Origin of the sequence: uncultured Acidovorax sp. (assembly GCF_964021665.1) — a bacterium.
Classification (GTDB): domain Bacteria; phylum Pseudomonadota; class Gammaproteobacteria; order Burkholderiales; family Burkholderiaceae_C; genus Acidovorax; species Acidovorax temperans.
The window spans coordinates 1-49443 of sequence record NZ_CAXIAK010000020.1 but is presented as its reverse complement, the minus strand read 5'-3'; the positions used below and the strand labels follow the sequence as shown (position 1 = coordinate 49443).

The window sequence follows — 49443 nt, the reverse complement described above, 5'->3', positions numbered from 1 at the left end:
CAGATCGCCAAATGCAAGGGCGCTGGCATGGCAGAAACAAAGGGGGTGAGGTGCGGCGGCGGAACGTTGGAAGGCAGGCACAGAGGGCAGTCCATGCCCATGGCCTCCGCGGTGGAGATGTCTTTGGTCACCTCGGCGGCCACCCACTTGGCAGGGCCGCCGTTGCCCGAGCACACCAGTTCCATGGCGTGGTGTCGTATGGAAGGAGATGCCCCAGCCACCAGCAAGCCGAGCACGAACGAAGCCAATACCCATAGGCGCAGCGCTCGGTGTTTGCAATGGAAGGACATGGCCGCGATAATAGATTCACATAATATGAATCATATTGATGTAAGTCATGCTTTTGCGGTGCGTACCCCTGTCCATCAAGACGCTGCCAAATTACATTGGTGGCACGAGATGCGGAGGTTCATCGCCAAGGCGGACAGCGCTGGAGCAACTGCCCGCGTGCAACGCACAAGGGCCTGCACCGCATTCAATGTTTATCCAATACGACAGGACGTTTGCTATGAAGAAAATTTCCATGATGTGCACGGCAGCCGCCGTGCTGGCCTTCACGCTTGCAGGCTGTGGTGACAAGCGGCCAGCCGAGGCGCCTGCCGCATCGGCACCAGCACCTGCGGCGGCCCCAGCGGCCCCTGCGGCACCGGCTGCCCCAGAGAACACAGTGGGCAAGAGCGTGTACGGCAAGACCTGCGCGATGTGCCATGCAGCCGGCGTGGCGGGTGCGCCCAAGCCTGGTGACAAAGCCGATTGGGGCCCACGCATTGCCCAAGGCAAAGACACGCTCTACAAGCATGCGATTGAAGGCTTTACCGGCGCCAAAGGCATGATGCCCGCCCGTGGCGGTGGCGCCAGCCTGACCGACGATGAAGTCAAGGCCGCCGTGGATTTCATGGCCGACCAGTCGATCTGACGGAGGCGTTATGCCGCAAGCATCTGCCCCCGCTTCTTCCCACTTGCTGAGCCGCAGGCGTGTGGCGCTGGCCATACCGCTGCTGGGCAGCGCACTGTGGGCTGCCACGGCCAAGGCATCCACTCCCGTGCTGCGTACACAGCGGCCGGTGTTGGGGACGGCCGTGGACATCGTGGTTGAGGGGGGCGATGCCCGCCAGCTGCGCAGTGCCACCGAGCACGCCTTTGCACGCATGCGTGAACTGGAGGCGTTGCTGAGCAAATACGACCCCCAAAGCCCCGTCAGCCGCGTGAGCACAGCGGCAGGCAAGCACCCCGTGGCGGTGCCGCCTGCCGTGATGGCGGTGCTGCGCGAGGCGCAACGCATCCATGCCGTGACCGGGGGGGCATTCGACGTCACGGTGGGCGGGTTGAAGGCCTGGCACTTTGGCGAGGGTGTGCAGCAGATGCCGCAGGCAGAGGAAGTCGCGCGGCAATTGAGCCTGGTGGGTGCGCAGGATTTGGTGCTGGATACCAACGCAGGCACCGCGTTTTTGCGGCGTCGCGGCATGGCGCTGGATTTGGGTGGGATTGCCAAGCTGCCCATCCTGGAAGCGGGCATGCGCGTGCTGCAGGAGCATGGCATTGACAACGCCATGGTCAATGGCGGCGGCGATGTGCTGGTGCGCGGGCAAATGCAAGGCCGCGCCTGGCGCGTGGGTCTGCGCGATCCGCGCACGCCTTCCCAACTCTTGGGTGCTGTATCGCTGCAGGGCAGCGCCGTGGTGGCCTCTTCGGGCGACTATGAGCGCTACTTCCTGCACCAAGGGCAGCGGCAGCACCATGTGCTCAACCCGCGCACGGGCTGGCCCACCACGGGCGTGCACGGCGTGAGCCTGATCGCATCTTCGGTGGCTGAGGTCAATGGCTTGGGCGCCTCCATCATGGTGATGGGCGCTGATGCCGGCAAGGCCTTGGCGCACCGCCAAGGTGGCCTGGCGGTGCTGATTGCGCAGAGCAATGGGCAGGTGTGGAAGTCGCCCGCCATGGCGCGCCAGCTCGGCTCTGCCTGATTCGATTCAGGCACGTGCCCTTGCCGCAGATTTTTGCGAGGGCACGGTCTTACCGTGCGATGGTCAGTTGCCCGGCACCTGGGCCTGTTCGCAATGCACTTGAATCAACTCCCGTTCTGCCAGCGTGTTTCCAAAACGCACTGCGCTGAGGCAGCCGCCCCACACGCAACCGGTGTCCAGCCCCAGCACATGGGGGCGGTTCAAGAACCCCAGCGTAGACCAGTGCCCAAAGGCCATCGTGGTGTCTGCCGTGCGTCTGCCCGGCACATCAAACCATGGCACCAGGCCCGCAGGTGCCTGCGCGGTACTTTCGGTGCTTTGGGAATCCGTCACCTCGTCCGCCGAGCAAAACCGCAGGCGAGTGGAGCCGCTCGGTTCCCTGCAGTGCTGCATCCCACCGGTCGGGTGTGTTTCCGTACATCTGGTGCAGAAAGTCGTGCAGCTGGGCTCCTCGCAGCACCGCTTGCACTTCGCCTGACAAGGCCACCACGTCCTCCAGTGTCCAGCTTGGCAACACCCCCGCATGCACCATGAGCAAGGTTTCGCCAGCCAGGGTGTGCGTTCGCGCCAGCCTTTGCTGGCGCAGCCAATCGAGCAGGGCAGGGTGGTCGGGCGCTTCCAGAACGTGGGCCAGGGTGTCGCGTTTGGAGGGCTTGCGCGCACCGTGCGCTGCCGCCAGTAAATGCAGGTCGTGGTTACCTAGCAAGGCTTGAATGGCACCATCATTTCGCATGCACCGGCGCAATACGTCTGCGGAGGTGGGCCCCCGGTTGACCAAATCACCCAGCAGATAAATCGTGTCGCGGCTGGGAGAAAAACCAATCGTGTCCAAAAGTCGGTGCAATGCGTTGTCGCAGCCTTGGATGTCGCCTATGCAATAAATGGCCATGGGGTGAAGATGAGGGTCTGGGAGAATGAGGAAACTGATTTTCCTCGAGCCGAATCGCCTGAGGATACGCTGCACTGGAGCAGAGTAACTGGGGCCGATGGTGGGAAGAGGGCTGGCCTGGTTGACCATGCCAGGTGGGGATATGCTGTTATGCCACAAACGATCTGCAAAATCTGGGCTGTCCATTCTCAAGCGATCAGTGGCTTGCCGATGTTCTCCATGCCTTGTGGTGATGCGGCTGTATATCTTGCTCTCGGGCAAGGTGCAGGGAACTGAATCGAAATAACCAAGTCCAGCGTAAAGAATGTTATTTGTCCATATAATGGCTATTCCGCTCTACTTACTTTTGATTACACACCATGACCACCTACAAAGAACTATTGAAGCAACGCGAGGCTCTGGAGCAGCAAATCAGTGAAGCCCGCCGGCGCGAACTGAGTGATGCCATCAGCCAAGTGCGCTCTTTGGTGGCTGAATTTGGTCTGACTTCTCAAGATGTATTCCCCACTGGCCGTGCCCGCAGCGCCAGCGCTGGCACCAAGGTGGCGCCCAAGTACCGCAACCCCGCGACAGGCGAAACCTGGACGGGCCGTGGCAAGGCGCCCAAGTGGATTCAAAACCAAGACCGCGAGCAGTTCGCGATTTGAGTGGATTCCATGCATTAAAAAAAGCCCGCTTTTGCGGGCTTTTTTTATGGGCGCTGGTATTTTGTTCGTAATGCGAAAGATATTGAGCCGTTGGAGACAGGGCTTTCATTTCGTCACCTGTACGGCCCCGCATTAATGGATTCAACGTTCGGCAGTTCCACCCACCAGAGCGCTCTGACTGCCTGAGACACCGCTGGATAACCATTTTGCAAACTGGGGTGCTTGTTTCAGATTCTTGTGACATCTTTATGCGGGTGCATGGGTTATCTGACCCGCGTGGCTGTGTCACAGGCAGTAGCGTTCGAACAACCACGAACTCTGCCGCCACCTGAACTCTGCGGGGCTCATGCTTCCCCCCCTTTTAAGGCAGCAAAACTAATTCCGGGTTGAACGCGGCTACCTGCCAGAGCGTCATCGCTTTGGTCTATGGCATGCCTCGCATGGCCGATCAAAGCGTGAGAAACCGCTCTGTGTGTTGATCATCCAAAGCCCATCGCCGTTTAAATGCGCTTGATTGGGAGGTTTTCGGGTGCATAACCCTTCGGCTTGCGTATTGGTACAGGTCTGACGAAAATGGTTTCGTCACCTTTCATTCCAAGGATTTCGCCATGGCACGTTCACCCCAGCCTGTACCCCACGCGTTTCCCGAGACTTTGCGGAGTTTCCCAATCGCTTCTGGCAAAGAAGGCAAGCTCTATTCGCTGCCTGCGCTGGCCCAGCAGTTTCCGCAGATCGCAAGGCTGCCCGTATCGATTCGGATTGTTCTGGAGTCGGTGCTGCGCAACTGCGATGGGCGCAAGGTCACGGCAGAGCATGTGAAGCAATTGGCCCAATGGGCACCGAACGCAGAACGCAAGGATGAAATACCGTTCGTCGTGTCGCGGGTGGTGCTGCAGGATTTCACGGGCGTGCCCTTGCTGGCTGATCTGGCGGCCATGCGCAGCACGGCCGTGCGGCTGGGCAAGAACCCCAAGAAGATTGAGCCGCTAGTCCCTGTGGACCTGGTGGTAGACCACTCCATCATGGTGGACCACTACGGCAAGAAGAATTCGCTGGACCTGAACATGAAGCTCGAATTCCAGCGCAACCGCGAGCGCTACGAGTTCATGAAATGGGGCATGCAGGCCTTTGACACCTTTGGTGTGGTGCCGCCGGGCTTTGGCATCGTGCACCAGGTCAACCTCGAATATCTGGCGCGCGGCGTGCACAAGCGCAAAAACGGTGTCTACTACCCCGACACGCTGGTGGGCACTGATAGCCACACCACCATGATCAACGGCATTGGCGTGGTGGGCTGGGGTGTGGGCGGCATCGAGGCCGAGGCCGCCATGCTGGGCCAGCCGGTGTACTTCCTCACGCCCGATGTGGTGGGCTTTGAGCTCACAGGCCAGCTGCGCGAAGGCGTGACGGCCACCGACCTGGTGCTCACCGTGACTGAGATCCTGCGCCAGCACAAGGTGGTGGGCAAATTTGTGGAGTTCTTCGGCGAAGGTACGCGCACCCTGGCGCTGGCCGACCGCGCCACCATCGGCAACATGGCGCCGGAATACGGGGCCACCATGGGCTTTTTCCCGGTGGATGAAAAGACCATCGACTACTTCAAGGGCACCGGCCGCACCAAGGGCGAGATCGAAGCCTTCGAGGCCTACTTCAAGGCGCAGGGCCTGTTCGGTGTGCCCGCTGCGGGCGAGATCGATTACTCGCAAATCGTGCGGCTGGACCTGGGCACCGTGACCCCCAGCCTGGCTGGCCCCAAGCGCCCGCAAGACCGCATTGAACTGGGCAAGGTATGCAGCGAGTTTTCCAGCCTGTTCAGCAAACCGATTGCCGACAATGGCTTCAACCGCCCCGCCGCGCTGCTGCATACCCGCCACCAGGTGCGCGGCAAGGAAGCCCTACCGCTGGCTGCGCCACCCCGCGAAAAGCCAGCCCCCTCGGGCGCCCCGCGCTTTGTGGCAGAGATGGAGCAGAACCGGCCGACGCTGGCGGCAGCGCACGCCGAGGTGCCAGCGCAGCAGGCGGCGCGTGCGGGCGATATCACCGTGGGCAATGGCGATGTGCTGATTGCCGCCATCACCAGCTGCACCAATACCAGCAACCCGAGCGTGATGCTGGCCGCCGGTTTGCTGGCCAAGAAGGCGGTGGAAGCCGGCCTCAAGGTCAAGCCCCACATCAAGACATCGCTCGCGCCCGGCTCGCGCATCGTGACCGAATACCTCACGCAAACCGGGCTGCTGCCTTATCTGGAAAAGCTGGGTTTTGCGCTGGCGGGCTATGGATGCACCACCTGCATTGGCAACGCGGGCGACCTCACGCCCGAGCTCAACGACGCCATCACCAGCAACGACCTGGTGTGCGCTGCCGTGCTGTCGGGCAACCGCAACTTCGAGGCGCGCATCCACCCCAACCTGAAGGCCAACTTTCTGGCCAGCCCGCCGCTGGTGGTGGCCTACGCCATCGCCGGCACGGTGTTGAAAGACCTGATGACCGAGCCTGTCGGCCAGGGTAAGGGTGGGCGGGATATCTACCTGGGCGACATCTGGCCCAGCAGCGATGAAGTGCATGCATTGATGAAGTTCGCCATGAACGGCAAGGCGTTCCGCGAGAACTACGCCAAGGTTGCCAGCGACCCCGGCAAGCTGTGGCAAAACATCCAGGGTGTGAGCGGGAGCACCTACACCTGGCCTGCCAGCACCTACATTGCAGAGCCACCCTTCTTTGCACAGTTTGCTATTGAAGATGTAGCTGCTGGCGCTTATGCAGAAAGCGCTGCAGGCCAAAAAGGCCAAAAGCTCCCATCGGTGCTCGGCGCGCGCATCATGGCGCTGTTTGGGGACTCCATCACCACCGACCACATCTCGCCCGCTGGCTCCATCAAAGAGACTTCACCTGCCGGGCAGTGGTTGCTGCAGCACGGCGTGCAGAAGGCTGACTTCAACAGCTACGGTGCGCGGCGCGGCAACCACGATGTCATGGTGCGCGGCACCTTTGCCAATGTGCGGATCAAGAACCTGATGATTCCGCCCGCCGCCGACGGCTCGCGCGAGGAGGGCGGTGTGACCGTGTTCCAGAGCGAGGGGCCGCTGCAGGGCGAAAAGATGTTCATCTTTGATGCCGCCATGCACTACATGGCGCAGGGCACGCCCACGGTGATTTTTGCGGGCGAGGAATACGGCACCGGCTCCAGCCGCGACTGGGCCGCCAAGGGCACGCAGTTGCTGGGCATCAAGGCCGTGGTGGCGCGCAGCTTTGAGCGCATCCACCGCTCCAATCTGGTGGGCATGGGCGTGTTGCCGCTGCAGTTCAAGGCGGGCGATTCCTGGGAGTCGCTGGGCCTGTCAGGCGCCGAGATCATCGACGTGGTGCCCGACCCCGCCCTCGCACCGCAGAGTGACGCGAAGCTGGTGGTGCACCGCCCGGACGGCACTCGCCAGGAGTTCACCGTCACTCTGCGCATCGACACACCCATCGAAGTCGACTACTACCGCGCGGGCGGCATTCTGCCGTTTGTGCTGCGCCAGTTGTTGCAGGGCTGAGCAGGGTAGTGCGTCCATCGCCTGCCCAAACCTTGATGCGTGTCTAGCGTTAGAGGCGCTGGGCGACCCTGCAGGTACGACAATGCACGTATGAAAAAGCAGGTATTGATTGCAGGGGGCGGTATTGGCGGCATGGCGGCGGCGCTGGCCGCTTCGCGTGCCGGGTGGGACGTGCGCATGTACGAGCGCGTGGCCGAGTTTTCTGAAGTGGGCGCAGGCGTGCAGCTGGGCCCGAACGTGGTGCGCTGCCTGCAGGCCTGGGGCTTGCAAAAAGCCCTGCAGCAGGTGGCAGCGTTTCCTGATCGCCTGCAGGTGCGCTGCGCCCTCAGTGGCGCAGAGCTGGGCGTGCTGCCCCTGGGGCGCACGGCGGTGCAGCGCTACGGCGCGGCTTACGCCACCATTCACCGGGCGGATCTGCACGGCCTGCTGCACACGGGTGTGCAGCGCTACACCGATGCCCAGCTGTACCAGGGCCTGGCCATTGAATCCTTCACTGACGCCAGCCGCGCGGCCCCGGTCATTCCGGGGGGCGAGACGGTGGTGTCGGTGCGCACCTCGCAGGGCAAAGAGATTGAGGGTGATGCACTCATTGGCGCTGATGGCTTGTGGAGCTGCACGCGCACGCAACTGCTGGGCTACCAGGCCCCGCGTGTGACGGGGCACCTGGCGTACCGCGCCCTGGTGCGGCAAAGCGCGCTGCCCAAGGCGCTGCGCACGCAGCATGTCACGGCCTGGCTGGGGCCACGGCTGCACATGGTGCAGTACCCCGTGCGGCGGGGAGAGTTGCAGAACCTGGTTGTCATCGTGCAAGGCCCCGCGCCGCAGAACCTGGAAACCTGGGACCACGACGCCAACGCGCGCGACCTGGAATTTGCGCTGCAGGGCACCTGCACCGCGCTGCAACACGCCGTGCATGGCGTAGAAGCTGCCGGTGCCGGCTGGCGCCTGTGGCCGCTGTGCGACCGCCCGCCCGTGCGCAGCCCCGAGGAGATGGTGCAAGGCCTGGTGGCGCTGCTGGGCGATGCCGCGCACCCCATGCGCCCCTACCTGGCGCAAGGCGCGGGCATGGCGATTGAAGATGCCGCCCAGCTGGAGCGGGCGCTGTCCATGCACGACCTGGAAGTGCCCTTGCGCCTGCGCCGCTACGCGGTCAACCGCTGGCAGCGCAACGCGCGGGTGCAGGCCCGGTCTACCCGCAATGGGCGCATCTTCCACGCCACCGGCCCCGTGCGGTGGGCACGCAACCTGTCGCTGAAGATGCTGGGCGAGCGGCTGCTGGATGTGCCCTGGCTCTATCGGGGCGATGGCATTGACTCTGTGCGGTCCTGATTTGCTATTGAATCAATAGCTGGCAGCGCTTATGGGGCGAGCGCTAGAGGCCTATTTGTGCTGCATCACACCTGCTGGCGCGGCGCAGGCAGCCAGCGAAAGGCCGCCGCGCCCAGCGCCAGCATTCCGGCAATGGTGAACATTACCACCGCATAGGGCTCGACCCCCTGGGCCTTGGCGGTGGATGCCGCCACGCCGGTGATCCACTGCATCAGCGCCACCCCCAGAAACAGCGCCATGGTGAAGACCGACATGGCGCGCCCCGTCATGGCTGCCGGGTAGGACGAGCGCACATCTGCATACTGCAGCACCATGTAGCCCGACAGCACACCCACCGCCAGCGGGCCCGCCACATCCAGCCACGCCAGTTGCCACACGCCCATGGCCGCAAACAGTGCCGCCATCAGCACCGTGAAGCCGATAAGCCAGCGGCGGCGCGTGCCGGGGCCGGGGTCCATGCGGCCGAAGAAGGCGGGGCTGAACAGCGACACCAGCGACATGGCCGTGGCCACATGCCCGCTGGCGACCAGCGTGTAGCCGTGCCGGTCAATCAGCAAAGGCCCCAGCCACAGGCCGCGCAGCGACAGCATCGAGGCATAGGTCATCAGCGCCAGCAGCAAGATGCCCACCGTGTGCGGCAGCAGGAACAGCGCCCCGAACCCGCGCACTGTCTGGCCCAGCGATTCGGGCTTTGCATGGGTGGCCGTGTCGGCATGGGCCGCCCGGGGCTCGCGCACCTTCCAGAAGATCAAGGCCCAGGCCAGTGCCGCCAGGCCCGCCAGTACCCCAAACCCCCAGCGCCACGACGATTGCTCCACCAGCCACGCCAGCGGCGTGCCGGTGAACAACATGCCCAGCCCACCCACCCCCATGGCAGCGCCTGATACGGCGGCGAAGCGCGACGGCGCAAAGTAGCGGGCGATGAACACCGTGCACACCAGAAAGGCAGGCGCACAGCCCACGCCAATCAACACCTGCCCCAGCAGCAACATGCTGTAGCCCGTGGCCACAGCAGACAGCGCAGCCCCCGCAATCGCCATCGGAAACGCCACCAGCAAGGTGCGCCGAATGCCCCAGAAATCGATGGCGATGCCCATGAAAAGCTGCATGGTGCCGAAGGCGAACGCGAAGGTGCCGGCAAACACGCCCAGCGCCTGGGCCGACAGGCCAAACTCTGCTTGCAGCCCCGTGGCCATGATGGCGGTGATGGTGCGAAACGCCTGGCTCAGCGCAAAGCCGCTGACCAGCGCCAGCAGCATGGCCCAGGCTTGTGGGGCAGATAGCGGTTGAGGGTGTGCAGCGGCGTTGGCGGAGGGCGGGCTCATGCCGCAAGCGTAACGCCCGCCGCTTCACTGGCCTGTCTCGTGGGTGCCGATGGCGGGTTGCCTCGCCACGAAAACATTTGGTACCAACTTTTGCCGAACAGATAATGCGCTCGGGCCATCCCGGTCAACGCGGGGCCCCGGCTTCCGTTACAAAGGGGCACTGGCTTGTTTTTGCCAGCCATCCTCACAAAAAAGCCGCGTTGAACGCGGTGATTTCAACACCCAAGGAGGTTCCCCATGCCATTTCGCCACTCTTTTTACGGCTTCTGGGCCGCGCTGCTGCTGTTCTTCGGGCTGCTGGCCCCTGCGGCCGCGCAGCGTGGCGGTGACGACGGGGCCTACCAGATCCTGAGTGCCCGCTACGGCACGAGCGAGCGCTATGTAGACGTGACCGAGCGCGTGCGCGAGCTGGCCAGCGGCGACCAGCCCTTTCTGGTGCACAACGACACCTTTGGCACCGACCCGGACCGGGGCCGCGTGAAAACACTGCGCATTGATGCCCGCGACGCCCGAGGCAAGACGCGCACCTTCAACTACCGCGAAGACGCGGTGGTCGATGGCCGCCAGTTCACCAGCTGGCGCGGCGGAAACGGTGGGTACGGCGGCGGCCAGGGCAATGGCCGCGACGATGGCGAGTTCCGCATCCTGCAAGCGGTGTACGGCACCCAGGAACACCATGTGGACGTGACCCGCCGCCTGCGCGACCTGGCACGCGAAGACCGCCCCATTGCGCTGACCAACGATACCTTTGGCGTGGACCCGCACCGCGGCCGCAGCAAGACACTGCGCATTTTTGTGCGCACCCGCGACGGCCAGAACCGCATGTTCGAATACGCCGAAGGCTCCACCATTGACGGCGCGCGCTTTACCGGCTGGCGCAGCGGCAACTGGGGTAACGAGGGCTGGAACGGCGGCTGGCATGGCAACGGCGGTGGTAACAACCAGGGCGGCAACTACCCAGGCGGCGGCTATGACCGCCCCGGCGCGGGCTACGGCGGGCTGGCCATCGTGCAGGCAGCCTATGGCGCTGACAACCGCGTGATCGACGTGACAGACCGCGTCCGGGCCCAGGTGTCGGGTAACCAGCTGTCGGTGCGTGCCAGCAACGACCTGGCGGGTTACGACCCCGCCCCGGGCACGCCCAAGGTGCTGTGGGTCACGTACTCCATCGGTGGCCGCGAATACCAGGTGAGCGTGCGCGAGTCGGAATACCTGCGCCTGCCTTGACGGCTGGGGCGGTCATCGCCCTGTGCCTTGTTTTGCTATCAAAAAAAGAGCTGCTAGCGCTTGTGAATAAAGCGCTGGCAGCTCTTTTTGTTGTGAATGCCTGAATGCCCCTGTGCAGCGGCCCTGGCCTTACAGGTTCGTGCGCAGGCGCCAGATCTCGGGGAACAGCACCACGTCCAGCATCTTGCGCAGGTAGCTCACGCCGCCCGTGCCGCCGGTGCCGCGCTTGAAGCCGATCACCCGCTCCACCGTCGTCACATGGCGGAAGCGCCACAGGCGGAAGGCGTCTTCCAGGTCCGTCAGCTCTTCGCCCAGCTGGTACAGGTCCCAATGCCTTTCGGGGTTGCGGTACACGGTGAGCCACGCTTGCTCCACGGCTTCGCTTTCGGCGTAAGGCTGTGTCCAGTCGCGCTCGGTGTGGCTGGCAGGCACCGCAATGCCACGCAGCGCCATCAGCCGCAGGGCCTCGTCGTACAGCGAGGGTGCTTCGTACGCCGCCTGCACCTGGGCCAGCAGGTCGGCGCGGTGCTCGTGGGGCTTGAGCATGGCACGGTTCTTGTTGCCCATCGAAAATTCAATGCAGCGGTACTGGTAGCTCTGGAAGCCGCTGGACTGGCCCAGGTACGGGCGCATGGCGCTGTACTCGGGCGGCGTCATGGTGGCCAGCACATCCCAAGCGTGCACCAGCTGCTCCATGATCTTGCTCACACGCGCCAGCATCTTGAAGGCGGGTGGCAACTCATCACGCGCAATGTGTGCAATTGCCGCGCGCAGCTCGTGCAGCATCAGCTTCATCCACAGCTCGCTGGTCTGGTGCTGCACGATGAAAAGCATCTCGTCGTGCGCGGGCGACAGGGGCTTTTGCGCGGTGAGGATGGCGTCGAGCTGCAGGTAGTCGCCGTAGCTCATGGACTTGCTGAAGTCGAGCTGAGCGCGCTCCTCGTGCACGATGGATTCAGGCAGCGCAGCGCCCGGTGCTTCGCTGGCGGACGCAGGGGTTTGAGAGAAAGGGCACATGGTGGTTTTCTTCCCGGTTCAGGTCACGGCGTGGGTCTGGTTGAACTCGGCCTTTTGCCACTCGCCGCTCTCCAGCACCTGGCGCAGGTGCTCCACCGCGTTCCACACGTCTTCAAACCCGATGTACAGCGGCGTCAAGCCAAAGCGCAGGATGTCTTTGTGCACCTTGCCGCCGTCGCCTTTGCCTGCACTTGGAGCCGCGCCGGACCCGGCGCGGTAGTCTCCAATCACGCCGCGTGCAATCAGCGCCTGCACGATGGCGTAGGCACCGCTGCCCTGGCCGTTCACGCCCGCGCCTTCGTCACGCGTCAGGCACACCTGCGAGCCCCGCTGGGCATGTTCACGCGGTGTGGCAAGGCCCAGGCCGTAGCCCGCGCAGCGCTCTTCCACCAGCTGGATGAACAGGTCGGTGAGCGCCAGCGACTTGGTGCGCAGCGCCGCCATGCCGCCCAGGCTTTGCGCGGCGGTGAATACATCCAGCCCGCACTGCAGGGCTGAGAGGCTGATGATGGGCTGTGTGCCGCACAGGTAGCGGGTGATGCCGGGGGCGGGCTGGTAGTCGGGCGTGAACTGGAAGGGCGATGAATGACCCCACCAGCCCGACAAGGGCTGCCAGCACCGGTTGGCATGGCGCGGGTGCACCCACACAAAGGCCGGTGCGCCGGGGCCGCCGTTCAAATACTTGTAGCCACAGCCAATCGAAAAATCGGCGTTCGCGCCCAGCAGGTCCACCGGCACGGCGCCTGCGCTGTGCGCCAGGTCCCACACGCACAAAATGCCCTGGGCCTGGGCGGCGGCGGTGATGGCGGCCATGTCGTGCATGGCGCCGGTGCGGTAGTTCACGTGCGTCAGCATCAGCACGGCCACGTCGCTGGTCAGCGCTGCGTTGATCTCTTCAGGCTCCACCAGTACCAGTTCCAGCCCGCGCTCCTTGCACAGGCCTTCGGCAATGTAGAGGTCGGTGGGGAAGTTGCTGCGCTCGCTCACGATGCGCTTGCGGGCGGGGCTGTCTTCGCGGGCGATGTTCAGCGCCGCGCTCAGCACCTTGTAGAGGTTGATGGAGGTGCTGTCGGTGCACACCACCTGGTCGGGGCCCGCGCCAATCAAGGGGGCGAGCTGGTTGCCCAAGCGCTGGGGCAAGTCAAACCAGCGGGCGGTGTTCCACGACTTGATCAGGTCGGTGCCCCATTCGCGCTGCACCACATCGGCAATGCGGGCGGGCGCGGCCTTGGGCAGCACACCCAGCGAATTGCCGTCCAGGTAGATCACGCCCGGGGGCAGGGCAAAGTGGTCGCGCAACGAGCGCAGGGGGTCTTGGGCGTCGCGGGTGCGGCAGTCTTGCAGGGTGATGGTCATGTTGATGTTGCTTTCATTTTGATAGCTGCTGGCGCTTGCTGTATAAGCGCTAGAGGCCGAAAATGTTTAAAAATTTGGTGGACGCGCTGGTCAACCAGGCAGCGAGCGAAGTACCGCCCGCACGGGGGATGCATCGGCCGTGGTCAGCTTGAGTGGCAGGGCGATGAGTTCGTAGTCACCCTCGGGCACATCGTCCAACACCAGGTTCTCCAGCACGCGCAGGCCCCGGCGGCGTATGACCTGGTGGCTGTCGAGCGTTTTGCTGTCGGCGGGGTCAATGCTGGCGGTGTCTATGCCCACCAACTGCACGCCCAGGTCCGCCAGCCGTTCGATGGTGGCGGGCGCATAGGCGGTGAGCTGGCCGTCCCATTGCGCGGGCGCCTGGGCATAGGTGCGCACCAGCACGCGTGCGGGCAGCGGCGGCAGCGCGGGGGAGAGGGCGTGGGCAATGTGCGCCCACTCGATCAGCGGCCCGCAGCCTATGGCGTGGATCACGCGGCATGGGCCCAAAAACGCATCGAGCGACACGGCCCCAATGCTGGCACCGCCAGCGTCATAGTGCAGTGGCGCATCGGCATGCGCGCCCACATGGGGCGACAGCGTGATGGCACTGACATTGACCGGACAGCCCGGGCCGATGGTGGCGCACCACTGCTGGCTGTAAGGCGTATCGCCCGGAAACACCGGGCTGCCTGCGTGAACGGGGGGGGAAATGTCCCAAAGCTTTTGCATGGGACGTGACGGTAATGGCGTGGATTTTTTGTGGTGTCGGTTATTTCCAACAGTCACTGATTTTGGGCGCGGGGTTTGCTTCGCTTGGTTGACCGCATGCTCGGTGTCATGCTTAACCGTGATGTGCGGCCTGCATTGTGGGTAAATTCGCCTGTGCCGTTGTTGCTGTGGCAATAGACCCTCTGCCCCTCTGCTGTGGCCCCGGGGCGCGCGCGGAGCCTGCGGAGGTCTCTTGCGTTGAGCCTGAGGTAAGGCGAATGGGGTGTATGAGATGGATGGGGTAGATTTTGTAGAGATGGCTACACCATTGCAGCACACATGACGGCGCACTAAGCTGCCGCCATGTCTCTCACCACCGACTCTTGGCTGGCTTTAGTCGTCAGCCTCCCTTCAGCAGCAGCCACTCCGCGCATGCGGATTTGGCGTGCAGTCAAGGCACTGGGCTGCGCTGCCTTGCGCGACGGTGCCTACCTGCTGCCAGCACCGGCGGAGCAGGCTGCGCAGCTTCAAACATTGGCCGACGAGGCCCTGCGTGAAGGTGGGCAAGCCTGGCTGCTGCGCGTGCATGCCCAGGACATGGCCGAGCAAGTGGCCTACCAAGCACTGTTTGATCGAACCACTGACTACACCCCCTGGCTGGAAGAGTTGGCGCAAGCCCGCCAACTTCTCCCCACCCTGTCTGCCGCCGAGCTTCAGCGCCTGCAGCGCCGGCATGGGCGTGCCTACGAGGCAATCCGCAAGATCGACTTCTTTCCGGGCGAAACCTCTACCCGGGCCGAAGCCCAATGGCGCGACTTCACGAACGCCGTGGATGCCTTGCAGTCACCCGGAGAACCTCAGACCACCGCGGGCCGTATCGCCCGGCGTGACCGCATGCAGTACCAGGGGCGACTTTGGGCAACACGCCGCCACCTCTGGGTCGATCGCGTGGGGAGCGCCTGGCTCATCCAGCGCTTCATCGACCCCAGCGCACGCTTTCTTTGGCTGGAATCCCCGGTCGACTGCCCCTCCGATGCGCTGGGCTTTGATTTCGACGGCGCGACCTTCTCGCACGTTGGCGACCGGGTGACGTTTGAGGTGCTGCTGTCGAGCTTTGGCCTGGACGGTGATCGCGGCCTCTTGCGCCTGGGATCAATGGTGCACGCACTAGACGTTGGAGGCACGGCCACGCCCGAAGCCAGCGGCTTTGAGGCCGTTCTGGCCGGTGCGCGCAAACGCTGGCCAGACGACGACGCACTGTTGGCCGATATGGGCGGGGTGCTGGACTCGCTTCATGCACATTTCTCGACCCATCGCAAACCCTAGCCAAACCCTAGCCAAACCCTAGCATTTCACAACTTCAGGGATGAACATGAACGATCTCAATACAACGGCAGCGCCCGATACCAGCACTTCAGGTATGCCAAGCTACACGCTGTGGCAGCTGGTGCTTTACATGCTGCGCCTGGGAACGCTCGGCTTTGGCGGCCCCGTGGCCCTGGTTGGCTACATGTACCGCGATTTGGTGGAGCAGCGCGGCTGGATTTCGGATGCCGATTACAAGGAGGGCATGGCCCTGGCCCAGCTGATGCCAGGCCCTTTGGCTGCGCAGTTGGCCATCTATCTCGGGTACGTGCATTTCCGCCTGTGGGGCGCAACGCTGGTTGGCCTGGCGTTTGTGCTGCCATCTTTTGTGATGGTGGTTGCCCTGGGGTTTGCCTACAAAGCCTACGGCGGCATCTCGTGGATGCAGGCAGTCTTTTATGGCGTGAGCGCATCCGTCATTGGCATCATTGCCTTAAGCGCCTACAAGCTCACGACCAAGAGCGTGGGCAAGGACAAACTGCTCGGGGCCATTTACTTGGTCAGCGCAGGTGTGACGATTGCCACCCAGTCCGAAGTGATCTGGGTCTTTTTGGGTGCGGGTTTGCTTGTGTGGGCCGTGCGCGGCCCGTTGAAGCGGTTCGGCGGCCAACTGCACAGCATGGCGTGGGCGGCACCAATCGTTGCGGCACTCAGTCTGGAGAACCTCGATTGGCCCAAGCTGGGGCAGATTGCCGCGTACTTCACCTATGCGGGCGCCTTCGTCTTCGGCAGTGGCCTGGCCATCGTGCCGTTCCTTTATGGCGGCGTGGTCAAGGAGTATGCGTGGCTGACGGATCGCCAGTTTGTGGATGCCGTGGCCGTGGCCATGATCACCCCAGGCCCGGTCGTTATCACCACCGGGTTCATCGGCTTCCTGACCAGCGGCTTCTGGGGCGCGGTTGTCGCAGCGGCGGCGACTTTTCTGCCCTGCTACCTGCTCACCGTGATCCCGGCGCCGTACTTCAAGAAGCACGGCAAACACCCCGGCGTGATCGCGTTCGTGGATGGCGTTACCGCCGCTGCCGTGGGCGCTATCGCTGGAGCCGTGGTGGTGCTGGGCCAGCGGTCCATCGTGGACCTGCCCACTGTTGCACTGTTTCTCGCCACCGCTGCGGTTCTGTGGCGTTTCAAGAAGCTGCCCGAGCCAGTGGTGGTGCTGGCCGCCGCCTTGATCGGCCTGGTCGTCTATCCGCTTGTTGCCCACGTCTGACTCGAACCATCTGAAGGAGAACTGCATGAACTACCAAATCCGCCCCCTGACTCTGAACCCCGATCAGCTCTCTGGTTTGTCGAGCCGCCTCATCACCAGTCACCACGAAAACAACTACGCGGGTGCCGTCAAGCGCCTGAACGCCCTGCGCGGCGAGCTTGCGGCGCTGGACTGGAACGCTGCAGCAACTTTCACCATCAATGGCCTCAAGCGCGAAGAGTTGATCGCCGCCAACTCGGCCTTCCTGCACGAGTTGTACTTCGACAACCTGGGGGGGTAACGGCGTGCTGCCTTCCTGCGGGTTGTCCATTGCGCTCACGCGCGACTTTGGCTCTGTCGAGGCCTGGCGCAGCCAGTTCATGGGGCTGGCCAAGGCCATGGGCGGTGGATCGGGATGGGCACTGCTGTCCTGGTCTTCCCGTGAAAGCCGACTCATCAACCACTGGGCCACCGACCACACGCACCTCCTTGCGGGCGCCAGCCCGGTACTGGCGCTGGACATGTACGAACACGCATACCACATGGATTTCGGCGCCAAGGCGGGCGCCTATGTGGATGCTTTCATGGCCAACATCCAGTGGGACAAGGTCTACAAGCGTTACGGCGCTGCTGTCGAGGCGGATGCGTTGGCGTTTGGCATCGACACGGGCGGTGCATTGGCTGGTGCGCCGGGCGCGCTGGATGTGCGGCGCGAGGAGGACTATGTACAGAGCCCGCAGGTCATTGCCGGTGCATCCTGGCGCGACCCGTCGCGCGTGCATGAGTGGAGCCAGGAGCTCGATGCATCAAAGCCGGTGCTGCTGTACTGCCTGCGCGGCAAGGACATTGGCCGCTCCACCGTCCTGGCGCTGCGGGCACGGGGCATGGATGCGCGCTACATCGTCGGTGGCATCGAGGCCTGGCAGGCCGCTGGCCTGCCGCTGCAAACACCAGGAGGTGCCGCATGAAATGGGTCACCCGTGAGCGCCCCAAGATCGACCGCATCGCCTGCCCCTGGCTGATTGCCCGGTTCATCGACAAAGAGCCGGAATTCCTCTATGTGCCTGCGGCCACCGTGCTTCAAGTCGCGCAAGACACAGGAGCGATCCCGTACGACGTACCAGGTGTCGAAATGACCCATGACGGCGACTTCTGCAGCTTCGACGCCTTTCTCAAGAAGTACGGCCTCACCGACCCCGCCTTGCAGGAACTGGCTGTGATCGTGCGGGGCGCAGACACCTCCAGGTTGGATCTGGCGCCGCAGTCTGCGGGCCTGTACGCGCTGTCGCTCGGCCTGTCCAAGACCTTCAACGATGACCACGAGATGCTGATGCATGGCATGGTGATGTACGACGCGCTGTATGCGTGGTGCCAATCCTGCCAGGCAGAAACCCACCACTGGCCCCCGAGCATGGCGGCATGAAGCAAGCAATCGCGTGGCGGCCCCGCCGCTTCACAAGGGGGTTGTATGCGCATTTCCTGTGCGGGGTGCTCATGCCCTTCGTTTGCGCGGCGTCCCCAGAAAGCAAACTGACCACGGCGCAGATTCGCTCCACCGTGGGTGGGCACCATGTCTCCGACGGGCGCCATTGGGGGCATGACTACTTTCTGGATGGGCGCCTGGAGCGTTCAGAGAACGGCCGCACACGCAGTGGACGCTGGACCGCGCAGAACAACCAACTGTGCCTGCTGCTGCCCGAGGTCAGCAAGGAGTCCCCGGTCTGCTTTGATGTGGTGCGCGTGGGCGATGAGTTGCAGTACCGCGATGCGGGCCGTGTGGTTTATGCAGGCGCTGTCAAAAAGCGCACGACCCGATTGCAAGAGGGCCGGCTGTGAAATGGGCTGCGAGGTGCTGAGATGGATTCAGAAGCCTGGTCAAGGTCGTTTGATTTTGCCGACCGATTGACAGCAACCAGAGTTCAGAATTCGGCATGGTGCAATTCCCTGCCTGGGCGCTGCAAGGTGGTTCCAGGCGCGGCCTTGATCCTCAGAATCTGTGCATGGTTTTTTGGAGATTTCACGCCAACCCTTCGGGCAAGGGGTGCCCGGCAAGACACTTGTGCAACTCAAAAAGGATTGTGAGCAGGTGCTCAGACCCCAGCTTCTGCGTTTGATCGCAGCGCTCTGCCTTTCTGAAGCACTCTGATTTGAATCAATTGACGGTGGAACTCCATTTATAAAATGAGAACTAAACTCATTTGCGAAAAGGCTGATCCCCATGAAAACCATGCACGAGAGCGCCGCCGCCCTGTACCCCAGCGCGCTGGCCGCCACATTGGCCGTGGCCTCGGCGTCTTCGTCAGCGGCTTCGGGCCTGGATGGACTGAAAGTGCGCACGCCCGCGCTGGTGACCGGGCTGGTGCCGGCGCGTGATGGGCGTGAGCACAGCACTTTGCTGCGTTTGCTGGAAATTGGCTTTGTGCCCGGCGAAACCGTGCAAGTGCTGGCGCGGGGCGCTTGGGGGGGTGACCCCTTGGCCGTGCGGGTGGGGCAGGCCACTTTTGCGCTGCGGCACCAAGAGGCAGCGATGGTGCAGGTTCAGACGCAGGGGCAGTCATGAGCGCGGTACGGAACGCTGGGGGCGTGTCGCCCAAGGCAGATTTCCTGCGTGTGGCTTTGCTGGGCAACCCCAATTGCGGCAAGACGGCGCTGTTCAACCTGCTGACCGGTGCGCGCCAGAAGGTGGCCAATTACGCCGGTGTGACGGTAGAGCGTAAAGAGGACACGCTGCACACGGCCAGTGGCCGCAAGGTGCGCGTGCTGGATTTACCCGGTGCCTACAGCCTGCACGCGCACAGCCTGGATGAAGCCATCACCCGTGACATCGTGCGTGGCCGCCGCCCCGGCGAGCCGCTGCCCGACTTGCTGGTGTGCGTGACCGATGCCACCCACCTGCGCCTGAACCTGCGCCTGGTGCTGGAGGCCCGGGCCTTGGGCCTGCCCATGGTGCTGGTGCTGAACATGAGCGACATGGCCGAGCGCCGGGGCATTCAGATTGACCGTGAGGTGTTGGCCCGTGAGCTGGGGATGCCCGTGCTGGCCACGGTGGGTGTGCGCGGCGATGGCGCGCAGGAATTGCTGGCCTGGCTGGATTCGCCCGCCGCGCAGGCCCTGAAGGCCCCGGTGGTAGCCGCCCAGGAGGCGGTGGCGCTGGATGCCTCGCCGCTGGACGCTCAGACCCAGGTCATTCGCACCCATCAGCAGGTGCACCGGCTGATGGAACTGGCCGTGCGGGCCCCTGCAGCCAGTCTGCGTGTGGATGACCGCATCGACGCCGTGGTGCTGCACCCCGTGTGGGGCATGTTGCTGCTGCTGGCCACGTTGTTTTTGATGTTCCAGGCGGTATTCACCTGGGCTTCTGTGCCTACCGAATGGATCAACGCAGGCGTGGAATGGACATCTGCCTTCATCCAGCAGCACATGGCCGATGGCCCGCTGCGCAGCCTGCTGGTGGACGGCATCGTGGCCGGCGCGGGCGGGGTGCTGGTGTTCCTGCCGCAAATCCTCACACTGTTCCTGTTCATCCTGGCGCTGGAAGACTCGGGCTACCTGCCGCGTGCCGCCTTCTTGCTGGACCGCGTGATGGGTACCGTGGGGCTGTCGGGCCGTTCGTTCATTCCACTGCTGTCGAGCTTTGCCTGCGCCGTGCCGGGCGTGATGGCTACGCGTTCCATCACCCACTGGCGTGATCGGCTGGTCACCATCATGATCGCGCCGCTCATGACCTGCTCGGCCCGCTTGCCGGTGTATGCGCTGCTGATTGGCGCCTTCATCCCCGAGCGCACCGTGGCGGGCCTGTTCAATCTGCAGGGCCTGGTGTTGTTTGCGCTGTATGGGGGCGGTATTGCCAGTGCCATGGCCGTGGCGGGCGTTGCCAAGCTGGCCCGGTCTGACCAGCGGCCCCCGCAGTTGCTGATGGAATTGCCCGCTTACCGCTGGCCCAGCCTGCGCAGCCTGGCGCATGGTCTGTACGAGCGGGCGGTGATTTTCATCAAGCGCGTGGGCGGCATCATTCTGGCGGTGACGGTGCTGCTGTGGTTCCTGTCCACCTACCCCGCCCCGCCCGAAGGGGCCACCGGGGCGGCCATCACCTACAGTTTTGCAGGCCAGTTGGGCCGCCTGCTGGAGGTGCTGGTGGCGCCCATCGGTTTCAACTGGCAGATCGCCATCGCCCTGGTGCCCGGCATGGCGGCGCGCGAGGTGGCCGTGGGTGCGCTGGGCACGGTGTATGCGCTGTCGGCCACGGGGGACGAAGTGGCCAGCCAGCTCGCGCCGCTGATTGCGCAGAACTGGTCATTGGCCACGGCGCTGTCGCTGCTGGTGTGGTTTGTGTTTGCGCCGCAGTGCATCTCCACCATCGCCGCCGTGCGGCGCGAGACGAACAGCTGGCGCTACCCGCTGCTGATGGTGGCCTACCTGTTTGGCTTGGCGTATGCCGCCAGTTTTGTGACCTACCGAATCACTTTGGCCCTGGGAGGTGGCGCGTGATGTGGCAACAATGGATCACCGGTTTGATCGTGGCGCTGGCCGCCGCTTACATGCTGTGGCGCTGGCTGCCCGCCGGGCTGCGTAAAAAGCTGGGCCGGGTGCACCCGGCCATGGGGCAGAGCGCAGGCTGTGGTGGTGGCGGGGGCGGCGGTTGCAGCAGTTGCGGCGGGTGTTCGTCGTCTGCAGCACCCCGCGCGACGGTGCACGCCGCAGAGCGCCAGGAGCGGTTCTGATCTGAATGGGCGGCCCTTGCGCCTGTTCAGCCGCCGTTCGGGCTGAGCGGCCGCAAGCGCCCTGTGCAACGCGTTGGCGCTGTCTGCCTGATGGTGGGGGGCGTTTGTCGATGCGTGCGCCGTGTCAGGCGTACAACTGGCCTTGCTGCAATGCTGCCAGTGCTTGGCGCAGATTGGCGCGGGCCTGCGATTCATAGCGGTAGAAAAACCACTCGTCGTGATAGATGCGCGGCCTGTCCAGAAAGCCTTGCAGCACTGCGCTGCGCCCCGCTACGTAGCGCGGCCAGCGCACAAAGAAATACTCCTTGCGCACGTTGCGCTCAAACTGGCGGTACACCGCATCGCTTTGGCCCAGCACGGCCAGGTCGATGTCCACGACCCAGGTGGCGTCGCCTTGCAGCGCGCCCGAGTTGTGGCATGTGGCCATGATGTGTGCGTGAACGGTTGAAACCAGGCTGGGTGGCACGTGCTGGCCGTTGAGAAAGCGCGATGCCCACTGCGCGCTGCGTAGCTCGTTGTGGGCACTCCAGGGCCAATACACCGCGTCATGAAACCACAGGGCCAGCGCTACGGCATGGGGTTGCTCCAGCGCGCCGGGCAGTTCGTTTTGCACCGTCTGCCAGTGGCCCAGGCAGGCCTGCAGGTGCGATGCATTGTGGTACGCCCGGGGCCAACGCTGCCAGCTGCGCAGCAGGCGCTGGCCTTCTTGCATCCACGGATTGGCGGGGCAGCCCAGGGCCGTGCCCAGGACTGCCCATTGGGTGAGCAGCGCGTCGGTGTTTACCGTGCTGCGGTCGAACATGCCGCTTTGGCGTTATGCCACGCGGCCGAGCAGAAGGTACTCCATGAGTGCCTTCTGCACGTGCATCCGATTCTGGCTTCGGCCCGCAGCCTGCGGCTGCTTCACGTCCGCATGGCGGACATGAGCCTGCGCCGAAACAGTCTGCCGGCGCTGGCGCGCCACCGCGTTGCATTTCATGCCACGCGGCCGAGCAGCAGGTACTCCATGAGTGCCTTCTGCACGTGCATCCTGTTTTCTGCTTCGTCCCACACCACCGATTGCGGGCCGTCGATCACTTCGGCCTCCACCTCTTCGCCACGGTGCGCGGGCAGGCAGTGCATGAAAAGGGCGTCAGGCTGGGCGGCGGCCATCATTTCGGCGTCCACGCACCAGTCGGCAAAGGCCTTCTTGCGGGCCTCGTTCTCGGCTTCGTAGCCCATGCTGGTCCACACGTCGGTGGTGACCAGGTCGGCGCCCTTGCAGGCTTCGAGCGGGTTGCTATAGAACTGATAGCTGCTGGCGCTTACCCCTTGGGCGCCAGAGGCCAATTTCTCATCAATTTCGTAGCCACGCGGTGTGCTCACGTTCACCTTGAAGCCCAGCAGTGCAGCGGCCTGCACCCAGGTGTTGGCCATGTTGTTACCGTCGCCCACCCAGGCCACCGTCTTGCCTGCGATGGAGCCACGGTGTTCGATGTAGGTGAAGATGTCGGCCAGGATCTGGCAGGGGTGGTATTCGTTGGTCAGCCCGTTGATGACGGGCACGCGCGAATGGGCGGCAAAGCGCTCGATCTTGGTTTGCTCGAATGTGCGGATCATCACCAGATCGGTCATGCGGCTGATGACCTTGGCGCTGTCTTCAATTGGCTCGGCGCGGCCCAGCTGGCTGTCGCCCGTGGTCAGGTGCACCACACTGCCGCCCAGCTGGTACATGCCCGCTTCAAAGCTCACGCGGGTGCGGGTGCTGGCCTTTTCAAAAATCATGGCCAGGGTGCGGTCGGCCAGCGGGTGGTACTTTTCGTACGACTTGAACTTCTTCTTGATGATGGCTGCGCGCTCGAACAGGTAGGCGTATTCGTCAGCGGTGAGGTCGGTGAACTGCAGGTAATGTTTCATGGCAAAAAAGGGCACGCCGTGGCGCGCCCTGCAAGGTTTATTCGGCCAGGATGGCTTTGACCAGAGGGGTGAGCTTGGCGACGATTTCGTCGGCTTCAGCCACGGTGAGGATCAGCGAGGGCACCAGGCGGATGACGCTGTCCGCCGTCACGCTGATCAGCAGGCCTGCTTCAGCGGCGCGGCCGGTGAGGGCGCCGCAGGGCTTGTTCAGTTCAATGCCCAGCATCAGGCCCTGGCCACGAATTTCCTTCACGCCGGGCAGGCTGCCCAGCTCACGCTCCAAGGCCGCCTTCAGGTGTGCGCCCACGGTGGCTGCGTTCTCCAGCAAGCCTTCTTCTTCCATGATGCGGATGGTCTCGTTGCCTGCGCGCATGGCCAACTGGTTGCCACCAAAGGTGGTGCCGTGGTTGCCCGGCTGCAGCACGTTGGCGGCCTTGGGGCCCGCCACCACGGCGCCAATCGGCACGCCAGAGCCCAGGCCCTTGGCCAGGGGCATCACGTCGGGCACGATGCCTGCCCACTGGTGGGCAAACCACTTGCCGGTGCGGCCCATGCCGCACTGCACTTCGTCAATCATCATCAGCCAGCCGCGCTCGTCGCACAGGGCACGCAACTGCTGCAGGTATTCGACGCGGGTGGGGTTCACACCGCCTTCGCCCTGGATGGTTTCAAAGAACACCGCCACCACGTTGGGGTTGCCCTCGGTGCGCTGCTTGATGGCCTCGATGTCGTTCAGTGGCACGCGGATGAAGCCCTCGACCAGCGGGCCAAAGCCGCTGTAGATTTTGGGGTTGCCGGTAGCCGACATGGTGGCGATGGAGCGGCCGTGGAAGGCCTTTTCGTAGACCACGATCTCGGGCTTGGCGATGCCCTTGTCCACGCCGTACTTGCGTGCAATCTTGATGGCCGCCTCGTTGGCTTCCAGCCCCGAGTTGCAGAAGAACACGTTGGTCATGCCAGAGCGTTCCACCAGCTTGGCAGCCAGCGCTTCTTGCAGCGGCGAGTGGTAGTAGTTGGAGGTGTGGATGAGCTTGGTGAGCTGGTCTTGCAGTGCAGGCACCAGCTTGGGGTGGTTGTGCCCCAGCGTGTTCACGGCAATGCCGCCCAGCGCGTCCAGGTATTCCTTGCCATTGACGTCCCAGACTCGGCAGCCCTGGCCTCGGGCCAGCGCGATGGGTACGCGGCCATAGGTGTTCATTACGTGGGGCGAGGCTGCCTCGATGAAAGCGGTCATGCAGAGATCTCCAGACGGTGCAGAAAAAGGTTGGGCTTGTGGCCTGCGAACAGGGTGTTTCACCCGAAAAGCGAAGCACGATTCTAGGGGGAGTGCCGTGGCTGGCCATTGACAATTGCGCATCACTGCGATGCGTTACCCGCCTGGGCTGCAGGAGTACCGGGTTAGCTCTTATATAAGAGTTAGAATGGATGGCTGTAGCAACCCTGCGGTGAGCTGCCACTTACCCAACCGACCGCGATGGTTTCCCCCTCCACCAAAGAAGTCTTCATCCAAGGCGTTACCCACGACGGGAAAACCTTTCGACCCAGCGATTGGGCCGAGCGCTTGGCGGGCGTCATGAGCCAGTTTCGCCCTGGTGGCTCGCGGCCGGGCAGCCACCTGAGCTATTCGCCCTGGTGCATTCCCACCACCCTCAACGGCGTGAAATGTGTGGTGGTCCACCGCGACTTGCAAAACCACGAGCCCATGGCCTGGGACTTTGTGATCAACTTCGCAAGGGACAACAACTTGCAAGTCGCTGAGGCCTGTTTGCTACCCGACGCTCCCCCCCCCAAGGCCTGACTGGCCTTTTTTTACGCCTGCTCGCGCCGCAGGTGGGGGCCATGAAGGCGGCATGCAAGGCATAGGGATCCGCCAGATGTGCCAAGAAGATGGTTTGCGCCGCACCTGAAAACCAAGCGGGCACAAAAAAACCGCCCGAAGGCGGTTTTGATGTTTTGCTGACAGCGCACCCGTTACAAACGGCGGGCAGTTTGCACTACCCGTGCTGTTTGCCTGAAGTGGGTCAGGCGGCCAGTGCCAGGGCTTTCACCTTGGCTGCCAGGCGGCTCTTATCGCGAGCTGCCTTGTTCTTGTGGAAGATGCCCTTGTCGGCAACGGTATCCACCACGCTTTGTGCCTTGGCAAAAGCTTCAGCAGCCTTCACCTTGTCGCCAGCCAGAACAGCCTTTTCGACGTTCTTGACGGCAGTGCGGTATTTGGAACGCAGCGATGTGTTGGCTGCGTTGATCTTGACGTCCTGACGGACGCGCTTACGGCCCGACGCCAGGCGTGGGTTCTTTTTCTTTGGTTTAGCGGATGCCATGATTTAGTTCCTTGAGTCTGAGGATGATGTCAGCAAAGCCGACGATTATAGCCCACTGGCTGAGAAGGGCGGGGCTTTTCGCCAGCGGGCCCATTCCGGGCATCTGCTCGCCGGGCATATGGGCCCTGCGCGGCGCTGCATCCGCCCGGATGTTTCAGGTAAGGGCGTGAAACAACCCCACAGCCGCCCAGGCGGGGCCGTGCGCTGCGAATACACTCCCGGCGGTGTCTCTGTTCAAAGCCGCCTCCACCGTATCCCTGCTGACCCTGGCCTCCCGCGTGACGGGCCTGGTGCGCGACCTTTTGATGGCGTCCATGTTTGGCGCCAGCGCCCTCACGGACGCCTTCAACGTCGCTTTCCGCATTCCCAACCTGTTTCGCCGCCTGTTTGCCGAGGGTGCATTTGCGCAAGCCTTTGTGCCCGTGCTGGCAACCACCAAAACCAAAGAAGGCGAGGAGGCCACGCACCGGCTGATCGCTGCGGTGGCCACCGCCCTGGCCTGGACGCTGCTGTTGACTTGCACGCTGGGTGTGCTGGGGGCGCCTGCGCTGGTGTGGGCCCTGGCCAGCGGCATGCGCCAAACCCCCGAGGCTTTTGACGCTGCCGTGTTGATGACGCGGTGGATGTTTCCCTACATCGGCTTCATGTCCATGGTGGCGCTGGCCGCCGGCATTCTCAACACCTGGAAGCACTTTGCCGTGCCCGCCGCCTCGCCCGTGTTGCTCAACCTTTCCATGATTGGCGCGGCCTGGCTGGGGGCGCCCCAGCTGGAGGCGCGCGGCATCGAGCCCATCTACGCCATGGCGGGTGGGGTGATGCTGGGGGGCGTGCTGCAACTGGGGGTTCAAATCCCGGTGCTGCTTCGCATGGGACTCATGCCCCGCATTGGGGTGACCTGGGGTGCCCTGCGCGCGGCCTGGGCTGAGCCGGGCGTGCGTCGGGTGTTGACGTTGATGGCGCCCATTCTGCTGGGCGTGGGGGTGGCGCAGGTGTCCCTGATGATCAACACGCAGATTGCTTCTTACCTGGCGCCCGGCAGCGTCACCTGGTTGTTTTATGCCGATCGGCTGATGGAATTCCCCACGGCCTTGCTTGGGGTTGCCCTGGGCGTGGTGCTCACCCCCCAGCTCACTGCCGCCAAAGCGGCGGGGGATGCGCAGAAATACTCGGCCATGTTGGATTGGGGTTTGCGCATAGTGGTGCTGCTGGCCGTGCCCTGTGCCGTGGCGTTGCTCACTTTTGCCAAACCCCTGGTGGCCACCTTGTTCCACTACGGCAAGCTGGCAGACACCGATGTGGGGCAGATTGCCGTGGCGTTGGCTGGCTACGGGGCGGGCTTGCTGGGCCTGGTGGCCATCAAGGTGCTGGCGCCCGGCTACTACGCCAGCCAGGATGTGCGCACCCCGGTCAAGATTGCCATCGTGGTGTTGGTCATCACCCAGATCCTGAATGCTGTACTGGTGCCGCTCATCGACCACGCGGGGCTGGCCCTGTCGATTGGCCTGGGGGCTCTGGTCAACGCGCTGTGGCTGTTGATCGGGCTGGTGCGGCGCGGCAGCTACCAGCCCCAGCCGGGCTGGTCGCGCTTTGCCTTGCAGGTGGTGGCGGCCAGTGCGTTGCTGGCAGTGCTGCTGGCCTGGGGCTCGCATTACTTTGACTGGGTGGCCCTGCGCGCCCACAGCGGCCAGCGGGTGCTGCTGTTGCTCGCCCTGATGATGGCTGCGGCGGTGGTGTATTTCGGTGCCCTGTGGGCCGCAGGGCTCAAGCTGCGGCAGATGCTGCGCCGCTGAGCGTTCTTTGCACGCGGCGCAGTGGCGGTAACACCGGGGTAAAGCCCCCGGTTTTGCGCCTTGACTGCCCTGCGGCCCCCACCTAAAAATCTGCCATGTCCCTGAGCTATACCGTTCCTTCGTCCCTGGAGTATTTCGCTTGCCTGGTGCAAAGCGACGAGCACTTTCCGCTGCTCGAAGCCGCCGCCAGCATCGCGCAGGACGAGTACCCGGAGTTGGATGTGCAGCAACTGCTGGGCGATGTGGACCAGATGCAGGCCCGCATCCGCCGGCGCCTGGCCAGCGATGCCCCGTCGCTGCAGCGGTTGCATATGCTCAACCAGTTCTTTTATTCTGACCTGGGCTTTGCAGGCAACGTCAACAATTACTACGACCCCGACAACAGCTACCTGAATGCGGTGCTGCGCACGCGCCGGGGCATTCCCATCAGCCTGGCGGTGCTGTGGATGGAGCTGGCCCAGGGGCTGGGTCTGCATGTGCGCGGGGTGGGTTTTCCGGGCCACTTCATGGTGAAGGTGCTGCTGCCCAAGGGGCAGGTGGTGATGGACCCGACCACGGGCCAGTCGCTCAGCCGTGAAGACCTCTCCGAGCGGCTGGAGCCTTACAAGCGCCAGAGCGAGCTGGTGGATGACTATGACGTGCCGCTGGGCCTGTATTTGCAGGCCGCCACGCCGCGCGACATCATTGCCCGCATGCTGCGCAACCTCAAGGAAGTGCACCGCTCGCAGCAGGACTGGCAGCGCCTGACGGCGGTGCTGGACCGCTTGGTGGTGCTCTCACCCCAGGCGTGGGGTGAGCGGCGGGACCGTGGCCTGGCCCATGCCGAACTGGGCAACGTCAAGGAAGCGGTGCAAGACCTGGAAACCTACCTGGCCCACGCCGAAGACGGGCTGGATGCCGACATGGTGGCCGAGCGTTTGAACGCCCTGCGGCGTTCGCTGGGTTAACCCAAAAGATTGGCGCCTAGCGCCCTTTAAAACGGCTGGCCGTCTTCTGCCGAGAGTTGTGCGCGCAACTGGGCCAGTTGCTGGCGCAGGGCCTCGTTTTCGGCCGTCAGCTCGGCCACGCGCGCGCGCAAGGCTGGCAGCTCATCGGTGTGGGCGCCTTCAGTCGGCTGCGGGGCCTCATCTGCATTTTTTGGGGCGGCTTCTTCGCGGGTTTTGCGCTTGGCTTCGCGCACGCGCTTGGCGGCTTGTTTGAGCTCGTCTTTGCCTGCGGTGGCGGCCGCCACCTGTTCTTCAGCCGGCAGGGTGGCCACGGCGGCGGCTGCATTGAGCGAGATGGTGCCGGACTTCACCGCCGCCACCAGCTCAGGCGCTGCCTGCTTCTGGATTTTTTCAATCATGACCACCTGGCTACTGCTCAGGCGGGCCGCGCGCGCAATGGCTTCGCGGCTGCTCAGGTCTTCGGGGGGCGCCACGCTGGCCGCCGCAGGGGCGGCGGTTGCAGAGCTTTCTTCAGGCTGCGTTTCTGCTTGCGCATTGCCCGCCACAAAGGCAGCTGCCGCGCGTGCACGGCGCTCCGCCACGATCTCGCGCTTGCGCAGCGCCAGCACGCCACGCTGAAAGTCAGACACGCTGCGGCGGCCCAGGTGCTGGTCAATCATCCACAGGTGCACATCTTCCATCGATTGAAAGCGCGTGTTCTGCACTGTTTGGAAGGGCAGGCCGTGCTTTTGGCAAATGCCGTAGCGGTTGTGGCCGTCCACCAGCACATCACCCCACAGCACCAGGGCATCGCGACAACCCTCGGCCAGAATGCTGCGCTCCAGCGCATCGTGTTCTTCCGGGGTCAGGGGGTCGATGTAGGCTTTGAGTTCTTCGTTGACAACGATGTTCATGGTGTGTGGGCGCGTGGCCGGGTCTTCAAGGCAGGGGCGGCATTGTAGTTGCGCCGTGCTTGCTGTCTGGCAAGGCTCAGTTGTCCCGCGTGCCGCGCAGGGCCAGCCAGCCCGCCACCGCTGTGAACACGACGAGGATGCCCACGATGACCCAAAAGCCATGTTCGCTGTCGGCCAGCGGGATACCGCCCACATTCATGCCCAGCAAGCCCGCAAGGATGTTGATGGGCAGCGCCAGCACGGTGACCACGGTCAGCACGAACAGGCTGCGGCTGTTGGCCTCCTGCACACTGGCCGCCAGTTCTTCCTGCAGCAGCTTGATGCGCTCTTGCAGGCCCTGCATGTCGCGCAGCACCACCGAGAACTCTTCGGTGGAATCGCGCAGCTCCTGCACATCGTCGGCGCCCATCCAGGTGGGTGGGTGCTGCAGCAGGCGGAACAAGGCTGCAGGCTCGGGGGCCAGCAGCCGCTGCAGTCGCACCAGCAACCGCCGCAGCACGCCCAGCCGGGCCCGCTTGTGGTTGAGCCGGCCCGCCAGCAATTCATCCTCAATGCCGTCGATGCGCTGGGTGACGCCGCGCACGATGTCCACCAGCCCGGCGGCCTGGGTGCGCATCAGCTGCTCCAGCAGCGCCACGCTGGAGCGCGGCGTGTAGCCCTGCCGCACGGCCGTGCGCAGGGCGTCCACCGACCGCAGCGGGTGGGCGCGCGCGGTGATGACCACGTGGGGCAGCACGCAAATCCACAGCGTGGCAATGTCAAAGGGCTCGAAGGCGAAGTCGAAATGTGCGTCGTTGAGCACACCCACCAGGGCATCGTCGTCGCGTTCGATGCGGGTGGAGTGCGAGCCCTCTTTGAGTGCCTCAAAAAACGCATCGGGCAACTGGGCGTGCCGCTGTATCCAGCGCAGGGCCTGGGCGTGGGCCAGGTTGAAATGCAACCACACGAAGGGGGCGGCGTCGGGCCGCTGCACCGACCCCTGGCCTGCTGGCGTGGTGGGGTTGCCATGGGCATGCAGCCAGTGCGCAGCTGCGGTGCTGTCCAGCGGCAAGGCAGGCGTGCTGCCCTGCATGAGGTAGCCGCACACCAGACCTGCCGAGTCGCCGCCGTAGCTGTGGTGCGGCAGCGTGCCTGCAGAGTGGACTGTCATGAAATGGGTAGGCAGAAGGTACAAGGGCCCGGGCAGGAGGGCGGCCTGCCATCGTGCGCTGCGAGCATGACGGTTTGATGACCGTTTGGTGGCTGTCACGGTGTTGTCACCAAAGCAGGGCAGCATGGGCGCACCTTTTTGCACCGTTTCACAGCCATGCTCCAGAACACACCGTTCGACGCCCAGGACCTGATGCAGCGCATCGCCAATGACTTGATGGACAGCTACGACGAAGAGTTGGAGCTGGAGATTGAAGACCGCAACGTGGATGAGGCGGGTGACCTGGTGGCCACCGACAAGCTGGAGCGCCAGCGCTACTTCAAAGAGCTGTTTCGCCTGCAGGGCGAGCTCGTCAAGCTGCAGGACTGGGTGCAGCACAGCCGCCAGAAGGTGGTGATTCTGTTTGAGGGCCGCGATGCGGCAGGCAAGGGCGGGGTGATCAAACGCATCACCCAGCGGCTGAACCCACGGGTGGCGCGTGTGGCCGCACTGCCTGCGCCCAACGACCGCGAGCGCACGCAGTGGTACTTTCAGCGCTATGTGGCGCACCTGCCAGCGGCTGGCGAGATCGTGCTGTTTGACCGCAGCTGGTACAACCGTGCGGGTGTGGAGCGGGTGATGGGCTTTTGCTCGGACGACGAGTACGAAGAATTTTTCCGCACCGTGCCCGAATTTGAAAAGATGCTGGTGCGCTCGGGTATCAAGCTCGTCAAATACTGGTTCTCCATCACCGATGAAGAGCAGCACCTGCGCTTTCTGGGGCGCATCCATGATCCCCTCAAGCAGTGGAAGCTCAGCCCCATGGACCTGGAAAGCCGCGTGCGCTGGGAGGCCTACACCAAGGCCAAGGAAACCATGCTGGAGCGCACCCACATCCCCGAAGCCCCCTGGTGGGTGGTGCAGGCGGTGGACAAGAAAAAGGCGCGCCTCAACTGCATTCACCACCTGCTGAGCCAGCTGCCTTACCAGGAAGTGCCCCACGACCCCGTGGTGCTGCCCGACCGGGTGCGCAACCCCGAGTATTTCCGCCAGCCTGTACCGGCGTCGATGTACGTGCCTGAGGTGTATTGAGTGCTGCAGGCGCTGAAGCCCTCTCAGCTTGGGTGGTGTTTGCTATAGGGTTGATAGCTGCTAGCGCTTGTCCAGTAAGCGCTAGAGGCCAAAACACTTCAAACTGATGGGGCTGTCTGTATTTGTCTTCGGCCGATCATGGACCCCGACCCAGTCTGCAGGCTGTGCCTGCCTTCGCTCAAGCGCAACCGGAATGGGGCTGTGTCCGGCACCGTTGGGGGCTTTTTCCAGTGGTTTCCGCCTTCGTAGGTGTTTGTCTCACGGAGGCTGGGGGAAAGCATCCCGCCCCGTGGAGCTTCACTCCTGTTAAGGTGGTAAGGGTTTTCCCTTGGTGATGCATGTCACCCCGCCTTCAATTTTCCCTTCCTCCATGCCCCGCAAACCCCGTCTTTTTTCCCTGGCCAGCTGGACCCGCGCCTACCAGCGCAACCTTGCGGCGCTGGTGCGTGCAACCCAGCCGGTGCCTCGGAAAAAAGCCGTTTCAGCGCAGGCCCGGCCGCAGCGCAAGGTGGCAGCCAAGCCTGCACCCCAGCGGGCCCCACTGGCCAACCCTTCCGAGCAATGGATTGCTGGCGTGGCTCCCGGCCCTGCGGGTGCGCGGCGCTTTCACCTGTTTGTGCCGCCGGGGCTGGTGGCCGCACCGGGCGAGACTTTTGCGCTGCTGGTCATGCTGCATGGGTGCCGCCAGACGGGAAGTGACCTGGCCGCCATCTCGCGCATGAACCGCATTGCAACGCGCAAGCGCTTTCTGGTGCTCTACCCGGAGCAAGAGCGCATGGCCAACCCCCAGGGCTGCTGGAACTGGTACGAGCGCCGCAGCGGCAAGGCCGATGCCGAGGCGGCCACGGTCCTCGCCGCCGTGGACCAGGTGGCGCGGCGGCACTCCGTGGACCTGTCACGTGTGGCCGTGGCGGGCCTGTCGGCGGGTGCCAGCATGGCTGCGCTGCTCGCGGCGCTGTCCCCCACGCGGTTCTGCGCCATGGCCATGCATTCGGGGGTGGCACCGGGTACGGCCGAATCGGCCGCCAACGCCTTGGCCGCCATGCGCGGCACCCGTGATGCGCAATTGCCTGATGCATGGCCCGCGCTGCCAGCCGCCATGACCGACACAGGGTTGCCCGCTGCCCCCCAGGGATTGCGCCTGCCGCCCCTGCTGGTGCTGCATGGCGATGCCGACCGCGTGGTGTCCGTGCGCAACGCCACGGCCACAGCACTGCTCTGGGCCCAGGCGTCGGGCGCCCGTGCCACGGCAGAGCGCACCGTGGCGCGCGGGCAGCGGTATCCGATGCGGGCGGTGGACTTCAAGCTGCGCGGCCAGTTGGCCGTGTCGTTGCGCGAAATTGCCGGGCTGGACCACGCCTGGAGCGGCGGGGCTTCCCGTTGGCCTTACAGCGATCCGGCGGGGCCGGATGCATCCGCCCTGATCTGGGCTTTTGTGGCAAGGCAGTTCAAGAAAATTTGAAGAAAATGGCCGCTAGCGCTTACGCATCAAGCGCTGGTAGCTATCATTTTTGATGGCTGGCGTGTACGAAGGCCGCTCAGGTCAGTCGCAGCGGTGCCGTGCCGGCCGAGCGTGCAGCTGGGGCCTGGTGGGATTCGTCCAGATGGAAAGTCGCCACCACCTGCGTCAGTTCTTGCGCGTGCTGCTGCAAGGCTGCGGCAGCCGCTGCGGCTTCTTCCACCAGCGCGGCGTTCTGCTGCGTGCCCTGGTCCATCTGTGCCACGGCCTGGTTGATCTGCTCGATGCCGTCGGTCTGCTCGCGGCTGGCCTGGCTGATTTCTTCGATCACGGACGACACCTGCAGCACGCTGTTCACCACCGCCTGCATGGTGGTGCCGGCTTCCTGAGCCAGTTGCGTGCCGGCCTTGACCTGTTCGGCGGAATTACCGATCAGGGCCTTGATTTCTTTGGCCGCTTCGGAGGAGCGCTGGGCCAGGCTGCGGACTTCGGTCGCCACCACCGCAAAGCCCCGGCCTTGTTCACCGGCGCGGGCTGCTTCCACCGCCGCATTCAGCGCGAGGATGTTGGTCTGAAAGGCAATGCCTTCAATCACGCCTGTGATGTCTGCGACCTTGCGCGACGACGCTTCAATCGAGTCCATGGTCTGCACGACCTTTTCCACCGCAGCGCCCCCCTGGCGCGCCACGTCGGAGGCAGACTTCGCCAACCTGCTGGCCTGGCGTGCGTTGTCGGCGTTCTGTTTGACGTTGGAGGTCATTTCCTCCATCGACGCGGCGGTTTGCTCCAGGGCACTGGCTTGCGATTCGGTGCGGCCCGACAGGTTGCTGTTGCCCGCCGCGATCTGTTGCGAGGCGCTGGCGATGTGCTCGGTGCCGCTGCGCACCCGCTGCACGATGCGGTGCAGGCTGTCGCGCATGGCCTGTATGTCCAGCATCAGGCTGGATTCATCGCCGGGACGGGTCTTCACCGCCACGGCCAGGTCACCCTGGGCAATGCTGCGCGCGATGTGGCGCGCATAGTCGGGCTCGCCACCCAACTGGCGCAGCAGGTTGCGCGAGATCAGGGTGCCCACCACCAGCAGCGCTGCACCCAGCGCCAGTGCTACGGCACCAAAGCCCATGGCGCGTTTCCAGATGGCGGCGTTCACGGTGTCGATGTAGACGCCTGAACCAATCACCCAGCCCCAGGGCTCAAAGCCTTTGACGTAGGAGGTCTTCTCCACCGGAATATCACTGCCAGCCTTGGGCCACATGTAGGGCACAAAACCGGCGCCTTGGGTCTTGACGATGCGCACAAATTCCATGAACAGCGGCTGGCCGTTGGGGTCTTTGTTGGCAGAAAGATCCTGCCCATTCAGTTCGGGCCTGACGGGGTGCATCACCATGCGGGGATGCATGTCGTTGATCCAGATGTATTCATTGCCGCTGTAGCGCAGCGCTTGCATGGCCGCTGCTGCGCGCTGCCGGGCTTCTTCGTCGGGCATGGCGCCCTTGGTGCTCAGCGTGTGGAAATGCACGGCAATGCCATGAGCCACCTCGACCACCTGGCGCACACCGGTTTGTCGCTCTTCAAGGATCAGCTTGCGTTCGGAAACCAGGAACCAGGCCGTCATCACCCCCATGCCCAAAAGGGCGAACAGCACTTGAAGTGCCAGTTTTCTTGCAATGGTCATGGGGCGCGCCTGAAGTGAAAGGAGAGGTGCAAAATCCCAACCTTTTTACTAAAAGTTGCAAATTGTGCTGGTGCGCGCAGATTTTAGTGTTTGAGGTTTGCAATGTGCTGACATTGACCCCGTTCTTCAGGGTTTATCCCGACAGAGCTGCGCAAGCGCGAGAACACCTACAGGCGCGGGTCGCGCTTCAAAGGTGGCGACCCAGGGTCACACCAGTCGCGCGGCGACCAGTTCCTTCTTGAGGTAGGCGTAAAACAGTGGCGCTGCCACCAGTCCCGCCGGGCCAAAGACGGCCTCGGCCACGAACATCACGCTCAGCAACTCCCACACACCCATCTGCGTGCGCTGGCCTACCACCTTGGCGTTGATGACGTATTCGGCCTTGTGGATCAGGATGAGAAAGCCCAGGCAAGCCGCAGCCGCCAGGGGCGACACCGACAAGCCCACGATGGTCATCACCACATTGCACAGCAGGTTGCCCACGATGGGTACCAGGCCCGCCACAAAGGTCAGCGTGATGAGCACCGGCGTGTAGGGCAGGGCCATGTCCCACATCGGCAAAATGAACAGCAGAAACAAGGTCGTGAGCAAGGTGTTGAAGGCAGCAATCCAGAACTGCGCCGCCACGATCTGCCGGAATGCCTCGCCAAACAGGGTGATGCGCTGGGCCAATTGCTGGGCCAAAGGCCCCAGGCCTGCCTTGGTCGTGCGCACGGCGGCCAGTGAGCCAATCAGCAAGCCCACATAGGCAAACAGCACACTGCCCAGCCATGCACGCCCTGCCATGGCCAGTGCGCCTGCCTTGGCGCCCAGGTAGTTGGCGATGATGCGCTGGATTTCTGCGGCGCCCTCGGGCAGATGGGCCGCCATGTCGGCCGGCAGCTTCAGGCGCAATTCCAGCACCGTGCGGGCCATGTAGGTGAGCAATTCGCGGTATTGCTGAGGCGCATCAACCAGGTAACCACGCGAATGCGTCAGCCCGGCGGCCAGCAGCGCCAGGGGCATGAGCATGATCACGGCAGCGGCTACGACCTGGGCAGACCTGGGTGGCGCATCAGCCGCTGGGCGGTTGCGCTGCGCGCCGGGCAGGCGCCGCGTACCCGCAGCGATCCACGCAGTCAGCGCGCGGGTGAGCAAAAAGCCCAGGCATACGCACAGCAGGCCGGGCAGCAGCCCGCGCCACATCACCAACAAGAGTGCGCCTCCCATCAGCAGATAGCTGGCCAGCACCACACCCGACCTCACCGGCCGAAGAGGCGGTGGGGCGGAGGTGTAGGTGGTGAGCGCCGCCGGGGGCGGCTCGGGCGAGAGGGCAGGGGGCTGGTGCTGCGCCATGCGCGTGGTGGTGGAGCAGTGCGGGGTTAGGCGACGACCACTGCGGCACCTTCGCCGCGCTGTGCAATCGCGCCAATGGTGTACACCTGCTCGCCCGCGGCACGCAGCGTGGCGGCCGTGGCTTCGGCGTTGGCGGCGTCTACCACCACCACCATGCCGATGCCGTTGTTGAACGTGCGGTTCATCTCGATGTCGTCAATGCCTGCGGTCTTTTGCAGCCAGGCAAACAGCTCGGTCTGGGGCCAGCTGCCCTTCTTCAGGTGGGCGGCAGTGCCTTCGGGCAGCACGCGGGGAATGTTTTCCAGCAGGCCGCCACCGGTGATGTGGGCCAGTGCCTTGATGGGGTGTGCGGCCAGCGCGGCCAGCACGTTCTTCACGTACAGGCGGGTGGGTTCCATGATGGCTTGCTTGAAGGGCTTGCCGTCCAGTGTGGCGGGCACGGTACCAGCGGCTTCGGCACGTTCAATGCACTTGCGCACCAGGCTGAAGCCGTTGGAATGCACGCCGTGGCTGGCCAGGCCCAGCACCACATCGCCAGGGGCGACGTTCTGACCAGTCAGGATCTTGGACTTTTCGACTGCGCCCACGGCAAAGCCGGCCAGGTCGTATTCACCTGCGGGGTACATGCCGGGCATTTCAGCGGTTTCACCGCCAATCAGTGCACAACCCGACAGTTCGCAGCCCTTGGCAATGCCGCCCACCACGGCAGCGGCGGTGTCCACATCCAGCTTGCCGCAGGCAAAGTAGTCGAGGAAGAACAGGGGCTCGGCGCCTTGCACCAGCACATCGTTCACGCTCATGGCCACCAGGTCGATGCCCACGGTGTCGTGCATGTTCCATTCAAACGCCAGCTTGAGCTTGGTGCCCACGCCGTCAGTGCCGCTCACCAGCACGGGTTCCTTGTAGCGCTTGGGCACTTCAAACAGGGCGCCAAAGCCGCCAATGCCTGCCAGCACGCCTTCGCGCATGGTTTTCTTGGCCAGTGGCTTGATGCGCTCGACGAGTGCGTCGCCAGCGTCGATGTCAACGCCAGCGTCTTTGTAGGACAGGGGGGTAGGGGTAGCGGCAGAGTTGCTCATGGCGAAGAAGGCACGGACCAGCGTGCGCAGCAGACTAAAATTTGCGCAGATTTTACGGGTTGCGCGCCGCCTGCCCGGCGGCTCTCCCTTCACACCGTCCTGTTTTCTCTCTGGAGCCCATGCCGTTCTTCGCCTTTTCTCCTTGCTCCAGCGTGTTTGCCAGCGGGCAGTTGCCATGAAGCAGCTGGCGCTGGATATCGGCCTGGCCACGGGGCCGACACTGTCAAGTTTCTATGCGGGCCCCAATGAAGCCGCCCTGCAACACCTGCGCTTGTGGGCCGGTGAAGGCAGCAGCCAGAACACCCGCTCGCCCGTGCCCACCTACCTGTGGGGCGAGGCCGGCAGCGGCAAAACCCATTTGCTCAAGGCGGTGTGCGAAGCCCTGCACGAGCAAGGCGCCAGCGTCGGCTGGATGGACGCCTCGGTTGCCAATCCCCCCGACTTTGACGAGCGCTGGGCAGCCGTGGTGATGGACGAAGTGCATCTTTACAACACGGCCCAGCAGGCCAGTGCGTTCAACTGGTTTGTGAATGCCATCAATCCCGCCACCGGCGCCCAGCGCTGGGTGCTGGCTGCGGGCGATTTGCCGCCTGCCGACCTGCCGCTGCGCGATGATTTGCGCAGCCGCATGGGCTGGGGGCATGTGTTCCAGCTGCAATTGCTGGATGAAACCGCGCGCCGTGCCGTGCTGCGCCAGGAAGCAGACGCCCGGGGCGTGTTTTTGGGCGATGAGGTCATGGACTTCATGCTCAAGCGCTTTTCGCGCGACTTGGGCAGCCTGATGCAGTTGCTGGACCAGCTCGATGCCTTTGCCTTGCGCACCCAGCGTGCCATCACCATTCCGTTGCTGAAGGCGATGCTTGAATCGGAATGAAAGGGCTGAGGCCTGCGGATTGCGGTGACCCCACTCCAGCACTGCCCATGCTCAACGCACTTAAAAGAATCAATGACGGATACCCAGACCCCTCGCCTTCGGTTGGCCTTGTTCGACCTGGACCACACCCTGCTGCCGCTTGACTCCGATTACGAGTGGGGCGAGTTCACCATTCGCCTCGGCTGGAACGACCCGGTGGAGTTTGCCCGCCGCAACGACGAGTTCTATGCCCATTACCAGGCAGGTACGCTCGATGTGCACGACTACGTACGCTTTGCCACCGAGGCGGTTCGCCTGCGGGGGCCTGAGGCCGCTGCGGCAGCCCATGCGCAGTTCATGCGCGAAGTGATTGCCCCTGCCATCCGCCCGCAGGCGCTGGATTTGATCCGCCAGCACCAGGCGGCGGGGGATCACGTGCTCATCGTCACGGCAACCAACGAATTCGTTACCCGCCCCATCGCCAAAGCGCTGGGCGTGGAGGAATTGCTGGCCGTGCAACTGGCGCGCGATGCGCAAGGCTGGTACACGGGTGAAATTGATGGCATACCGACCATGCGCCAGGGTAAGGTGCTGCGCATGGAACAATGGCTGGCCGACCGCCAGTTGGGCTGGGGCGACGTGGAAAGCACGTTCTACAGCGATTCCATGAACGACGTGCCTTTGCTGGGAAAAGTCGATCATCCCGTCGCCACCAACCCCGATCCCCGGCTGCGCGCCCTGGCGCAAGAGCGCGGCTGGCGCATACTGGACCTTTTCGCGGACGATGCCAGCGCCGCCACTGCGAGCGCTTAAGCTCCCGCCCCCTGAACTGCGCCCCGTGCCAGTCACACTGTTTACTGCATACCCATGATCAAGAAGTTCATCGACAAACTGCTGGGCAAATCGACGCCCGGAACCTCTGGCGGCAAGCCGCACTTCGGCAAGCGCGAAGAGGTTCCTGCCTCGGTGCACGGCATCAACCCCGAGCTGGTGGACCGGCGCGCGGCCGATGTGGTGCACACGCTCAAGGATGCAGGCTACGAGGCCTACATCGTGGGTGGTGCCGTGCGCGACCTGCTGCTGGGTCTGCGCCCCAAGGACTTTGACGTGGCTACCAACGCCACGCCTGAGCAGGTGAAGGCGCTGTTTCGCCGTGCGTTCATCATTGGCAAGCGCTTTCGCATCGTGCACGTGGTGCATGGCCGGGGCCGCGAGCATGAAGTGATCGAGGTTTCCACCTTCCGCGCCTACCTCGACAACTCGGCCGCAGGGCAGGTGAGTGGCAACGAAAAGACCAGCAAGGCTCAGCTGTCGGGCATGCAGCATGCGGTGGATGCCAGCGGCCGCGTGCTGCGCGACAACGTGTGGGGCCCGCAAGACGAAGACGCCACCCGCCGTGACTTCACCGTGAACGCCATGTACTACGACCCGGAAACCCAGGTGGTGGTGGACTACCACAAGGGCATCCAGGACGCGAAGAAGAAAACCCTGCGCATGATTGGCGACCCCGCCACGCGCTACCGCGAAGACCCGGTGCGCATCATCCGCGCCGTGCGTTTCGCCGCCAAGCTCAGCCCCCTGGGTTTCACCATCGACGCCAAGACGGCCGCGCCGCTGGTGCAGTCGCAGGCGCTGCTGGCCGATGTGCCGCAAAGCCGCATGTTTGACGAAATGCTCAAGCTGCTGCAAACCGGCCACGCCATTGCCACCATCGAGCAATTGCGCAAGCTGGGCATGGCCAAGGGCATCTACCCCCTGCTCGACGTGGCTGTGGAGCGGGCCGACACGCCGTTTGTGAAGGCGGCCCTCATGGACACCGACCGCCGCGTGCAAGAAGGCAAGCCCGTGGCGCCCAGCTTCTTGCTGGCCTGCGTGCTGTGGGAAGACGTGCGCAAGGGCTGGGACGAGCGCCTGAATCGCCGCGAGCATGCGCTGCCTGCCTTGCAGGATGCGATTGACGAGGTGTTTGACCGCCGCATTGGCGATGTGTCGGGCCGCGGCAAGCTGGCCGCCGACATGCGCGAGATCTGGGTCATGCAGCCGCGCTTTGAAAAGCGCGTGGGCAACACGCCGTTCGGCATGGTGATGCAGCCGCGTTTCCGTGCCGGGTTCGACTTCATGCGCCTGCGCGCCGATGTGGGCGAGGTCGAGGAAGCCCTGGCCGAGTGGTGGCAAGACTTCCAGACGGCCGACGATGAGCGCCGCGACGACCTGATGGACCAGGCCCGGGAAGAGCAGCGGGCGCGCCAGAAAGCGCAGCAACAGGCCCAGCCCGTGGTGCGCCGCGTGCCCAAGAAGGCGGCCCCCGCAGCCGCCGCGCCATCGGCCGAGGCAGAGTTGCCCACCGCAGATGGCGCGCCTGATGATGCTGCCGCACCCAAAAAGCGCCGCCGCCGTCGCCGCAAGCCAGGTGGCGCGGCAGGAGACGCCGGGCCAGCATCGTCCCCAGAATGATTGCGGAGCAGGGCGCCGCCGCGCCCGTTGATGTGTGGGTGGGCCTGGGGGCCAACCTGGGTGAACGTGAAGAGACCCTGCGCAGTGCCTTGCAGCGCATGGCTGAATGGCCTGGCACCCGCTTGATCGCAGTGTCTGCCATGTACGCCAGCGCCCCCGTAGACGCGGGTGGCCCCGATTACCTGAATGCCGTGGCGCACTTGCAGACCGCGCTGGCGCCCCTGGATGTATTGCAGCGCCTGCAGGCCATAGAACAGGGCGCTGGCCGCGAGCGGCCTTACCGCAATGCTCCGCGCACGCTGGACTTGGACGTGCTGCTGTACGGCAGTGAAGTGCTGTCTACTCCTACGCTCACGGTGCCGCACCCTCGCATGAACGAACGCGCATTTGTGCTGTTGCCGCTGGCGGACCTAGCGCCTGGCTTGGTGAGCCAAGCTGCGCTGGATGCCGTGGCAGACCAGCGCATTACCCGTTTACCCCAGGCATGGGTTGCAGGTTTGCTATAAAAATATGAGCTGCTAGCGCTTGCCATATAAGCGCTAGAGCCCAATTTCTCTCTTAATCTACCTTCGCGCCAGAGAGTTTCACCACGTCCTTGTACTTGGCACGTTCGCTGGCCATGAAGGATTCAAACTGCTGCGGTGTGGTGGGTACAGGCTCTGCCAGCAGCGCGCCAAAGCGCGTCTTGGTTTCCGGGGCCTGCAGGGCTGCGACAAAGGCGCGGTTGAGCTTGTCCACCACGGGCTTGGGCGTGTCCTTGGGCGCTACAAGGCCCCACCAGGTGTCAATGGAAAAGCCCTTGAACGTGCTGGCCATGGTGGGCACGCCCGGCAGCGCAGAGGAGGCCTCCAGCGATGTCACGGCCAATGCCTTGAGCTTGCCCGAACGGATATTGGGCGCCGCTGCGGCCAGGTTGTCGATGTTGAAGTCCACCTCGCCCGCCAGCAGTGCCAGCTGCGCAGGGTTGGCTCCGCGGTAAGGGATGTGCAGGGCGTAGATGCCTGCGCGCTGCTTGAACATTTCACCCGCCAGATGGCCTGCACTGCCATTGCCGCCGCTGCCGTAGTTCAGCTTGGCGGGGTTGGCCTTGGCGTAGGCAATCAGGTCAGCCAAGGTGTTGATCTTGAGTTGCTCTGCCTTCGCTGCATTCATGACCAGCACATTGGGCACCCGCACCATCTGCGTGATGGCCACGAAGTCCTTGGCTGCATCGAACGGCATGCGGCTGTAGAGCCACGGGTTCACCGCATGGGTGGCTGTGGCCGCGATGCCAATGGTCAGCCCGTCAGGCGAAGCCTTGGCAATCGCATCGGCCCCGATGTTGCCGCCCGCACCGCCCTTGTTGTCGATGATGACCGTGCCCAGCGAATCGCGCACACGCTCTGCCAGGGCGCGTGCCGTCACGTCAATCGGCCCGCCAGGGGCATAAGGAACGATGATTCGGATGGGTTGCCCGGTGTCTTGCGCCAAGACCATGGGTGACGAGAAGGCTGCTGCGACAGCAGCGCCGGCGACGAGGAGGTTTCTGCGGTTCATGGCTACATTGTTGCAAAAAAGTAAACAACTTCAGAAAGAAGCCAGCACGGAGCGATGTGTGGCAGGCCCTCCAACCCAATCGGCAAGCATCTGAATCTGTGAAGTGGATGAATCGCTGGTGGTGCCAAAGTAGCCAGAGATTCATCCTGGCACCGCACGGCCGTGCCCGCCAGCCCTCAAGCCTGCGGGCCGTGTTTGTCGGCTTCAGAGGTAAACGAATCCGCGAAGAACTCTTCTGCGGGAAGACCCCGCTGCGCCGTGTAGGCCGTGCGTGCCGATTCCACCACGATGGGTGCACCGCAGGCGTAGACCTGGTAGCCCGATAGGTCGGCGAAGTCGTCCAGCACGGCCTGGTGCACAAAGCCGGTGCGGCCTGTCCACCGGTCTTCAGGCAGCGCGTCAGACACTACGGGCACGTAGCGCAGTTGCGGCATTTGCGCAGCCAGTTCGACCATCCACTGGTGCATGTACAGGTCACCCGGTCGGCGGCCGCCCCAGTACAGCGTGGTGGGGCGGGTGATGCCCTTGAACTGCATGTGCTCCAGCAAGGCCTTGATGGGGGCAAAGCCCGTGCCCGAGGCTAGCAGCACGATGGGCTTGTCGGAATCTTCGCGCAGGAAGAAGCTGCCGAAAGGGCCTTCCACGCGCAGGATTTCTTTCTCCTTCATTGCGCCAAACACGTGGTCGGTGAACTTGCCCCCCGGCAAATGCCGAATGTGCAATTCGACACCTGCGGCGGTGGTTTGGGTGTGCGGCGCATTGGCCATCGAGTAAGCGCGCCGCGCGCCGTCGCGCAGGATGAATTCGATGTACTGGCCTGCGTGGTAGCGGAACGTATCGGCCGCAGGCAGTTGCAGGCGCACCTGCATCACGTCGTGCGACTTTTTCTCCAGCGTGGACACGCGCACAGGCATTTTCTTGATGGGGTAGGCGCTTTCGTCAGTGACTTGCCGGGACTCCAGCACCACATCAGACAAAGGCCGTGCGCAGCAGGTCAGCACGAAGCCGGCGGCTTCTTCGTCGGCGCTCAATGCCTTGGCCTGATGGTTTGCGTGGGCTACTGAGCCGCTGAGCTTCTTGCACTTGCAGGAGCCGCAGGCACCGTCCTTGCAGCCATAGGGCAGGCCCACGCCGCTGCGAATGGCGGCAGCCAGAATGGTTTCGTCGCCCTGGCTTTGGAAGCTGCGCCCGCTGGGGGCGACAGAAATCTGGAATGCGGCGGCGCCACTGTCTTCAGGTCGCGTCATGTTGTGGGTATCCTCGGGGTTCTTGTGCGAATGGCGCCGATTTTGCCCTCAGAAACTGAAGGTCTGCTGAGGTGGCCTATTTGCCCGATGTTTCCTTGACATGGGCTGGATGTGGTCGCCACGCGAGCTTTGCGTGCGGATGACCTGCCTGCGCCCGAGCAATACCCATCATCCTCGCTTGTCTTTCCGAAAGAATTCATGAGTACCGTGGCTTTGTCCAGTGGCTTGGGCGCCCTGCCCGCGCGTTTCCGCCGCGAGCGGTTGTTGATTGTGGGTTGCGGCGATGTGGGCATGCGCGTGGCCCGCAACTATGCGCAGGGCGCGGGTGCCGGCCGCGTTCGGGTGATGGCCCTGACCTCCAGCCCAGAACGCAAGGCGGCTTTGCGCGGGGTGTCTGTCACGCCGCTCTTGGGAGACCTGGACAAGCCTGCCACGTTGCGCCGCCTGGCTGGGCTGGCCACGCGGGTGTTGCACCTGGCCCCACCGCCTAGCGAAGGGGGTGGGCGTGACGCGTGGTGGCGCGATCCGCGCACGCTGGCACTGGCCCGCGCGCTGCGCATGCGCAATTTGCCAATATCGCTGGCGTATGCATCGACCAGTGGGGTGTATGGCGATTGCGCGGGGACGCTGGTGCGCGAAACGCGCCCCGTGGCGCCTGCTACCCCACGCGCCCAGCGCCGTGTGGATGCCGAAGCTGCTGTTCGCCACCTGGGCAGGGCAGGGGTGCGGGCCAGCATTCTGCGCATTCCGGGCATTTACGCGCCTGACCGGGAGGGCGGAACGCCCCAGGCGCGTTTGCTCAAGGGCACGCCAGTGCTGGAGGCGGGCGACGACGTCTACACCAACCACATCCATGCGGACGACCTGGCCCGTGCCTGCGTGGCCGCACTGTGGCGGGGCCGTGCGCAGCGGGCGTACCACATCAGCGATGGGCAGCATATGCAGATGGGGGCGTACTTCGACTTGGCTGCCGATCTGTATGGGCTGCCACGCCCTCCACGCATTCCGCGCAGCGCCGCGAAAGAGCAGCTCTCGCTCATGCTGCTGAGCTTCATGAGTGAATCGCGCAGGCTCGACAACCAGCGCATGCTGCGCGAGCTGGGGGTGCGGTTGCGGTTCCCGGATGTGGTGGCAGGCTTGCGCTCCGGGCTATCCGCCCATCAGCAGGGGGCCTGACCGCGTTTGGAGCGGCACACGCCGTCGTTGCCGGGAAAGCGCCCTGGCCCCGCCCGTGGGTAGCGGGCGCCGGTGTTGTCCACGCAGTGAAAGTTGCCGCAGTGCGTGAGGTACGGCTTTTGCGGCACAGGGGGTGCATACACCGGCTGCCGTGGCGGGGCCACGACGATGCGCGGCTGCGTGGCACGGGCGCGCTCCAGCTCGGCGTAACCCTGTGGGCCCAGGCAGTCCAGATCCATCTGCCGCTGCGCCGCCTCCAGGCGCGGTTCCTGGTCATAGGTGTTGCCTGACAAGGTGCTGGAAACAAGCTCCAGATTTCTGCGTGAACGTGCGCATTCCGCAGAGCGTGCGTAGTCCTGGGGTTGCGGCGCAGTGGCGGCTGCTCTGGCCGCCCTCACGCGTTCTTGCTCAGCCTCGCGCTGCGCCTGCAGATCGGCCGCCGCTTTTTCGGCTTGCAGGCGTTGCTGTTTGAGCTCAATGGCCCGCTCGGCCGCTTTGCGGTCCTGTTCGATCTCTTCGGCAGAGCGTTTGGCCTCCACCTCGTGGCCTGTGGTGCCCGCCGCGCATTTCCTATCGGTGTAGGTGACTTGGCCGGTTTTAGGGTCGGTGCAGCGCACCACCTGACTGAATGCAGGCAACGCGCTGCAGGCAGCAAACGCCAGCAAGGCGACTGGCTTCCAGAGGGTGATTAAGCGGTGTGGCTGGGTCATGGCAGGGTCTGCTGGCAAGGTTCAGGGCCGGGCACCCGGCATGGAGGGGCGCCCTCCAGGGCCGCGGCCATCTTCCGCACTTTGACCCTGGGCTGGAGGGCGTGCGTCGCGCCATACCCGGTCAGGCCCTTGCGGGGTGGGTTTGCGGCTGGGTTCGCCGCCCTGGGGCTCGCGGTCAGGCTCTCTTCGGTCGGGGCGGTTGGGGCGCGGGGGGCTGGGCCGGTCTGGGTCACGGTCGCGGTGGGGATCGCGTGCGTTGTCCCGGTCCGGCCGCCTCCAGTGGCCAGGGGGCGCGGGGCGGCGGTCATCCCAGTGGCGGTCGTAGCCGGGGCGGCCGTAGTAGGCCGGTGGGGGTGGCGCCGGGTAGGGGCGAACGATGTAGGGCTGCGGGTAGATGTACACCGGTGGCTCGCCATACACGGGGTGGTAGGCGGGCTCGTAGTAGCTATCTCCGGGTACGGTGGCGCAACCGGCAAGGACTGTTGCCACTGCCGCTGCACTCATAAACCGGAGGAAAAATGTCGTCATGGGCCGTTCCCTGGGGTGGTGCCACCTTTGCAGGCGCCGTGAACTGCCCGAGCAGGCGGTATTCACGGTGGGAGCACGCTACCACATGACGTTTGGGCACACAGTCTGGTTGACCGTTGCGGCCAACCAGGGCCCGGCCCAGGCCCCGCGGCGCTTGCGGGTGTGGGCAAGCGCCGCGGGGCCGAGTCTGCGTCAGTGCGGCAGAACCCGGCGGATGGTGTCCGCCAGTTCTTCGGCCACGAACTTGGCCACGTAGCCATCAGCGCCCACGCTGCGCACATGGTCTTCATTGGCTGAGCCCGAGAGCGACGAGTGGATGACCACGGGCAGGCCGCTGAAGCGCGCATCCTGCTTGATGTTGCGCGTGAGCGTAAAGCCGTCCATCTCGGGCATTTCCAAGTCGGTAAGCACCATGGCCACGCGGTCGGTCACGGCCTTGCCCTCGGCCTCGGCTGCCTTGGCGATGGCGTTCAAGCGGTCCCAGGCTTCCTTGCCTGACTTGACCATTTCATAGGGAGCATGCAGAGCCTTCAGCTCTTGCTCGATGAGCGAGCGGGCGACAAACGAATCGTCTGCCGCCAGAACGATGGTGCCGGGCTTGAGCTTGAGCTTGGCGCCGACCTTCTCTTCGGTCACTTCGTGGCCGTCCGATGGCGACACCATCTGCAAGATGGCTTCCACGTCCAGCACCTGGGCCAGGCGCGACTCATCGGTGTTGCCATCCAGGCGGGCAATGCTGGTCACCAGCTTGCCAGCGGCGCCGCTGGTTTCAGCGGAGAGCACTTGTTTCCAGTCCAGACGCACGATGTCTTCCACCGATTCCACGGCGAAAGCCTGCGTGGTGCGCGCGTATTCCGTCACCAGTATGATGTTCAAACCCGTCTGGGGCTTGCAACCCACGATGGAGGGCAAGTCCAGCACCGGAATCACCTGGCCGCGCAGGTTGACCACCCCCAGCGAATGCGCCGTGGTGCCCGCAATCGGGGTGATGCTGGGCATGGCCACGATTTCGCGGATCTTGAACACGTTGATCCCGAACAGCTCGGACTTGCCCAGCGCGCTGTCGATACCCAGGCGGAACAGCAGTAGCTCGAACTTGTTGGTGCTGGTGAGGTTGGTCCGCTCGTCAATTTCCTGCTGAACTGCTTTCATGGTCGTGTCCTTCGCGTTGATACGCATATTTACAAATTCTAGGAGGAGTTCAGGTTGCGAGGGTGAGGAAATTTTCAGGCTTAACCCGTACAACCCGCCCCGAATCTGCCCGGCAGCGGGGCAACCAGGGGTGGCACAGCGGCATGGGCGGCTGCCAAGGTGCCAGCATACGTCTTGCGCGTCGCATTTACGCGTCATTTTGCGCAATGAAGGGGATATTCCACTTTCGGTACGTGCGTGCATTGGCTGGCAGGGATGTGCGCGTGGCTGGACGAGGCGCTTTGAAAGGGGCGGCCAACCGCCGTTCTGGCCTGCTGCCCCGAGTGCCTTGCGCGGGCTTTCACGCCTGGGCCAGGAATGCCGGGTTACATCGGCCAACCGTGGTTTTCCCCAGCAGAACTGGGTTGCTATTAAAAATATAGCTGCTTGCGCTTATCTGGTGGGCGCTAGAGGGTGTTTTTTCTAAAATTCTCCATCCGCACTTGCTTGCGACTTCTTGTGATCGCTAATCCCTTGCGGGCTTGATGTTTGTCAAATTGCGACCAGCGGTGCGCGCAAAAATGGTGCTTTCATAATTTTGTAACAAGCCCTCGCGCGCTGAGATCGCTACTGCGGACGCCAGAAAACGGCCGTGCTCGGTCTGGCCCGCAGCACAAGCTGCGAACGTGGGCGTGCCCAACCTGATACCTCGCCATGACACAACGCCGCGCTTCTGTTCCTCCCGCCGCTTCGGTCAGCCCTCTTGATGGCGTCGAGCCTGCCACGCCGGCCAGGCGCCGCCGGGCATCGGCGGCGGTCAAGACTCCCGTGCGTGCGGGGCGCACCGTGGCCCGTGGCGATGTCTCTCCCAGTCTGCAGCCCGCCACGCTGGCGCGGCATGTGGCGCAGCAGGCGGTGCAGGCGGCAGATGGGCAACAGACGTCGGCCGTACTGTCTTTGCTGGGCAGCGACGACGCCACGCAAACCACCCAGGAGCGCATTGACAGCCTGCGTGCCTTGCTGGCGGGGGCTTCGCAAGATGACCTGGACGCGCTGCGCGAAGCCTTGCGCCAGCACATGGACCGTGGCGATGAAGAGTCTGACGACAGCGTGAACCCTGATGAGGAGCTGGCCAGGGATTGGCGCCGGGGTGCCTACCCTTACCGCAACTTGCTGCGCCGCTCTACCTACGAGCGTGAGAAGTTTCGTCTGCAGGTCGAATTGCTCAAGCTGCAGGCCTGGGTCAAGGAGACTGGGCAGCGCGTGGTGATCTTGTTTGAGGGTCGCGATGCTGCAGGCAAGGGCGGCACCATCAAGCGTTTCATGGAGCACCTGAACCCCCGCGGTGCGCGTGTGGTGGCGCTGCAAAAGCCCACTGAAACCGAGCGTGGCCAGTGGTACTTCCAGCGCTATGTGCAGCACCTGCCCACGCAGGGCGAGATCGTGATGTTTGACCGCAGCTGGTACAACCGAGCCGGTGTGGAGCGGGTGATGGGTTTTTGCTCAGACGCCGAATACGCCGAGTTCATGCGCCAGGCCCCAGAGTTTGAGCGCCACCTGGTGCGCAGTGGCGTGCATGTGATCAAGTTCTGGTTCTCGGTCAGCCAAAAGGAGCAGCGCCGCCGCTTCAAGGAGCGCGAGGCGCACCCGCTCAAGCAGTGGAAGCTCAGCCCCATTGACACCGCATCGCTCGACAAGTGGGACGACTACACGCGCGCCAAAGAAGCCATGTTTTGCGATACCGACACGGCCGACGCGCCCTGGACGGTGATCAAAAGCGACTGCAAGAAGCGCGCGCGCCTGAATGCCATGCGTTACGTGCTGCACAAGCTGCCTTACGCGGCCAAAGACCTCGCCCGCATTGGCAAGCTGGACCCGCTCATCGTGGGGCGCGCCCATGTGGTGTACGAGCGTGGCGAGCAGCCCGGCGCGATCCTCTAATAAGGCCAGCAGGGCGCGCGGTGCAAGCGCTTCCTCGGGGGCCTAGCCCGCAGCCAGTGACGGAGTGCGAGCGGCGGGGGCGGGAGAGGCCGAGTCCTGCGCAGACACACGGAAGAACGCCACCGCATCAACCAGCTGCCGCGCCTGCAGCTTGAGGCTGTCGGCAGCAGCAGCGCTTTCTTCCACCAGGGCGGCGTTTTGCTGGGTCACCTGGTCCATCTGCGTGATGGCTTCGCCCACCTGCGCCACCCCCTGGCTCTGCTCCGCGCTGGCGGCACTGATCTCGCCCACGATGTGCGTCACGCGTTGAATGGCGGCCACCACATCGGTCATGGTGCTGCCCGCCTGGTCCACCAGTGCCGAGCCTTGTTCCACCCGTTCCACGCTGGTGTGGATGAGCCCCTTGATCTCTTTAGCCGCTTGTGCACTGCGCTGCGCCAGGCTGCGCACCTCGCTGGCCACCACGGCAAACCCGCGCCCTTGCTCGCCCGCACGGGCTGCCTCCACGGCAGCGTTCAGCGCCAGGATGTTGGTCTGAAAGGCAATGCCATCAATCACGCCAATGATGTCTGCGATCTGCTTGCTGCTGTCGTTGATGCCCCGCATGGTGCTGACCACTTCAGACACCACGTCTCCCCCGCGCACGGCAACCACCGAGGCATCGGCGGCTAGCTGGCTGGCCTGACGAGCATTGTCGGCATTGGCCTGCACGGTAGAGCTGAGTTCTTCCATCGAGGCGGAGGTCTGCTCCAGCGCGCTGGCCTGTTGCTCGGTGCGCATCGAAAGGTCGTTGTTGCCCAGGGCGATTTCAGCGCTGGCACCTGCCACGCTGTCGGCGTTGGTGCGCACCCGCTGCACCACCAGCGCCAGGCTGCCCTGCATGTCGTGCAGGGCGTTGAGCAGCTGGGCAATTTCATCGCGCCCGGCCGATGGGGCCGCCACGGTCAAATCACCTTTGGCCACAGCCTTTGA

General features: G+C 64.0%; 45 protein-coding genes and 2 pseudogenes. 26 read left to right on the top strand and 21 right to left on the bottom strand.

Annotated elements, in window-relative coordinates:
* Positions 1–185 (bottom strand): annotated as a pseudogene (locus AADJ04_RS06685) (hypothetical protein); the annotation flags it as partial.
* A gap of 323 nt (positions 186–508) precedes the next feature.
* On the opposite strand from AADJ04_RS06685, the gene AADJ04_RS06680 reads away from it, so the two are divergent.
* Both AADJ04_RS06680 and AADJ04_RS06675 read left to right on the top strand, forming a co-directional pair.
* Positions 509–916 carry a c-type cytochrome gene (locus tag AADJ04_RS06680; protein ID WP_066698730.1) on the top strand — a complete coding sequence of 136 codons (408 nt, stop codon included), beginning with the start codon at positions 509–511 and terminating at the stop codon, positions 914–916.
* 10 nt (positions 917–926) lie between these two features.
* A complete protein-coding gene (locus AADJ04_RS06675; RefSeq protein WP_341239138.1) occupies positions 927–1967 on the top strand; it encodes an FAD:protein FMN transferase in 1041 nt (346 codons plus the stop codon).
* A gap of 63 nt (positions 1968–2030) precedes the next feature.
* Here AADJ04_RS06675 and AADJ04_RS06670 read toward each other — a convergent pair.
* Positions 2031–2856 (bottom strand): annotated as a pseudogene (locus AADJ04_RS06670) (symmetrical bis(5'-nucleosyl)-tetraphosphatase).
* A 359-nt stretch (positions 2857–3215) separates the two neighbouring features.
* Between AADJ04_RS06670 and AADJ04_RS06665 the strand changes: the two are divergent.
* The 3 genes from AADJ04_RS06665 to AADJ04_RS06655 all read left to right on the top strand — a co-directional run bounded on the left by AADJ04_RS06665 (position 3216) and on the right by AADJ04_RS06655 (position 8368).
* Positions 3216–3503: an H-NS histone family protein gene (locus AADJ04_RS06665; protein ID WP_044396922.1), complete on the top strand. Its 288-nt coding sequence runs from the start codon at positions 3216–3218 to the stop codon at positions 3501–3503.
* A 608-nt stretch (positions 3504–4111) separates the two neighbouring features.
* Complete coding sequence (locus tag AADJ04_RS06660; protein ID WP_341239137.1) at positions 4112–7039, top strand: aconitate hydratase; 2928 nt, start codon at positions 4112–4114, stop codon at positions 7037–7039.
* A 90-nt stretch (positions 7040–7129) separates the two neighbouring features.
* Positions 7130–8368 (top strand): FAD-dependent monooxygenase, encoded by a 1239-nt coding sequence (locus AADJ04_RS06655; protein ID WP_066698709.1) that lies wholly within the window; start codon positions 7130–7132, stop codon positions 8366–8368.
* A 65-nt stretch (positions 8369–8433) separates the two neighbouring features.
* Here the strand turns inward: AADJ04_RS06655 and AADJ04_RS06650 are convergent, their stop codons facing one another.
* A complete protein-coding gene (locus tag AADJ04_RS06650; protein WP_341239136.1) occupies positions 8434–9693 on the bottom strand; it encodes an MFS transporter in 1260 nt (419 codons plus the stop codon).
* 237 nt (positions 9694–9930) lie between these two features.
* Between AADJ04_RS06650 and AADJ04_RS06645 the strand changes: the two genes are divergently transcribed.
* Positions 9931–10920, top strand: a complete 990-nt coding sequence (locus tag AADJ04_RS06645) for a DUF3395 domain-containing protein (protein WP_341239135.1) — start codon at positions 9931–9933, stop codon at positions 10918–10920.
* Positions 10921–11049: 129 nt separating this feature from the next.
* Here the strand turns inward: AADJ04_RS06645 and kynA are convergent, their stop codons facing one another.
* The 3 genes from kynA to kynB all read right to left on the bottom strand — a co-directional run bounded on the left by kynA (position 11050) and on the right by kynB (position 14025).
* Complete coding sequence (kynA, locus tag AADJ04_RS06640; RefSeq protein ID WP_341239134.1) at positions 11050–11937, bottom strand: tryptophan 2,3-dioxygenase; 888 nt, start codon at positions 11935–11937, stop codon at positions 11050–11052.
* Between the two features lie 18 nt (positions 11938–11955).
* On the bottom strand, positions 11956–13293 hold the full coding sequence (gene kynU, locus AADJ04_RS06635; RefSeq protein ID WP_341239133.1) for a kynureninase: 1338 nt from the start codon (positions 13291–13293) through the stop codon (positions 11956–11958).
* 90 nt (positions 13294–13383) lie between these two features.
* Positions 13384–14025, bottom strand: coding sequence for an arylformamidase (kynB, locus tag AADJ04_RS06630; protein ID WP_341239132.1), 642 nt, complete (start codon positions 14023–14025; stop codon positions 13384–13386).
* A 342-nt stretch (positions 14026–14367) separates the two neighbouring features.
* On the opposite strand from kynB, the gene AADJ04_RS06625 reads away from it, so the two are divergent.
* The 9 genes from AADJ04_RS06625 to AADJ04_RS06585 all read left to right on the top strand — a co-directional run bounded on the left by AADJ04_RS06625 (position 14368) and on the right by AADJ04_RS06585 (position 21279).
* On the top strand, positions 14368–15330 hold the full coding sequence (locus AADJ04_RS06625; RefSeq protein ID WP_341239131.1) for a chromate resistance protein ChrB domain-containing protein: 963 nt from the start codon (positions 14368–14370) through the stop codon (positions 15328–15330).
* 46 nt (positions 15331–15376) lie between these two features.
* Complete coding sequence (locus AADJ04_RS06620; RefSeq protein ID WP_341239130.1) at positions 15377–16579, top strand: chromate transporter; 1203 nt, start codon at positions 15377–15379, stop codon at positions 16577–16579.
* Between the two features lie 25 nt (positions 16580–16604).
* Positions 16605–16859 (top strand): hypothetical protein, encoded by a 255-nt coding sequence (locus AADJ04_RS06615; RefSeq protein WP_341239129.1) that lies wholly within the window; start codon positions 16605–16607, stop codon positions 16857–16859.
* 4 nt (positions 16860–16863) lie between these two features.
* Positions 16864–17526 (top strand): Fe-Mn family superoxide dismutase, encoded by a 663-nt coding sequence (locus tag AADJ04_RS06610; RefSeq protein WP_341239128.1) that lies wholly within the window; start codon positions 16864–16866, stop codon positions 17524–17526.
* On the top strand, positions 17523–17981 hold the full coding sequence (locus AADJ04_RS06605) for a chromate resistance protein ChrB domain-containing protein (protein ID WP_207375607.1): 459 nt from the start codon (positions 17523–17525) through the stop codon (positions 17979–17981). The genes AADJ04_RS06610 and AADJ04_RS06605 overlap by 4 nt, the downstream gene beginning before the upstream one ends.
* Positions 17978–18394: a hypothetical protein gene (locus tag AADJ04_RS06600; RefSeq protein WP_242638383.1), complete on the top strand. Its 417-nt coding sequence runs from the start codon at positions 17978–17980 to the stop codon at positions 18392–18394. The genes AADJ04_RS06605 and AADJ04_RS06600 overlap by 4 nt, the downstream gene beginning before the upstream one ends.
* 382 nt (positions 18395–18776) lie before the next feature.
* Positions 18777–19118 (top strand): FeoA family protein, encoded by a 342-nt coding sequence (locus AADJ04_RS06595; RefSeq protein ID WP_341239127.1) that lies wholly within the window; start codon positions 18777–18779, stop codon positions 19116–19118.
* A complete protein-coding gene (locus AADJ04_RS06590; RefSeq protein WP_341239126.1) occupies positions 19115–21046 on the top strand; it encodes a ferrous iron transporter B in 1932 nt (643 codons plus the stop codon). The genes AADJ04_RS06595 and AADJ04_RS06590 overlap by 4 nt, the downstream gene beginning before the upstream one ends.
* Positions 21046–21279, top strand: coding sequence for a hypothetical protein (locus tag AADJ04_RS06585; RefSeq protein ID WP_207375241.1), 234 nt, complete (start codon positions 21046–21048; stop codon positions 21277–21279). The genes AADJ04_RS06590 and AADJ04_RS06585 overlap by 1 nt, the downstream gene beginning before the upstream one ends.
* Positions 21280–21403: 124 nt before the next feature.
* On the opposite strand, the gene AADJ04_RS06580 is transcribed toward AADJ04_RS06585, so the two are convergent.
* The 3 genes from AADJ04_RS06580 to AADJ04_RS06570 form a co-directional block, all read right to left on the bottom strand.
* Positions 21404–22081: a hypothetical protein gene (locus tag AADJ04_RS06580; protein ID WP_207375240.1), complete on the bottom strand. Its 678-nt coding sequence runs from the start codon at positions 22079–22081 to the stop codon at positions 21404–21406.
* A gap of 173 nt (positions 22082–22254) precedes the next feature.
* Entirely contained in the window at positions 22255–23175 is a 921-nt protein-coding gene (gene argF / locus AADJ04_RS06575) for an ornithine carbamoyltransferase (protein WP_198847093.1), read from the bottom strand.
* Positions 23176–23212: 37 nt separating this feature from the next.
* Positions 23213–24409, bottom strand: a complete 1197-nt coding sequence (locus AADJ04_RS06570; protein ID WP_207375239.1) for an aspartate aminotransferase family protein — start codon at positions 24407–24409, stop codon at positions 23213–23215.
* A 240-nt stretch (positions 24410–24649) separates the two neighbouring features.
* Between AADJ04_RS06570 and AADJ04_RS06565 the strand changes: the two genes are divergently transcribed.
* Positions 24650–24973, top strand: coding sequence for a DUF3579 domain-containing protein (locus AADJ04_RS06565; protein WP_066693411.1), 324 nt, complete (start codon positions 24650–24652; stop codon positions 24971–24973).
* Between the two features lie 223 nt (positions 24974–25196).
* Here the strand turns inward: AADJ04_RS06565 and rpsT are convergent, their stop codons facing one another.
* Positions 25197–25496 (bottom strand): 30S ribosomal protein S20, encoded by a 300-nt coding sequence (gene rpsT, locus AADJ04_RS06560; RefSeq protein ID WP_044398144.1) that lies wholly within the window; start codon positions 25494–25496, stop codon positions 25197–25199.
* A gap of 224 nt (positions 25497–25720) precedes the next feature.
* Here rpsT and murJ point away from each other — a divergent pair, with 224 nt between their 5' ends.
* Together murJ and AADJ04_RS06550 are read left to right on the top strand one after the other, a co-directional pair.
* Positions 25721–27286 (top strand): murein biosynthesis integral membrane protein MurJ, encoded by a 1566-nt coding sequence (gene murJ, locus AADJ04_RS06555; RefSeq protein WP_341239125.1) that lies wholly within the window; start codon positions 25721–25723, stop codon positions 27284–27286.
* A 95-nt stretch (positions 27287–27381) separates the two neighbouring features.
* On the top strand, positions 27382–28233 hold the full coding sequence (locus tag AADJ04_RS06550; protein ID WP_044398148.1) for a tetratricopeptide repeat protein: 852 nt from the start codon (positions 27382–27384) through the stop codon (positions 28231–28233).
* A gap of 26 nt (positions 28234–28259) precedes the next feature.
* Here the strand turns inward: AADJ04_RS06550 and AADJ04_RS06545 are convergent, their stop codons facing one another.
* Together AADJ04_RS06545 and AADJ04_RS06540 are read right to left on the bottom strand one after the other, a co-directional pair.
* Entirely contained in the window at positions 28260–29126 is an 867-nt protein-coding gene (locus tag AADJ04_RS06545; RefSeq protein ID WP_198847089.1) for a plasmid replication/partition related protein, read from the bottom strand.
* A 76-nt stretch (positions 29127–29202) separates the two neighbouring features.
* On the bottom strand, positions 29203–30276 hold the full coding sequence (locus AADJ04_RS06540; RefSeq protein ID WP_341239124.1) for a transporter: 1074 nt from the start codon (positions 30274–30276) through the stop codon (positions 29203–29205).
* 156 nt (positions 30277–30432) lie between these two features.
* On the opposite strand from AADJ04_RS06540, the gene ppk2 (AADJ04_RS06535) reads away from it, so the two are divergent.
* A complete protein-coding gene (ppk2, locus tag AADJ04_RS06535) occupies positions 30433–31347 on the top strand; it encodes a polyphosphate kinase 2 (RefSeq protein ID WP_341239123.1) in 915 nt (304 codons plus the stop codon).
* A gap of 370 nt (positions 31348–31717) precedes the next feature.
* Positions 31718–32809 (top strand): PHB depolymerase family esterase, encoded by a 1092-nt coding sequence (locus AADJ04_RS06530; protein ID WP_341239122.1) that lies wholly within the window; start codon positions 31718–31720, stop codon positions 32807–32809.
* Between the two features lie 76 nt (positions 32810–32885).
* On the opposite strand, the gene AADJ04_RS06525 is transcribed toward AADJ04_RS06530, so the two are convergent.
* From AADJ04_RS06525 to purM, 3 genes are all read right to left on the bottom strand, one after another.
* Positions 32886–34481: a methyl-accepting chemotaxis protein gene (locus tag AADJ04_RS06525; RefSeq protein ID WP_341239121.1), complete on the bottom strand. Its 1596-nt coding sequence runs from the start codon at positions 34479–34481 to the stop codon at positions 32886–32888.
* Between the two features lie 207 nt (positions 34482–34688).
* Positions 34689–35816 carry an AI-2E family transporter gene (locus tag AADJ04_RS06520; RefSeq protein WP_341239120.1) on the bottom strand — a complete coding sequence of 376 codons (1128 nt, stop codon included), beginning with the start codon at positions 35814–35816 and terminating at the stop codon, positions 34689–34691.
* 26 nt (positions 35817–35842) lie between these two features.
* Positions 35843–36895 carry a phosphoribosylformylglycinamidine cyclo-ligase gene (gene purM / locus AADJ04_RS06515; protein WP_341239119.1) on the bottom strand — a complete coding sequence of 351 codons (1053 nt, stop codon included), beginning with the start codon at positions 36893–36895 and terminating at the stop codon, positions 35843–35845.
* Between the two features lie 175 nt (positions 36896–37070).
* Here purM and hda point away from each other — a divergent pair, with 175 nt between their 5' ends.
* From hda to folK, 4 genes are all read left to right on the top strand, one after another.
* Entirely contained in the window at positions 37071–37769 is a 699-nt protein-coding gene (gene hda / locus AADJ04_RS06510; protein WP_341239118.1) for a DnaA regulatory inactivator Hda, read from the top strand.
* 72 nt (positions 37770–37841) lie between these two features.
* Positions 37842–38561 carry an HAD family hydrolase gene (locus tag AADJ04_RS06505; RefSeq protein ID WP_341239117.1) on the top strand — a complete coding sequence of 240 codons (720 nt, stop codon included), beginning with the start codon at positions 37842–37844 and terminating at the stop codon, positions 38559–38561.
* Positions 38562–38615: 54 nt separating this feature from the next.
* Positions 38616–40202, top strand: coding sequence for a polynucleotide adenylyltransferase PcnB (pcnB, locus tag AADJ04_RS06500; RefSeq protein WP_198847083.1), 1587 nt, complete (start codon positions 38616–38618; stop codon positions 40200–40202).
* A complete protein-coding gene (gene folK, locus AADJ04_RS06495) occupies positions 40199–40708 on the top strand; it encodes a 2-amino-4-hydroxy-6-hydroxymethyldihydropteridine diphosphokinase (RefSeq protein WP_341239116.1) in 510 nt (169 codons plus the stop codon). The genes pcnB and folK overlap by 4 nt, the downstream gene beginning before the upstream one ends.
* A gap of 52 nt (positions 40709–40760) precedes the next feature.
* Here the strand turns inward: folK and AADJ04_RS06490 are convergent, their stop codons facing one another.
* Both AADJ04_RS06490 and AADJ04_RS06485 read right to left on the bottom strand, forming a co-directional pair.
* Positions 40761–41738, bottom strand: coding sequence for a tripartite tricarboxylate transporter substrate binding protein (locus AADJ04_RS06490; protein ID WP_341239115.1), 978 nt, complete (start codon positions 41736–41738; stop codon positions 40761–40763).
* A 176-nt stretch (positions 41739–41914) separates the two neighbouring features.
* Complete coding sequence (locus tag AADJ04_RS06485; protein ID WP_341239114.1) at positions 41915–42985, bottom strand: CDP-6-deoxy-delta-3,4-glucoseen reductase; 1071 nt, start codon at positions 42983–42985, stop codon at positions 41915–41917.
* Between the two features lie 198 nt (positions 42986–43183).
* On the opposite strand from AADJ04_RS06485, the gene AADJ04_RS06480 reads away from it, so the two are divergent.
* Positions 43184–44161 carry an SDR family oxidoreductase gene (locus tag AADJ04_RS06480; protein WP_341239113.1) on the top strand — a complete coding sequence of 326 codons (978 nt, stop codon included), beginning with the start codon at positions 43184–43186 and terminating at the stop codon, positions 44159–44161.
* Here the strand turns inward: AADJ04_RS06480 and AADJ04_RS06475 are convergent.
* The 3 genes from AADJ04_RS06475 to AADJ04_RS06465 all read right to left on the bottom strand — a co-directional run bounded on the left by AADJ04_RS06475 (position 44146) and on the right by AADJ04_RS06465 (position 46551).
* A complete protein-coding gene (locus AADJ04_RS06475; RefSeq protein WP_341239112.1) occupies positions 44146–44871 on the bottom strand; it encodes a DUF4124 domain-containing protein in 726 nt (241 codons plus the stop codon). The two genes, AADJ04_RS06480 and AADJ04_RS06475, sit on opposite strands and share 16 nt — an antisense overlap.
* Before the next feature lie 21 nt (positions 44872–44892).
* A complete protein-coding gene (locus AADJ04_RS06470; RefSeq protein WP_341239111.1) occupies positions 44893–45399 on the bottom strand; it encodes a hypothetical protein in 507 nt (168 codons plus the stop codon).
* A gap of 192 nt (positions 45400–45591) precedes the next feature.
* A complete protein-coding gene (locus AADJ04_RS06465) occupies positions 45592–46551 on the bottom strand; it encodes a chemotaxis protein (RefSeq protein ID WP_341239110.1) in 960 nt (319 codons plus the stop codon).
* 693 nt (positions 46552–47244) lie between these two features.
* Between AADJ04_RS06465 and ppk2 (AADJ04_RS06460) the strand changes: the two genes are divergently transcribed.
* Entirely contained in the window at positions 47245–48471 is a 1227-nt protein-coding gene (gene ppk2 / locus AADJ04_RS06460; protein WP_288486905.1) for a polyphosphate kinase 2, read from the top strand.
* A gap of 42 nt (positions 48472–48513) precedes the next feature.
* On the opposite strand, the gene AADJ04_RS06455 is transcribed toward ppk2 (AADJ04_RS06460), so the two are convergent.
* Positions 48514–49443: methyl-accepting chemotaxis protein (locus AADJ04_RS06455; RefSeq protein WP_341239109.1), on the bottom strand; the 930-nt coding region annotated here is incomplete at its 5' end.

What these genes read in the sequence shown, in the direction of transcription:
- AADJ04_RS06680 (WP_066698730.1), top strand. Translation starts at nt 509, where the DNA reads ATGAAGAAAATTTCCATGATGTGCACGGCAGCCGCCGTGCTGGCCTTC.
- AADJ04_RS06675 (WP_341239138.1), top strand. Translation starts at nt 927, where the DNA reads ATGCCGCAAGCATCTGCCCCCGCTTCTTCCCACTTGCTGAGCCGCAGG.
- AADJ04_RS06665 (WP_044396922.1), top strand. Translation starts at nt 3,216, where the DNA reads ATGACCACCTACAAAGAACTATTGAAGCAACGCGAGGCTCTGGAGCAG.
- AADJ04_RS06660 (WP_341239137.1), top strand. Translation starts at nt 4,112, where the DNA reads ATGGCACGTTCACCCCAGCCTGTACCCCACGCGTTTCCCGAGACTTTG.
- AADJ04_RS06655 (WP_066698709.1), top strand. Translation starts at nt 7,130, where the DNA reads ATGAAAAAGCAGGTATTGATTGCAGGGGGCGGTATTGGCGGCATGGCG.
- AADJ04_RS06650 (WP_341239136.1), bottom strand. Translation starts at nt 9,693, where the DNA reads ATGAGCCCGCCCTCCGCCAACGCCGCTGCACACCCTCAACCGCTATCT.
- AADJ04_RS06645 (WP_341239135.1), top strand. Translation starts at nt 9,931, where the DNA reads ATGCCATTTCGCCACTCTTTTTACGGCTTCTGGGCCGCGCTGCTGCTG.
- kynA (WP_341239134.1), bottom strand. Translation starts at nt 11,937, where the DNA reads ATGTGCCCTTTCTCTCAAACCCCTGCGTCCGCCAGCGAAGCACCGGGC.
- kynU (WP_341239133.1), bottom strand. Translation starts at nt 13,293, where the DNA reads ATGACCATCACCCTGCAAGACTGCCGCACCCGCGACGCCCAAGACCCC.
- kynB (WP_341239132.1), bottom strand. Translation starts at nt 14,025, where the DNA reads ATGCAAAAGCTTTGGGACATTTCCCCCCCCGTTCACGCAGGCAGCCCG.
- AADJ04_RS06625 (WP_341239131.1), top strand. Translation starts at nt 14,368, where the DNA reads ATGTCTCTCACCACCGACTCTTGGCTGGCTTTAGTCGTCAGCCTCCCT.
- AADJ04_RS06620 (WP_341239130.1), top strand. Translation starts at nt 15,377, where the DNA reads ATGAACGATCTCAATACAACGGCAGCGCCCGATACCAGCACTTCAGGT.
- AADJ04_RS06615 (WP_341239129.1), top strand. Translation starts at nt 16,605, where the DNA reads ATGAACTACCAAATCCGCCCCCTGACTCTGAACCCCGATCAGCTCTCT.
- AADJ04_RS06605 (WP_207375607.1), top strand. Translation starts at nt 17,523, where the DNA reads ATGAAATGGGTCACCCGTGAGCGCCCCAAGATCGACCGCATCGCCTGC.
- AADJ04_RS06600 (WP_242638383.1), top strand. Translation starts at nt 17,978, where the DNA reads ATGAAGCAAGCAATCGCGTGGCGGCCCCGCCGCTTCACAAGGGGGTTG.
- AADJ04_RS06595 (WP_341239127.1), top strand. Translation starts at nt 18,777, where the DNA reads ATGAAAACCATGCACGAGAGCGCCGCCGCCCTGTACCCCAGCGCGCTG.
- AADJ04_RS06590 (WP_341239126.1), top strand. Translation starts at nt 19,115, where the DNA reads ATGAGCGCGGTACGGAACGCTGGGGGCGTGTCGCCCAAGGCAGATTTC.
- AADJ04_RS06585 (WP_207375241.1), top strand. Translation starts at nt 21,046, where the DNA reads ATGTGGCAACAATGGATCACCGGTTTGATCGTGGCGCTGGCCGCCGCT.
- AADJ04_RS06580 (WP_207375240.1), bottom strand. Translation starts at nt 22,081, where the DNA reads ATGTTCGACCGCAGCACGGTAAACACCGACGCGCTGCTCACCCAATGG.
- argF (WP_198847093.1), bottom strand. Translation starts at nt 23,175, where the DNA reads ATGAAACATTACCTGCAGTTCACCGACCTCACCGCTGACGAATACGCC.
- AADJ04_RS06570 (WP_207375239.1), bottom strand. Translation starts at nt 24,409, where the DNA reads ATGACCGCTTTCATCGAGGCAGCCTCGCCCCACGTAATGAACACCTAT.
- AADJ04_RS06565 (WP_066693411.1), top strand. Translation starts at nt 24,650, where the DNA reads ATGGTTTCCCCCTCCACCAAAGAAGTCTTCATCCAAGGCGTTACCCAC.
- rpsT (WP_044398144.1), bottom strand. Translation starts at nt 25,496, where the DNA reads ATGGCATCCGCTAAACCAAAGAAAAAGAACCCACGCCTGGCGTCGGGC.
- AADJ04_RS06550 (WP_044398148.1), top strand. Translation starts at nt 27,382, where the DNA reads ATGTCCCTGAGCTATACCGTTCCTTCGTCCCTGGAGTATTTCGCTTGC.
- AADJ04_RS06545 (WP_198847089.1), bottom strand. Translation starts at nt 29,126, where the DNA reads ATGAACATCGTTGTCAACGAAGAACTCAAAGCCTACATCGACCCCCTG.
- AADJ04_RS06540 (WP_341239124.1), bottom strand. Translation starts at nt 30,276, where the DNA reads ATGACAGTCCACTCTGCAGGCACGCTGCCGCACCACAGCTACGGCGGC.
- ppk2 (WP_341239123.1), top strand. Translation starts at nt 30,433, where the DNA reads ATGCTCCAGAACACACCGTTCGACGCCCAGGACCTGATGCAGCGCATC.
- AADJ04_RS06530 (WP_341239122.1), top strand. Translation starts at nt 31,718, where the DNA reads ATGCCCCGCAAACCCCGTCTTTTTTCCCTGGCCAGCTGGACCCGCGCC.
- AADJ04_RS06525 (WP_341239121.1), bottom strand. Translation starts at nt 34,481, where the DNA reads ATGACCATTGCAAGAAAACTGGCACTTCAAGTGCTGTTCGCCCTTTTG.
- AADJ04_RS06520 (WP_341239120.1), bottom strand. Translation starts at nt 35,816, where the DNA reads ATGGCGCAGCACCAGCCCCCTGCCCTCTCGCCCGAGCCGCCCCCGGCG.
- purM (WP_341239119.1), bottom strand. Translation starts at nt 36,895, where the DNA reads ATGAGCAACTCTGCCGCTACCCCTACCCCCCTGTCCTACAAAGACGCT.
- hda (WP_341239118.1), top strand. Translation starts at nt 37,071, where the DNA reads ATGAAGCAGCTGGCGCTGGATATCGGCCTGGCCACGGGGCCGACACTG.
- AADJ04_RS06505 (WP_341239117.1), top strand. Translation starts at nt 37,842, where the DNA reads ATGACGGATACCCAGACCCCTCGCCTTCGGTTGGCCTTGTTCGACCTG.
- pcnB (WP_198847083.1), top strand. Translation starts at nt 38,616, where the DNA reads ATGATCAAGAAGTTCATCGACAAACTGCTGGGCAAATCGACGCCCGGA.
- folK (WP_341239116.1), top strand. Translation starts at nt 40,199, where the DNA reads ATGATTGCGGAGCAGGGCGCCGCCGCGCCCGTTGATGTGTGGGTGGGC.
- AADJ04_RS06490 (WP_341239115.1), bottom strand. Translation starts at nt 41,738, where the DNA reads ATGAACCGCAGAAACCTCCTCGTCGCCGGCGCTGCTGTCGCAGCAGCC.
- AADJ04_RS06485 (WP_341239114.1), bottom strand. Translation starts at nt 42,985, where the DNA reads ATGACGCGACCTGAAGACAGTGGCGCCGCCGCATTCCAGATTTCTGTC.
- AADJ04_RS06480 (WP_341239113.1), top strand. Translation starts at nt 43,184, where the DNA reads ATGAGTACCGTGGCTTTGTCCAGTGGCTTGGGCGCCCTGCCCGCGCGT.
- AADJ04_RS06475 (WP_341239112.1), bottom strand. Translation starts at nt 44,871, where the DNA reads ATGACCCAGCCACACCGCTTAATCACCCTCTGGAAGCCAGTCGCCTTG.
- AADJ04_RS06470 (WP_341239111.1), bottom strand. Translation starts at nt 45,399, where the DNA reads ATGACGACATTTTTCCTCCGGTTTATGAGTGCAGCGGCAGTGGCAACA.
- AADJ04_RS06465 (WP_341239110.1), bottom strand. Translation starts at nt 46,551, where the DNA reads ATGAAAGCAGTTCAGCAGGAAATTGACGAGCGGACCAACCTCACCAGC.
- ppk2 (WP_288486905.1), top strand. Translation starts at nt 47,245, where the DNA reads ATGACACAACGCCGCGCTTCTGTTCCTCCCGCCGCTTCGGTCAGCCCT.